The organism is Gordonia paraffinivorans, assembly GCF_900683595.1.
Taxonomy (GTDB): domain Bacteria; phylum Actinomycetota; class Actinomycetes; order Mycobacteriales; family Mycobacteriaceae; genus Gordonia; species Gordonia paraffinivorans.
The window spans coordinates 115,343-172,105 of the sequence record NZ_CAACYD010000005.1 but is presented as its reverse complement, the minus strand read 5'-3'; the positions used below and the strand labels follow the sequence as shown (position 1 = coordinate 172,105).

50 protein-coding genes and 3 pseudogenes (2 of these 53 only partly in view) are annotated in these 56,763 nt (G+C 68.5%); 32 read left to right on the top strand and 21 right to left on the bottom strand.

From position 1 onward, the window contains the following. Positions 1–494: the 3' portion of a hypothetical protein gene (locus tag E1P53_RS20660; protein WP_244941100.1), read on the top strand. 226 nt of this gene lie to the left of the window's left edge; only the last 494 of its 720 coding nucleotides appear in the window; its start codon lies beyond the left edge, outside the window; the stop codon is at positions 492–494. A 16-nt stretch (positions 495–510) separates the two neighbouring features. Continuing rightward, complete coding sequence (locus E1P53_RS20655) at positions 511–1,275, top strand: P-loop nucleotide/nucleoside kinase family protein (RefSeq protein ID WP_244941099.1); 765 nt, start codon at positions 511–513, stop codon at positions 1,273–1,275. Positions 1,276–1,351: 76 nt separating this feature from the next. On the opposite strand, the gene eutC is transcribed toward E1P53_RS20655, so the two are convergent. The 4 genes and pseudogenes from eutC to E1P53_RS02980 all read right to left on the bottom strand — a co-directional run bounded on the left by eutC (position 1,352) and on the right by E1P53_RS02980 (position 6,214). Continuing rightward, positions 1,352–2,125 carry an ethanolamine ammonia-lyase subunit EutC gene (eutC, locus tag E1P53_RS02995; protein WP_131733431.1) on the bottom strand — a complete coding sequence of 258 codons (774 nt, stop codon included), beginning with the start codon at positions 2,123–2,125 and terminating at the stop codon, positions 1,352–1,354. Beyond that, positions 2,122–3,141, bottom strand: a pseudogene (gene eutB / locus E1P53_RS02990) (ethanolamine ammonia-lyase subunit EutB); the annotation flags it as partial. The gene eutC and the pseudogene eutB, both read right to left, overlap by 4 nt. 45 nt (positions 3,142–3,186) lie before the next feature. Then, positions 3,187–4,578: an IS256 family transposase gene (locus tag E1P53_RS02985; RefSeq protein WP_131733218.1), complete on the bottom strand. Its 1,392-nt coding sequence runs from the start codon at positions 4,576–4,578 to the stop codon at positions 3,187–3,189. 772 nt (positions 4,579–5,350) lie between these two features. Then, positions 5,351–6,214, bottom strand: a complete 864-nt coding sequence (locus E1P53_RS02980; protein WP_131733430.1) for an AraC family transcriptional regulator — start codon at positions 6,212–6,214, stop codon at positions 5,351–5,353. Between the two features lie 644 nt (positions 6,215–6,858). Here E1P53_RS02980 and E1P53_RS02975 point away from each other — a divergent pair. Both E1P53_RS02975 and E1P53_RS02970 read left to right on the top strand, forming a co-directional pair. Continuing rightward, positions 6,859–8,133, top strand: a complete 1,275-nt coding sequence (locus E1P53_RS02975; protein ID WP_131733429.1) for a M20 family metallo-hydrolase — start codon at positions 6,859–6,861, stop codon at positions 8,131–8,133. Between the two features lie 246 nt (positions 8,134–8,379). Beyond that, a complete protein-coding gene (locus E1P53_RS02970) occupies positions 8,380–9,705 on the top strand; it encodes an oxygenase MpaB family protein (protein WP_131733428.1) in 1,326 nt (441 codons plus the stop codon). A 72-nt stretch (positions 9,706–9,777) separates the two neighbouring features. Here the strand turns inward: E1P53_RS02970 and E1P53_RS20385 are convergent, their stop codons facing one another. Beyond that, entirely contained in the window at positions 9,778–9,942 is a 165-nt protein-coding gene (locus tag E1P53_RS20385; RefSeq protein WP_165484390.1) for a hypothetical protein, read from the bottom strand. A gap of 635 nt (positions 9,943–10,577) precedes the next feature. Between E1P53_RS20385 and E1P53_RS02965 the strand changes: the two genes are divergently transcribed. Continuing rightward, on the top strand, positions 10,578–10,907 hold the full coding sequence (locus tag E1P53_RS02965) for a hypothetical protein (RefSeq protein WP_131733427.1): 330 nt from the start codon (positions 10,578–10,580) through the stop codon (positions 10,905–10,907). Between the two features lie 110 nt (positions 10,908–11,017). Here the strand turns inward: E1P53_RS02965 and E1P53_RS02960 are convergent, their stop codons facing one another. Together E1P53_RS02960 and arr are read right to left on the bottom strand one after the other, a co-directional pair. Next, a complete protein-coding gene (locus tag E1P53_RS02960; RefSeq protein WP_342353770.1) occupies positions 11,018–11,365 on the bottom strand; it encodes a nitroreductase/quinone reductase family protein in 348 nt (115 codons plus the stop codon). A 61-nt stretch (positions 11,366–11,426) separates the two neighbouring features. Further along, a complete protein-coding gene (gene arr / locus E1P53_RS02955) occupies positions 11,427–11,864 on the bottom strand; it encodes an NAD(+)--rifampin ADP-ribosyltransferase (RefSeq protein WP_131733426.1) in 438 nt (145 codons plus the stop codon). Between the two features lie 393 nt (positions 11,865–12,257). Here arr and E1P53_RS02950 point away from each other — a divergent pair, with 393 nt between their 5' ends. The 6 genes from E1P53_RS02950 (at position 12,258) to E1P53_RS02925 (ending at position 17,854) form a co-directional block, all read left to right on the top strand. After that, a complete protein-coding gene (locus tag E1P53_RS02950) occupies positions 12,258–13,256 on the top strand; it encodes an alpha/beta hydrolase (RefSeq protein WP_131733425.1) in 999 nt (332 codons plus the stop codon). Between the two features lie 98 nt (positions 13,257–13,354). Continuing rightward, positions 13,355–13,978 carry a TetR/AcrR family transcriptional regulator gene (locus E1P53_RS02945; protein ID WP_165484389.1) on the top strand — a complete coding sequence of 208 codons (624 nt, stop codon included), beginning with the start codon at positions 13,355–13,357 and terminating at the stop codon, positions 13,976–13,978. A gap of 127 nt (positions 13,979–14,105) precedes the next feature. Continuing rightward, positions 14,106–14,768 carry an enoyl-CoA hydratase/isomerase family protein gene (locus E1P53_RS02940; RefSeq protein WP_131733423.1) on the top strand — a complete coding sequence of 221 codons (663 nt, stop codon included), beginning with the start codon at positions 14,106–14,108 and terminating at the stop codon, positions 14,766–14,768. 66 nt (positions 14,769–14,834) lie between these two features. Then, on the top strand, positions 14,835–15,473 hold the full coding sequence (locus tag E1P53_RS02935; protein WP_109239498.1) for a TetR/AcrR family transcriptional regulator: 639 nt from the start codon (positions 14,835–14,837) through the stop codon (positions 15,471–15,473). Positions 15,474–15,491: 18 nt separating this feature from the next. Beyond that, on the top strand, positions 15,492–16,721 hold the full coding sequence (locus E1P53_RS02930) for an oxygenase MpaB family protein (RefSeq protein WP_131733422.1): 1,230 nt from the start codon (positions 15,492–15,494) through the stop codon (positions 16,719–16,721). Continuing rightward, positions 16,718–17,854: a DUF5995 family protein gene (locus E1P53_RS02925; RefSeq protein WP_131733421.1), complete on the top strand. Its 1,137-nt coding sequence runs from the start codon at positions 16,718–16,720 to the stop codon at positions 17,852–17,854. Before E1P53_RS02930 ends, E1P53_RS02925 begins: the two co-directional genes overlap by 4 nt. A gap of 19 nt (positions 17,855–17,873) precedes the next feature. Here E1P53_RS02925 and E1P53_RS02920 read toward each other — a convergent pair whose 3' ends face one another. After that, positions 17,874–19,046 (bottom strand): thiolase family protein, encoded by a 1,173-nt coding sequence (locus E1P53_RS02920; protein WP_131733420.1) that lies wholly within the window; start codon positions 19,044–19,046, stop codon positions 17,874–17,876. Positions 19,047–19,168: 122 nt separating this feature from the next. Here E1P53_RS02920 and E1P53_RS02915 point away from each other — a divergent pair, with 122 nt between their 5' ends. From E1P53_RS02915 to E1P53_RS02900, 4 genes are all read left to right on the top strand, one after another. Then, on the top strand, positions 19,169–19,681 hold the full coding sequence (locus tag E1P53_RS02915) for a winged helix-turn-helix transcriptional regulator (RefSeq protein ID WP_006900603.1): 513 nt from the start codon (positions 19,169–19,171) through the stop codon (positions 19,679–19,681). Between the two features lie 601 nt (positions 19,682–20,282). Beyond that, a complete protein-coding gene (locus E1P53_RS02910; RefSeq protein ID WP_230823627.1) occupies positions 20,283–20,753 on the top strand; it encodes a hypothetical protein in 471 nt (156 codons plus the stop codon). A gap of 240 nt (positions 20,754–20,993) precedes the next feature. Further along, entirely contained in the window at positions 20,994–22,352 is a 1,359-nt protein-coding gene (gene gdhA, locus E1P53_RS02905; protein WP_109239481.1) for an NADP-specific glutamate dehydrogenase, read from the top strand. A 153-nt stretch (positions 22,353–22,505) separates the two neighbouring features. Further along, a complete protein-coding gene (locus E1P53_RS02900; protein WP_131733418.1) occupies positions 22,506–23,378 on the top strand; it encodes a hypothetical protein in 873 nt (290 codons plus the stop codon). A gap of 35 nt (positions 23,379–23,413) precedes the next feature. Here the strand turns inward: E1P53_RS02900 and E1P53_RS02895 are convergent, their stop codons facing one another. Together E1P53_RS02895 and E1P53_RS02890 are read right to left on the bottom strand one after the other, a co-directional pair. Next, positions 23,414–24,151, bottom strand: a complete 738-nt coding sequence (locus E1P53_RS02895) for a DUF2332 family protein (RefSeq protein ID WP_131733417.1) — start codon at positions 24,149–24,151, stop codon at positions 23,414–23,416. A gap of 9 nt (positions 24,152–24,160) precedes the next feature. Next, positions 24,161–24,841 carry a DNA alkylation repair protein gene (locus tag E1P53_RS02890; RefSeq protein WP_131733416.1) on the bottom strand — a complete coding sequence of 227 codons (681 nt, stop codon included), beginning with the start codon at positions 24,839–24,841 and terminating at the stop codon, positions 24,161–24,163. 72 nt (positions 24,842–24,913) lie between these two features. Between E1P53_RS02890 and E1P53_RS02885 the strand changes: the two are divergent. Further along, positions 24,914–26,533: pseudogene (locus tag E1P53_RS02885) on the top strand (alkaline phosphatase D family protein). Positions 26,534–26,575: 42 nt separating this feature from the next. On the opposite strand, the gene E1P53_RS02880 reads toward E1P53_RS02885, so the two are convergent. After that, on the bottom strand, positions 26,576–27,013 hold the full coding sequence (locus E1P53_RS02880) for a VOC family protein (RefSeq protein ID WP_040526803.1): 438 nt from the start codon (positions 27,011–27,013) through the stop codon (positions 26,576–26,578). 61 nt (positions 27,014–27,074) lie between these two features. Then, the gene (locus E1P53_RS02875) at positions 27,075–27,506 is read right to left on the bottom strand and encodes a PPOX class F420-dependent oxidoreductase (RefSeq protein ID WP_131733415.1); all 432 of its coding nucleotides are present in this window, start codon (positions 27,504–27,506) and stop codon (positions 27,075–27,077) included. A 111-nt stretch (positions 27,507–27,617) separates the two neighbouring features. Here E1P53_RS02875 and E1P53_RS02870 point away from each other — a divergent pair, with 111 nt between their 5' ends. The 3 genes from E1P53_RS02870 to E1P53_RS02860 all read left to right on the top strand — a co-directional run bounded on the left by E1P53_RS02870 (position 27,618) and on the right by E1P53_RS02860 (position 30,785). Next, positions 27,618–28,523 carry a DMT family transporter gene (locus tag E1P53_RS02870; RefSeq protein WP_006900595.1) on the top strand — a complete coding sequence of 302 codons (906 nt, stop codon included), beginning with the start codon at positions 27,618–27,620 and terminating at the stop codon, positions 28,521–28,523. Positions 28,524–28,665: 142 nt separating this feature from the next. Further along, positions 28,666–30,177: an FMN-binding glutamate synthase family protein gene (locus E1P53_RS02865; protein WP_109239497.1), complete on the top strand. Its 1,512-nt coding sequence runs from the start codon at positions 28,666–28,668 to the stop codon at positions 30,175–30,177. Positions 30,178–30,230: 53 nt separating this feature from the next. Further along, positions 30,231–30,785: a DUF4334 domain-containing protein gene (locus E1P53_RS02860; RefSeq protein ID WP_131733414.1), complete on the top strand. Its 555-nt coding sequence runs from the start codon at positions 30,231–30,233 to the stop codon at positions 30,783–30,785. A 25-nt stretch (positions 30,786–30,810) separates the two neighbouring features. On the opposite strand, the gene E1P53_RS02855 is transcribed toward E1P53_RS02860, so the two are convergent. Beyond that, positions 30,811–31,725: a hypothetical protein gene (locus E1P53_RS02855; protein ID WP_131733810.1), complete on the bottom strand. Its 915-nt coding sequence runs from the start codon at positions 31,723–31,725 to the stop codon at positions 30,811–30,813. Between the two features lie 118 nt (positions 31,726–31,843). Here E1P53_RS02855 and E1P53_RS02850 point away from each other — a divergent pair, with 118 nt between their 5' ends. The 6 genes from E1P53_RS02850 to E1P53_RS02825 all read left to right on the top strand — a co-directional run bounded on the left by E1P53_RS02850 (position 31,844) and on the right by E1P53_RS02825 (position 39,083). Continuing rightward, positions 31,844–32,263: a Fur family transcriptional regulator gene (locus tag E1P53_RS02850; RefSeq protein WP_131733413.1), complete on the top strand. Its 420-nt coding sequence runs from the start codon at positions 31,844–31,846 to the stop codon at positions 32,261–32,263. A gap of 155 nt (positions 32,264–32,418) precedes the next feature. Further along, positions 32,419–34,641, top strand: coding sequence for a catalase/peroxidase HPI (gene katG, locus E1P53_RS02845; protein ID WP_131733412.1), 2,223 nt, complete (start codon positions 32,419–32,421; stop codon positions 34,639–34,641). A gap of 229 nt (positions 34,642–34,870) precedes the next feature. Beyond that, positions 34,871–36,121 (top strand): GTP cyclohydrolase II, encoded by a 1,251-nt coding sequence (locus tag E1P53_RS02840; RefSeq protein ID WP_131733411.1) that lies wholly within the window; start codon positions 34,871–34,873, stop codon positions 36,119–36,121. After that, the gene (locus tag E1P53_RS02835; protein WP_131733410.1) at positions 36,118–37,368 is read left to right on the top strand and encodes a URC4/urg3 family protein; all 1,251 of its coding nucleotides are present in this window, start codon (positions 36,118–36,120) and stop codon (positions 37,366–37,368) included. Before E1P53_RS02840 ends, E1P53_RS02835 begins: the two co-directional genes overlap by 4 nt. A gap of 37 nt (positions 37,369–37,405) precedes the next feature. Continuing rightward, entirely contained in the window at positions 37,406–38,047 is a 642-nt protein-coding gene (gene upp, locus E1P53_RS02830; protein WP_006900587.1) for a uracil phosphoribosyltransferase, read from the top strand. 67 nt (positions 38,048–38,114) lie between these two features. Beyond that, positions 38,115–39,083: an arsenic resistance protein gene (locus E1P53_RS02825; protein WP_131733409.1), complete on the top strand. Its 969-nt coding sequence runs from the start codon at positions 38,115–38,117 to the stop codon at positions 39,081–39,083. A gap of 12 nt (positions 39,084–39,095) precedes the next feature. Here E1P53_RS02825 and E1P53_RS02820 read toward each other — a convergent pair whose 3' ends face one another. Beyond that, the gene (locus E1P53_RS02820; protein ID WP_131733408.1) at positions 39,096–39,746 is read right to left on the bottom strand and encodes a response regulator; all 651 of its coding nucleotides are present in this window, start codon (positions 39,744–39,746) and stop codon (positions 39,096–39,098) included. Further along, positions 39,743–40,906 (bottom strand): sensor histidine kinase, encoded by a 1,164-nt coding sequence (locus E1P53_RS02815; RefSeq protein WP_131733407.1) that lies wholly within the window; start codon positions 40,904–40,906, stop codon positions 39,743–39,745. Before E1P53_RS02815 ends, E1P53_RS02820 begins: the two co-directional genes overlap by 4 nt. A gap of 133 nt (positions 40,907–41,039) precedes the next feature. Here E1P53_RS02815 and E1P53_RS02810 point away from each other — a divergent pair. The 4 genes and pseudogenes from E1P53_RS02810 (at position 41,040) to E1P53_RS02795 (ending at position 44,458) form a co-directional block, all read left to right on the top strand. Next, positions 41,040–41,953 (top strand): annotated as a pseudogene (locus E1P53_RS02810) (ABC transporter ATP-binding protein). Further along, entirely contained in the window at positions 41,950–42,762 is an 813-nt protein-coding gene (locus E1P53_RS02805; protein WP_131733406.1) for an ABC transporter permease subunit, read from the top strand. Before E1P53_RS02810 ends, E1P53_RS02805 begins: the two are co-directional and overlap by 4 nt. Positions 42,763–42,941: 179 nt before the next feature. Further along, positions 42,942–43,907 carry a helix-turn-helix transcriptional regulator gene (locus E1P53_RS02800; protein WP_131733405.1) on the top strand — a complete coding sequence of 322 codons (966 nt, stop codon included), beginning with the start codon at positions 42,942–42,944 and terminating at the stop codon, positions 43,905–43,907. Next, positions 43,907–44,458: a dihydrofolate reductase family protein gene (locus E1P53_RS02795; RefSeq protein WP_131733404.1), complete on the top strand. Its 552-nt coding sequence runs from the start codon at positions 43,907–43,909 to the stop codon at positions 44,456–44,458. The genes E1P53_RS02800 and E1P53_RS02795 overlap by 1 nt, the downstream gene beginning before the upstream one ends. A gap of 40 nt (positions 44,459–44,498) precedes the next feature. Here E1P53_RS02795 and E1P53_RS02790 read toward each other — a convergent pair whose 3' ends face one another. Next, on the bottom strand, positions 44,499–45,158 hold the full coding sequence (locus E1P53_RS02790; protein ID WP_006900579.1) for a PaaI family thioesterase: 660 nt from the start codon (positions 45,156–45,158) through the stop codon (positions 44,499–44,501). Between the two features lie 111 nt (positions 45,159–45,269). Between E1P53_RS02790 and E1P53_RS02785 the strand changes: the two genes are divergently transcribed. After that, positions 45,270–46,112: a crotonase/enoyl-CoA hydratase family protein gene (locus E1P53_RS02785; protein WP_131733403.1), complete on the top strand. Its 843-nt coding sequence runs from the start codon at positions 45,270–45,272 to the stop codon at positions 46,110–46,112. Between the two features lie 129 nt (positions 46,113–46,241). Here E1P53_RS02785 and E1P53_RS02780 read toward each other — a convergent pair whose 3' ends face one another. After that, positions 46,242–47,213 (bottom strand): N-acetylglucosamine kinase, encoded by a 972-nt coding sequence (locus tag E1P53_RS02780; RefSeq protein WP_181954796.1) that lies wholly within the window; start codon positions 47,211–47,213, stop codon positions 46,242–46,244. Between the two features lie 64 nt (positions 47,214–47,277). Here E1P53_RS02780 and E1P53_RS02775 point away from each other — a divergent pair, with 64 nt between their 5' ends. Continuing rightward, complete coding sequence (locus tag E1P53_RS02775; protein ID WP_109239461.1) at positions 47,278–47,745, top strand: nitroreductase family deazaflavin-dependent oxidoreductase; 468 nt, start codon at positions 47,278–47,280, stop codon at positions 47,743–47,745. Positions 47,746–47,749: 4 nt separating this feature from the next. On the opposite strand, the gene E1P53_RS02770 is transcribed toward E1P53_RS02775, so the two are convergent. Next, the gene (locus tag E1P53_RS02770; protein WP_131733401.1) at positions 47,750–48,715 is read right to left on the bottom strand and encodes a hypothetical protein; all 966 of its coding nucleotides are present in this window, start codon (positions 48,713–48,715) and stop codon (positions 47,750–47,752) included. A gap of 37 nt (positions 48,716–48,752) precedes the next feature. Continuing rightward, positions 48,753–50,774 (bottom strand): molecular chaperone HtpG, encoded by a 2,022-nt coding sequence (gene htpG / locus E1P53_RS02765; RefSeq protein WP_006900574.1) that lies wholly within the window; start codon positions 50,772–50,774, stop codon positions 48,753–48,755. A 223-nt stretch (positions 50,775–50,997) separates the two neighbouring features. Here htpG and E1P53_RS02760 point away from each other — a divergent pair, with 223 nt between their 5' ends. Then, positions 50,998–51,753 carry a PIG-L family deacetylase gene (locus E1P53_RS02760; RefSeq protein WP_006900573.1) on the top strand — a complete coding sequence of 252 codons (756 nt, stop codon included), beginning with the start codon at positions 50,998–51,000 and terminating at the stop codon, positions 51,751–51,753. Positions 51,754–51,791: 38 nt separating this feature from the next. Here the strand turns inward: E1P53_RS02760 and recD are convergent, their stop codons facing one another. Next, positions 51,792–53,774, bottom strand: coding sequence for an exodeoxyribonuclease V subunit alpha (gene recD / locus E1P53_RS02755; RefSeq protein WP_131733400.1), 1,983 nt, complete (start codon positions 53,772–53,774; stop codon positions 51,792–51,794). Beyond that, positions 53,771–56,763, bottom strand: partial view of a UvrD-helicase domain-containing protein gene (locus E1P53_RS02750; protein ID WP_131733399.1) — the 3' portion only. It continues 454 nt past the right edge of the window; the window shows 2,993 of its 3,447 coding nt (coding positions 455–3,447); the start codon falls outside the window, past its right edge; it ends in the stop codon at positions 53,771–53,773. The genes recD and E1P53_RS02750 overlap by 4 nt, the downstream gene beginning before the upstream one ends.

Sequence of the window (56,763 nt, the reverse complement as noted above, 5' to 3'; positions counted from 1 at the left end):
TCGGCGTGGGACATGTGTGCACGCCAGGGAAGGCGCCGGAGCCGCTCGTTGTGATGGCCCGGTTACCGGAGAAGTACAAGCTCACGAACCTGCTGAAGACATCCGGCCCAGACGGCGAGGAGGATGTCGTCGCCGAGATCGGCCGCTTGGCCGCTCTCATCGCGCGGTTCCATCACGACGCGGACCGGGGCCCGGAGATCTCGCGACAAGGCACCTCGACCGCGGTGTGGGATCGGTGGCAGGCGAATCTCCGCGAGATCCGAGAACTCGGGCCGCCGGAGCGCATCGGCGACCTGCTGGACGAGATCGGCGTTCTCGCAGAGGAGTTCATCGCCGGGCGCGACGAGCTCTTCGACGAGCGGATCGTCGAGGGGCGGGTGGTGGACGGACACGGTGATCTGTTGGCCGAGGACACCTTCTGCATGCCGGACGGCCCGCTCGTGCTCGACTGCCTGGATTTCGACAGCCGACTGCAGCGTCGACGGTGTCGATGACATCGCGTTCTTGGCGATGGACATCGAATATCGCGGTCACCGACGGCTCGCCGACCTGCTGGTGTCTGCCTACCTGACCGAAGCGAACGACTCGGCGCCGAGGTCGCTCATCGACCAGTACATCGCATACCGCGCGATCGTGCGGGCGAAGGTCGACCTGATCCGGGCCACCCAGGGCGATGCGGATGGTGCGGGGCGGGCGTTGTCGCATGCGTTGCTGGCGCGCGACCATCTCAGGAGTGCGCAGGTGCGGTTGGGTCTGGTGGGCGGGCTTCCCGGCACGGGCAAGTCCACGGTGTCGCGGGCGTTGGCCGACGAGGTGGGAGCGCAGCTCTTCTCCAGTGACGCCGTCCGCCACGAGCTACGTCGCGCCGGAGCCCTCACCGGTACAGCCGGCGACTTCGGCGCCGGTCTGTACTCCGCCGCGAACACCCGGATCGTCTACGAAACGCTGTTGTCTCGCGCAAGACAGCACTTGATCCGCGGTGAGTCGGTGATACTCGATGCGTCGTGGACCGACGCCGAGTTCCGCCGTCTCGCCCATTCGGTCGCCGACAGTTGTCATGCCGCGACGATCGAGATGCGGTGCGTCGTCGACCCGCAGGCGGCCGTACGCCGGATCATCGAGCGTGCCGACGCGCATCATTCGGACGCCACCCCGGAGATCGCGGCCGAGATGGCCGCCCGGGCCGACGAGCACTGGCCGGATGCGGTCGACATCGACACGGGAGGTGCCGTCGAGAACGCGGTGGAATCGGCGATGCGCCATTGGCGGCGGTGACCGAGTCGCCTTGCGTGCGACGGCAGGCGGGTGTGGGACACGTCGACCGATCCGACGGCACGGGCGTCCCGCCGTTCTAGACGTCCAGGATTCGCGCGTCGGTGTCGGCGAGCTGGTCGCGAGAGGTGTCCTTGAGTGCGACTCCGGACCTCCTCAGCTTTCGAGCGCCGTCGACCAGGGCCGCAGTGATCGCGGCGGCGGTCGCGTAGTCCAGGCCGTCGGGCGGGTGGATGTTCGAGATGCAGTTGCGGTCGGCATCGGTGCGGCCTGGCCGCGGGAGGTGGGTGAGGTGGATGCCGAGGCTGTCGGCGACCGACAAGCCCGGGCGTTCACCGATGATCAGAACCATCGTCTGGGCTCGAAGTGCCTCGCCGATGTGGTCGCCCAACGCCACGCGGGCCTGGGTTGCGATCACTGGGGGAGCGAGGGAGTAGTGCGGGCACAAGGTGTCGACGAGTGCCTCGAGCAGTCCGCGCCCGTGCTCGCCGAGCGCACGCGGCGACAGTCCGTCGGCCAGCACGATGGCGAGGTCGGCGCCGGTGTCGGGCAGGTGCGACAGGTCGGCGGGCGCCCGCCCGCGATCCGGTCGCCGCAGGTACTCGCTGCGAGAGCCGGCCTGGCTCTGGACATGCAGTGCCGGCTCGACGTCGAGATCACCGATCTGCCGCGCCAGGTCGGCGACGTCGAGTGGCTCGTGCACGGCGTCGCGGGCCGCTGCATGGTCCGCCTTGAACTCGAGGACCCGGCGCGAGGGGAGTGAGGTCCCAGCCCGGCCCAGGCCGATCCGAGCTCGGGTGGTCGATCGCAGTTCGGCCCAGTGGTCCTCGGCAGGCCGGTGGCCGGCGGTCATCGGTCCGCCGCCAGCGAACGCAGGGGAGAGGTCGCCGGGTCGACCGGCAGTATGCGGCCGTCGGCATCGGCCATGCCGAGCCCGGCCAGCCAGGCCTCGAACTCCGGGGCGGGGCGGAGGGCGAGTGCCTGACGCACGTAGAGCGCGTCGTGAAAGGACAGGCTCTGGTAGCCGAGCATGATGTCGTCGGCCCCGGGGACGGCGATGACGAACGCCGCACCCGCGACACCGAGCAGCGTCAGAAGCGTGTCCATGTCGTCCTGGTCGGCTTCGGCGTGGTTGGTGTAGCAGACGTCGACGCCCATCGGCAGGCCGAGCAGCATGCCGCAGAAGTGGTCTTCGAGACCGGCGCGGATGATCTGCTTGCCGTCATAGAGGTATTCGGGTCCGATGAACCCGACCACGGTGTTGACCAGTAGCGGTTCGAGGACACGCGCCACGGCATACGCGCGGGCCTCGAGGGTCTGTTGATCGACGGGCTTGCCACCGGTCCCGAGATGCGCGTTCGACGACAGCGCAGATCCTTGTCCGGTCTCGAGGTACATGACGTTGTCGCCGACAGTGCCGCGACGCAGTGAGCGGGCTGCGTCGTTGGCTTCCCGCAAGGTGGCGATATCGATCCCGAAACTGCGGTTGGCGCCTTCGGTTCCGGCGATCGACTGGAACACGAGGTCGACCGGGCCGCCCTTCTCGATCAGGGCCATGGTCGTGGTGACGTGGGACAGCACGCACGACTGCATCGGGATCTCGAAACGCTGCCGGATGTCGTCGAGCAGGTGGAGGAGCTCCGAGGTGGCGTGTGGGGAGTCGGTTGCCGGGTTGATGCCGATGACCGCGTCTCCGCAGCCCATCAGCAATCCGTCCAGTGTTGCCGCGGCGATTCCACGGGGATCGTCGGTGGGGTGGTTGGGCTGCAATCTCGTGCTGATGCGACCCGGAAGGCCGACGGTGGTGCGGAATGCCGCGGTGACCGTTGCGGCCGAGGCGACGAGGATCAGGTCCGAGCTTGTCAAGATGTTTGTGTAAGAACGTGACTCCTGATTTTCTTGTGGTCGGTGGGTTTAGCCGAGGTGCGGTTCGATCCGGTCGGGGTAGGCCAGAGCGAGCTGTCCGAGGGCCTGCTTCCAGTTGGTGACGACCTGTCCCTCGACCAGTCGTCCGAGGGCCTTACGGGGCTGTGACCGCCTGGTCCCGCGTTCTTTGAGGCGTTGAGCGGCTCGTTTGTCTTCGATGTCGCAGATGGCCAGCCACAGCAGTTTGCGGACCGCGATGTCGTTGGGGAAATGTCCGCGGTTCTTGATGACCTTGCGGAGCTGGTAGTTCAGCGACTCGATCGAGTTGGTGGTGTAGATGACTTTGCGCAGCTCGGGCGGGAATGCCAGGAAGGGGATGAACCGATCCCAGGCTCGGTCGAAAGCCATTGCCGCACTCGGATATTTGGCGCCTAGTTCCGAGTCGCGGAAGGCTTCCCACTCGCGGCGGGCGGTCTCGGCATCGAGGGCGGTGTAGATCGGTTTAATCGCCCGAGCGACGTCTTTGCGGTCTTTGTAGTTCACGAACCGCATCGAGTTGCGGATCAGATGCACCACACAGGTTTGCACCGTGGCCAGCGGCCAAGTCGCCTCGATCGCTTCGGGGAATCCGGTGAGCCCGTCACAGCACACGATCAGCACGTCCTTGACGCCGCGGTTGGCCAGATTCGCACACACCCCGGCCCAGAACTTGGCGCCTTCCTCGGCCTGTATCCAGATTCCCAGCACATGCTTGACGCCGGCCATATCGACGCCAATAGCAATGTGGGCGTGCTTATTTCGGACATGGGCGCCGTCTTTGACCTTCACTACCAGGGCGTCAAGGTAGATGACGGGATACAACGGCTCCAGCGGCCGGTTCTGCCATTCATCGACCGCGTCGAGGACCTCGTCGCAGATCTTCGAGATCGTCTCGTGCGAGAGATCGGTGCCGATCGTGGAGGCCAAATGGTGTTGAATGTCGCGCAACGTCATGCCGCCGGCATACAGCGAGATGATGATGTCGTCGAGGCCGCCGAGGCGGCGCGAGCCCTTCGGGACCAGCCGCGGGGTGAACGTGCCGTCACGGTCACGAGGAATGTTCAGCTCGACCGGCCCGGCCTCCGAGGCCACCGTTTTCGGACTCGACCCGTTACGGGCGTTGGGCAACTCCCGCCCGGCCGGATCGCCCTTGGCATAGCCGAGGTGATCGGTCAGCTCGGCCTTCAGACCGCGTTCGAGGGCCAGTTTGATCAGACCTGGGATCAACCCGCCTTCGCCGGTGATCTGGACCTGGCCGGTATCGATCTGGGCGAGCAGCTCATCGACCATGCCCGAGGCCTGTAATGCCTCGGCGACTTCCGCGGTCGAGCGCGGCTCGGCCAGTTCAGGCAACTGCTCGTCGTCGTGGCCCTGCTGCTTGTCGTCTAACGCCATGCTCATAGATCTTCCTCTCACTGATGAGCACCGGACTTACACAGACCATCTGACACCCCCTCAGGTCCTGATTCCGCATGAACTCCAGCTGCGTGGGACGCCCAAACGGACCGAGTTGAGCCAGGCCGAGCCCGCATGGTCGCCGGATGAGGATGAAGCCATCGAGCGAATCACACTAGTTTCGTCACGGTGACGTTTTGTGGCCGGCGGATCGGATCAGCCAGGCACCGCCGAGAGTGGAAGCGAGCCCGCGACCGGACAAACTGGACCGGTTCGTCCACCCAGACAAACGACTGGGCAACAAGACCATTCAGCTCGACGTGCGCAGAAGACAGCGTCTGACATCCACACACTCAGACGAACTACCGCAAGTGGAACGCTCCGATAGTACGAGCGCTACCACCTGTGGATCGAGCGGCGCGATTGGCAACCAGGTAGCCACCGAGCGTGGTTGCATCCGATTCCGCAGGTCAGGCTCGGCGCCGATAAGATACATTATGTCAAGTTACACGCTGCATATTGCATCAGAGGTGTTAGCCCGGCCACTCCTCCCAATGGCGCGGCACACCTACGACAACCTGGTTGATTGCAAAACGTCGACGTTCTCGACCGCCCGACCCTCACACATGGTCCACCGCGCTGAGTGCTGTTCAGACAACGGAGGCGGAATTATTCGTCGCTCATGCGTCAATGAGTGGTGCCGATTCAACGGCACCGGCGATCTGGCTCCGTTCATGGCTTCAACCCGCGGTGTGCGGGTTGAAGCCATGAACCCGACCTAGGCCCGCTCGACCGGCATCCAGATCTCCGCGTCGGCGTGCGACTCGGTCAGTTCCAAGTAGCGGACGAATGTCGGCCCGGGCCGCAGACGCCACGGATTGGACGGGAACCACTCGGTGGCCGTCGCCGCCCAGGTCTCCTGCAGCGCCTGCGGAAACGGACCGGACGACCGGAATGTGGCCCAGGGGCCGGCGGGTACCGCAAGACTGGACAGATCCTCCGGCACCGTCGAATCGTGCTGCAGCGCAACACCGTGCACATATGTGATCGGTGTGCCCTCCGGCGCGTCCGGCTCGCTTCCGTCGGTGATGGCCAGGATGCCTGCGGGGTCGGTGTCGTTGAGGGATTTGAGTCGTGCGTGCTCCTCGGGCGCTATCGAGGCGATGTGCCGCTGGATGTGCGGGTTGACCCCTGCGTAGATGAGCGGCACCCGTGCCGCATGTCCGGCCAGCACGAATGCGGGTCGTTCGGTGATCGTGACGTCCATGGGACGACTCCCTTCGACGGTCAGGCGGAACCTGAGTACGGCTTGTGTTGCGAAAGGACCGCCATGCGTCCGCACATCCGACGGTGAGGCGCCGTGAACCGACCGGAAGGCTCGACCGAATGCCTCGACCGACGAGTAGCCGTAACACACCGCGAGGTCGAGCAGGCCTATGTCGCTGCTCACGAGATCCGTCGCGGCAAGGGTCATGCGACGACGCCGCACGTACTCCGAGAACGGAATTCCGGCCAGCGAGGCGAACATCCGTCGCAGGTGATACTCCGTCGTCCCGTGGGTCCGGGCGAAGCCGGGCAGGTCTACGGGCTCGCTGGTGTTCTGGTCGACGAGGTCGACGAGCGCGTTGAGTGTGCCGATCATGGCTCTCCTTTCGTCCACGATCATGGCCGTCACACGACGCCCCGCGCCCGATCGTTCCGGGCAGGGATTGTCAGTACTTCTCCCCACTCGGAATCGCCGAGTCTGCTTGGTTACTTCGACCGACAGTCGTCGACATACATTACAGACCCGTCGGATCATTCATGTTGCGATCCCGCCGGCGACCAGCGGACGCGACGTTTGCGAATTCGCGCAGCTGAACTCCTGACGGGTGCGCAAGCCCACGTGCTCCGGTTCCAACCCGGGGAACTCCCCCAGGCCGACGAGTTCGGTAGCTGACAGCTGTACGCCACCGAGGGATTCCAGGTGCACAAGCCCTTGGCTCTGACCGTCATCACCACAAATGGTCCGTCTGCACGGGCCGTCGGGCTCGCTTTACGCCCTGTTACGTCGGCGGTGACGAGCCAGAAATGGTTCGGCGTCAGGCTGCTGTGAGCGGATCACGAGCGCCCGACGGACCCACCCCGATCGCCGCCCGTGTCGCCGAAAGCCTCTGTGTGCGTGGAAGGAACACCCACGTGGCGACCGGGAGAAGCCGCACCACCCGGCCACCACACCGAACCGGCGTCCCGGCACCGACCGCTCATACCCGACCCGTCGACATGGATACCCGAAAGAAGAGATCAATGGCTGATCATTCCGCCGAGACAGTTGCCGAGGCGCTCGACTTCCTGGCCGACTTCACGACGATGTCCACCTTCGGCGCCACTGCAGCGGGCGGCGTCGAACGACAGGCCGCAACCGCAGAGGACGGGCAGACGCGACGTTTCCTTGTCGACTGGTTCGATCGTCACGGCTTCACGACCAAGGTCGACGCCGTCGGAAACATGTACGGACTCAAAGAGTTCGTTCCGGGAGCCCCGTACGTCCTCGTCGGATCACACCTCGACAGCCAGCCTTCGGCCGGCAGGTTCGACGGCGCGTACGGCGTCCTTGCCGGCGCCCACGCCGCTCAGCGGGTTGCCGACCGCGTCGACGACGGATCGTTGGCCCCGCGTTACAACGTCGCCGCGGTGAACTGGTTCAACGAAGAGGGCGCCCGGTTCACCCCCAGCCTCATGGGAAGCGGCGTCTATATCGGGAAGTTCGATGCAGACGCCACCCTCGAACTCACCGACCATGCCGAGATCACCGTCCGAGATGCCCTGTCGGCGATCGGATTCCACGGCGATGACGAGCCGCCGACGGCGGTCTCCTACGCGGAGATCCATATCGAGCAGGGACCGGTGCTCGAACGGGAGAACACCACGATCGGCATCGTCACCGCCAACTGGACCGCACGCAAGTACACGATCAGCGTCCACGGCGAGCAGGCCCACACCGGCGCCACCCACATGGCGCACCGCCACGACGCACTGGTGGGCGCCGCTCGGGTGGTCCTGGCGGTTCGTGAACTGACTTCGATGTTCCCCGCTGAACTCGTGCTGGGTTCCGTCGCCCAGTTCGACGTCGAACCCAAGGTCGCCGGCGTCGTGCCGGCCGAGGTCACCATGGCCGTCGACGTCAGGTCCTCGGATCCCGACACGCTCGAGAAGGCTCATGACGAATTGTGCGCAGCGATCGACCGCATCGATTCCGACGGAGAGGTCCACGTCTCGATCGACTCCTCGGCGCTGCGTCCGTCGACGAGTTACCAGACGGAAGGGATCGAGCTCGCCGAGCAGGTCGCCCGCGATCTCGGCCTCTCGCACCGACGGATGCTGACCATGGCCGGACACGACTCGGTCAATCTCAAGGACATCGTGCCGACGGTCATGCTGTTCGTTCCCAGCGTCGACGGGATCTCGCACAACGAACGGGAATTCACCCGTGATGACGACCTCGTCGCGGGCGTCGAGATGCTGACCGAAACTCTCGCCCGCATGGTTCGCGGCGACATCGGGGCCGTGACCACCGACTGACGGCCGCCGACCGAGGACGTGCTCGAGTCCCTCGGCTCGACTCACCCACCCGGAGTCGATGCCTTCGAGCACCGCCGGCCGGCAGATCGCCGATCTGTTGTGTCGAGCAGGCGACCTCGTGCCGAACCGAGCCCTAAGCAATCCACCTGAGACAAACGTGCCCAGTTGTCTCGAAAGCATCCAAGTGTCGCGTGACGATCTGGTCAAATGGTTGACCAGGTGACACAAGTCAGCTGAGAGGCCGGGATGGCGCACTACTACCCAGAACTGGCGGCGCGGGTCGCACGACAGGCCGAGGAACTGCCCGAGTTGTACGGCGACTTCGACTTCGAGGCGACGCCGGAACGCTTCACCACCGACCCCGATGACAGGTCGGCGCTACCGAGTCGCCTGGGTGACCGCGCGAAGTATCTGGACAACCCACGCCTCATGGAGCTGGTCCACACGGCCACGTTCCTGGCCGACGTGCCGGCCGATCGCGTCGCAGCGCTGTCATCGCAATATCCGGTCTCCGAACTCATCGACCTGGTTCGTCGTGTCTGTCGCGAGGGTGCGGACAACGTCCCCGAGGCGCCGTCGGAGATCGGCGAACTCATCGAGCTGATGCAGCAGAAGCCGGACTGGATCGACTACGACATGATCGAGGACGGTGCGGCGTACTCCCGGACGTATGCCGCGCTGGTCTCCCCCTTCATAACCCGGGGAGCATTCCTCGCCACATTCACCAACAGTTATGCTGCGCTTCCGATGACCCTGACCGGCGCGCTGTCGGGGACTCGAGCGGCACGGCGCGTCAACGAGACCACCGCCTACTTCGCGGTGACGGCCCTGCCCGGCGGCCTGGACCGGTTCAGTCCCGGGTTCGAGGCCACCGTCATGGTGCGGCTCATGCACTCGATGGTGCGGTACAACGCCCTGCAGCGCAGCCGCGGCAACAGCCGTCGCCGCACATGGGACACCGCCGTCTACGGGTTGCCGGTCCCCCAGATCGACCAGTTCCCCGCCGGGATGATCGGCCCGTACCAGAAATCCGAGAAGGCGGTCCGCGCCGGCCGCGAACTCCCCTACGACGAACGCGCGATGGTCGAGTTCCACCGCTACCGCGCCCACATGCTCGGACTACCGGAAGAACTCCTGCCCGGAACCGCCCAGGACATCGTCGACCTGTTCAACGCACGCGCAGCGACGCTCAAGTACGGCTTCGACGACAGTTGCCGGAAGCTGGTCACATCGACGATGGACGCCTACCTGCGCCCCTCCGACAGCGCGTACGACAAGGCTGCCGACGCCGTCGAGAAGAGCTACAGCAAACTGGCCTTCGCCGCCGCGTTCTGCGAAGGCGATCTGAGACGGGCAGCCGACATGGGTGTCCACCTCTCACCACTCGACGTGGCCCGCGCGGCGGCGACCGCGCCGTTCCTGACCAGCCGGTTCGCCGCCGTCCGCATCGCCGGCAAACTCCCGGTGCTAGACGGATTCGCCGACCGGTATGTCACCGACCTCGTCCGCCGACGCCTCGACGACTACGGAATACCGGAATACACAACGGATTCGCGCGAGTACACCCACTGACGACACGCGCCGTCGACCGGCGGGATTCAGAACCCCGCCGGCCGACGGCATCGGGAATGCGCCGGCGGCGTACTACTCGGGGTCCGTGGCGGGACCCTCGTCGGTGGCACCGCCCTCGCCGGTCCAGTCGCCGGACTCCTCGCCGTAGGCCGGATCCGACTGCACGTCGGGTTCGGCGCCCTTGGGCGAGGTGTCGACTTCTTTGGTCTCCGGGTCCGTCTGCTGCTTCTCTGTCATGCTGCGGATATACCCACGAATCCCACTTGTGAATCGTGGCCGCCCCATGTGTGACCTGCTCCGCATACGCCTGTGTGTACGAGGCGCGCGGACATCGCCCCGATCCCGACACAGCCGACGCCTGGCAACGCGACCTGATCCGACTTCACCATCAGAGGCGCCACGAACGTTAGTCTCGCGAGGAAAGCCCGGTGGACAGGTAGAAGCCATGGGAAAAGGGGCAATGATCCCGCACATCGACCACGACGCGATGCAGATGCGCAGGTTCTGGGGAGTGCTCGTCGCGACAACGCTCCCCTTCTACATATGGGGCGCCGTCACCGGTGGCACAGTCTCCGTCGGCGGCGGCGAATTGCCGGTGAGTGCGCTGATGTTCCTCAGCCCGGCGCTGGCCGCCATGGCAGCGGGCGGTCCAGGACTGATCCGACAAGTGTTCTCGAGCCGCCCCCGACCGATCGACGTCGGCGTCGCCGTCGTGGCACCGGCGGTCGCCACATTCGGTTCTTCTCTCGTTGTGGCCGGCACCTGGCCCGCCATCCCCGACTCTCTCGCAGCGGCCACCATCGTGTTCCTCGTCGCCGCGTTCTGTGAGGAACTCGGTTGGACCGGTGTCTTGATGCCCTTCCTGCTGAGGCGTGCACAGTGCGTTCACAACCGGCGTCGTCGTCGGCACCGTCTGGGCCCTGTGGCACCTGATCCCGTACATGCAGGGCGGCCATCCCGCCACGGAACTGCTGTGGCAGCTGGCGTTCACCGTCGTGCTCCGAGTTACACTGGTGCAGTTGACCATTCACAGAGCATCTGCGACGGTCCTCGCGGTGCTGGGTCACGCCTCGTACAACGTCGCGTGGGCTGCGCTCGACGCGAACGACGAGTACGACCCGGCCGCGGCGACGCTCGCGATGGGAGCCCTGGCCGGCGTCCTCTACCTATGGTCCCGCCGTCGACGAACCGGACACCGGTGACCGGTCAGCGCGGATCGATCCGGAACACTCCGCACTTGCCGGCGACCGCGGCGAAGGCCTCGGGCGTCACGTCGTCGACGACCCCTGCCTCCTTCATCAACTTCGGTCCGTCACTGCCCGCCAGGGACGGCCATGCCCTGAGGACCGGAACCGCTTCCTCGGCAGGCAGTTCGGTGAGACGGACAGCTGTCACCTCTCCCCCCGAGCGACATCTGTGCGAGTCCATCCGCCGCCCGGACGTTGCGCGCCCAGTCCGCGCCGGGGAACCCCTCGAGGAGGTAACGACGACCCTTATGCTCGACGACCGTCAGCGGGGTCCGACGCGGCTTCCCGCTCTTGCGACCGGGCACGATCAGGACCGGCAGTTCCTTCATGACCCCGAACCGTTGCAGGAACATGAGGGTCTTGTTCATCGGCTTGAGCCAGCGCGGCGGGGCGATACGGCGCGACGAGGCCATGGCGGATCCTTCCGACGTCAACTCCGTACACCGTACAGGAATATTGCGCCACGTACCCGGCCTAGTCGTAGAGGATTGCCCGCCCCTCACGACACAGGGCTTCCAGCCCCGCACGGAGCTGCTCGAGGTACTCCGGCGGATGAGGATTCCAGTCGGTCATCTCCCCCACCACCTCGACCGGCCCCGCGGTCCGGAAAGAGTGCGTCGGGTTTCCGGGGAGCTTCTTGTCGGTGACGTTCGGATCGTCTTCCACGGCACCCAATGGTTCGACGATGTACACCCGCGGCAGCCCGTCGCCGACGGCCATCTCGGCCGCCAGGACCGCGGCGTCGAGGACCTTGGTCATGTAGACGTGGTTGGAGACGTGATCGGCCAGGTAGTTGGAACGGAAGCCGGGCGTCAGGAGATCTCCGGCGCGGAGGCCGGCGCGGGTCCCGTGGAACCAGGCGCCCGACTCGTGGGGCTCGAACCTCTTCGCAATGTCGACCGCGTCGGCCATCGAATACCTCCCGGGAGCGTGCGTGCCGGGCCAGTGTGCACGCCCGACACCCGCTTGCGGCAAGCCCCACCCCGGGCGCTGATATAAAGGTGGAAAGAGACGTCCTCTCCGTCTCGGTTCTCCGATTCCCTCCCGACCAGCAGCGTCGTTTCGGCGCGCCAAGACCTCGCGTCCCGGCGTCGCCCCCTTGCAGCCCGGCTCGAAAGCCGCGCCTTCGACGCCACGACTGGACACCCACCACTTCTGACGGGGCATCGTCCGCAACCGGTCGCGTAGCGGTTCCGCCGGAGCCATGCCCACGGGGGATGACGACCAGGCCTCGCAATGGCATGCGGCACAGACCAGCCGAGGCGGGCGATGCATCCGTCCCGTACGGGCGGTTTGCGTGGTTAAATGCTCCGTGTGCACAGCAGATTCCTGATCGCAACCGCTGCATCGCTTTTCGTTCTGGCCGGGGCGGTGGGATGCGGCGACGGGACCGGCGACCCGGCATCGTCGTCCTCGTCGACGACGGGGCAGAGCCAGATGCACTCCCCGACCGCCGCCCCTCCGGTACCACCGAGCAACGACCGGGTGACCGTCGAGCGCGTCGAATACCTCGAGCCCGGCGAATCGGATCCGGCCGAGAACTGGGCGAATCTCTACCTCCCGACCGGCGATCATGCCGACGGCTCGGTCCCCTTGGTGACGATCATCCACGGCGGTGGGTGGGAAAGCCGTTTCGGCGCCGAGCAATTCGACGAGATGGCCCGTGACCTGGCCGATCGCGGACTCGCCGTGTACAACGTCGAGTACCGCCGGTACGGCACCGGCGGCGGATGGCCCACCACGTTCCGCGATGTGGCCCGCGCACTCGACCATGTGCCCGCGCTCGCGGACGCCCATCCCGAACTCAGCATCGACGACGAGCTCGTCATCGGCCACAGCGCCGGCGCGCAACTGGCGGTCTGGGGCGGGACCCGACACAAGCTCGATGACGACGAGGTTGGCTCGAAGCCTGCTTTCGTCCCCTCCCGCGTCGCCTCCATCTCCGGCCCGCTCGACATGCGCTACGCGGTCGACCACGGCAACGGGCGCGTCATCAAGCAGATCCTCGGCGGGACGCCGGACCAGGTGCCCGACCACTACGAGTCGGTGGATCCGATCCAGAACCTCGATCCCGCGCTCCCGGTCATCCTGTTCCACGGGCTGGCCGACGACGATGTCGACCCCGAGAACGCACGCCGGTACGCGACCGCTCTGCGCGCGGCCGGCGGCAACCCCGAGCTGAACCTCTTCGACGGGGAGACCCACACGTCGCTGGTCCACCGGAAGTCGCCCGCGTACTGGAAGATCGTCGAACGCCTCGAGGACGTGGCCCGCGCCCGGCTCGAGGAACTTCGCGACCAGTAGGAACCCCCACCCACGAACCGCCCCGAGAGGCCGTCGGGGCATTCAGGCGACCGACAGCGCGTCGATAACAGAGCACGTGCTCTGTTATTTTCTCTTCCATGCCCCGCCCCCGGATACACGACGTCGACCAACTGCTCGACGCCGCCGAGTCGCTGGCCGTCGAGTCCGGCGTGGCCGCGGTGACCGTGCGGGCGCTGTCGGAACGCACCGGGGTCTCCAACGGCGCGATCTACCACACCTTCGGTTCCCGGGCGGGCCTGCTCGGCCGGACGTGGCTGCGGGCCGCCCGGAGATTCCTGGAAACCCAACGCGACCGTGTGAACTCCGTCCTCGCCGGCGGCAACGACCGGGAACACGCAGTGGAGGCCGTGGTGGTCGCGGCCGACACCCCGGCGCAGTTCCTGCTCGACCACCCGACCTCCGGACGCTTCCTCCTCACCGTCGACCGAGACGATCTGCTCGGCTCGGCAGACCTCCCCGACGAACTCGCACGAGACCTCCGGGCCCTCGATCAGGCCCTCGTCGACCTCTTCGTCGACCTGGCGCGCGCACGGTGGGACCGCGCCGACCGTCACACGGTCGAGGTCGTGCGTGACTGCGTCGTGGAACTGCCGACCGCGCTCCTCCTCCGCGGGCGACGCCGGCCGGAACCACATGTCCGCGAACGCCTCGCCGCCGCCGTTCGCGCGGTGCTCGAACTCGAACCACCACAACGCACGTGACCGCTCTCCTGACGTCCTCACTCCGTCACGACAGCACTCCGTCACGACAGCACTCCGACACGACAGCACTCCGACACGACAGCACTCCGACACGACAGCACTCCGACACGACAAGGAACGGACCACCATGGCACCCACACTCGAACTGCACGACGACATCGCCGTCCTCACCCTCGGCGACGACGAGAACCGCTTCTCCCCCGACCATCTGACGGCGCTCGACGAGTTGCTGACCGAGGTGGAGAACTCGGCGCGCGGCCTCGTCACGGCCGGCACGGGCAAGTTCTACTCGAACGGGCTCGACCTCGAATGGCTCCTGGCCAACCCCGACCGCGCCGACTGGTACGTCGATCAGGTCCAGGCGCTCTTCGTCCGGTTGCTCACCTTCGGCTTGCCGACGGTCGCCGCCGTCAACGGACACGCGTTCGGAGCAGGGGCGATGCTCGCCATCGCCCATGACTTCCGGGTGATGCGCGACGACCGCGGCTTCTACTGCTTCCCCGAAGTCGACATCAACATCCCCTTCACCGCAGGTATGGCGGCACTGATCCAGGCGAAGGTCTCGCCGCAGACCGCCGTGGAGGCGATGACCACCGGACGCCGCTACGGCGGAGCCGACGCCCTGGCCGCGGGATTGGTCGACGCGACCGCCTCCGAGGACGCGGTGGTGTCCAGCGCGGTAGAACGCCTCCGGCCGCTCGCCGGCAAGGACAAGAGCACCCTCACCGCCATCAAGACGACGATGTACCGGCCGGTGATCGACGCGCTCCGGCAGGGCCGCAGCCACTGAGATGTCCGCTCCGGGCGGGCCGCCGAGTAGGGTTGCCCACCACACGCTTCTGACCGGGAGGTGGAGATGACCGTCGAGCCCACGCGTCGCGGTCGGGGGCGCCCTCCGGGTCCTCCCGTCGACATCGATGCCCGGCGCGAACATCTCCTCGACTCCGCCGAGGCCGCCATCCGGCGGTCGGGTGCCGACGTGGGACTGGCCGAGGTCGCCAAGGAGGCCGGCCTCACCAGGTCGGCGGTCTACGCCGCGTTCGCCGACCGGGATGCCGTGATCGACGCACTGGCCGCCCGGCACGCGCGTCTCATCGTCGAACGCCTCGGTTCCGTCATCCAGGGGATCGCCGACCCGGCCGCGCAGACCCGGGCGGCCATCGACATCCTGGCCGCCTGGTTCGACGACGAGCCCGAGCTCGCCCGGTTGCTCGCCGGCCGGCTCGACCAGTCCGGCGGCGGGTCCGGCATCGTCACCGCCGTCGCGGAGATCCTGAGTGTCGGGTTTCGCGCCCGCGGCGCCGATGACTCACCCGCCGAGTCCTGGGCCCACGCACTGGTCGGGGCCGTGTCGTCGGCGGTCGGCTGGTGGTCGCGGACGCGGACCATCGATCGCGAAACCCTGGTCGACCACCTCCACCTGCTCATCTGGTCGGGTTTCGAAGGCGCCGGCGGCAACCGCCCGCCGGTCGGTTCCTTGACCGGCGATCCTTAAAAAGACACACTGTTTTTTATGAGTGAGGCAAGAGCGGTGAGCCCCGAGCGAGCCGCCGCGATCACCGGTGCACGCAACTGGCAGGACGTCCGGGCCGCGCATCAGGATGCGGTCGATGCCCTGGCCGATGGGCTCATGCTGGGCGACCGCCTTGCCGACGCCGTGGTCGCGGAGATGTACTCCGGCGGCGGGTGGCGATGGGCAGACATCACCTCGGCCATCGACGACCCGAGCCGGCGGGACGACGCACCGCCTGCGTTGCGCCGCTTTCTGGGCACGGTGTGTAGTCCCCCGTCGTGGTATGACCCCGCGATAGCCCGAGCGGGTGGTGAGGCGTGGTGGCGCTTCGGTTCGCTCCAGTCGAGCACGCTGTACCAATCGCTCATCTACGGCTATCAGGCACCCGGGTTCACCCGGCCGCTGGTCGCCACCGGTCGCCTCACCGAGGGCACCTGGGACCGCGTCGTGGCGACCGCCCGATGGGTCACTCTCGCGACTGCGCCGGGGCTGATGGAACCGGGCGGTCCGGGATGGTCGGAGACCGTCCGAATCCGATTGGTACATGCGCTGGTTCGCCACCACCTCCATGCCCACGACCGATGGGACGACGAGGAGTGGGGCGTGCCCATCAACCAGACCTATTCCCAGTTGACCATCACCGCGGGGTTCCTGGCCCTGCCGATGCGCGTGGCGAAGGACTTCGGAATCCGTTACTCGCGAGCCGATCTCGAGGCGATCACCCACCTGTGGCGGTGGGTCGGCTGGGTGATGGGCGTCGACGAGGACCGCCTCCCCCGCGGCTTCGACGACGCGCGGCGAACCGATCGCATCGCACGAGAGTTCCGCATGGAACCGCCGCAGGAGGCCCGACAACTGGTCAAGGCACTGCTCGACGACGGCTATCGCACCGATCTCGGCCTGCCCGGTCCCCTCAACGACGCAGTCCACCAGGTGACCCGGCCGTTCTTGCGGACACTCTTCGAATCGGTGTCCCGCCGGTGGGTCGACGACGAGGTCGCCGCGGCCATGGGACTACGGCACACGCCCCTACAGCATCTGGTCCCGTTGGCGCGTCCGGTCATCCGTTCGCGCGAGCTCGCGCGGTGGATCGGCATCCTCGGCTCGGACCACTCGATCGCCCACCGGGAGCTCCGGTTCGTCACGTCGAAGCTGGGCCTCGACCTGAGTCGTATCGAGTCGAAACGCTACGACGCCGCCGACAAGGGACGCCTGGAGACCGTTGCATGACTGCCACTTTCACCCTCCGGCAGGATCTGCGCTGCACACCGGAGGCGGCCTGGCACCTGCTCACCGACCCGGATCAGATGTGCCGGTGGTCCTCCGCCCCGATCAGCCTGATCTCCCCAGGGCCACATGACCGTCCGGACACCGCCGGGGCGTTGCGCATGGTGACGCTGCCCGGCGGACGCGTGCGCCTTCGGGAGGTCGTCGAGCACACCGAGTTCCCGCGAGTCTTCCGCTACCGCGTCTACTCCGGCGGGCCACTGCTTCTCGATCACCGCGGTGAGCAGCGCATCGTCGCGGTTCCCGGTGGTGTCGAGATCCGTTGGCGCGTCGACATGTCGCTCTTTCCACCACCGCTGTCACAGGTGATGGCGCGTCGGATCCGAAAGGAGGTGCGCCGCTCCCTCGAGGTCATGGCAACACTCGTCGACGATCCGACGACCCCCGCGTCGTTCCCCGCGTCGCCTCCCCCGTCCTCCGCCGCGGATCTCGACGACCTCGTGTCGACCGCGCTCGAAATCCGCGGACTGCAACAGAAGATCGCGGACGAGTTGGCCGGCGCGGACGATCCCAAGCAATGGTTCGCCCGCGTCTACCAGTACGTGACCGAGACGATGATCGACGCGGCCACCGGCCCTCTGGACCTCGGTCTGGACCATCCGGACTGGGTTCTCGCCCTCATCCCGGTGTTCCACGAGTACTACGCACGCAACCTCGACGCGTACCGGGACGGCGGCGATGTGGAAGAGGCGTGGCAGGTCGCCTGGTCCACCTGCGAGATCGTCGACCCGGACAAGCCCCATCTCCCGGTGATGAAGGGGCTGCTGGCCGGGGTGTCGGCGCACATCGACGCCGACCTGCCTCGCGCCCTCGCCCAGCTGCACCGACAGCGGTATCCCGAGCGCGACCTGCGGGAGTTCCGTCCCGACTACCTGCGACTCGCTCCGGTGTTCACCCTCGCGTCCGACCGCCTGCTCGCCGATCTGCCGAGGAGCCACAAACCGTGGTGGACGGGCCTGGCCGGCCGGTTGAACCCCCAGATGCGGGACGCGCTCCTCGCCCGGAACGGATACGACGTGGCGCGACACCGCGTCCGGGCGTTCGACCGCGCGGTGGGACTGTTGTCGACGACGTGACCGCAGCTCAAGCCGCGGGTCAGTCGAGGCGTTCGTAGATCGTCGCGTTGGCCAGGCCGCCGGCCTCGCACATGGTCTGCAACAGGAACCGGCCGCCGCGCTGCTCGAGTGCGTTGAGGCCCGTCGTCGCCAGTCGGGCCCCGCTCGCGCCGAGGGGGTGACCGAGGGCGATCGCCCCGCCGTGGACGTTGACCTTGTCGAGGTCGACGTCGAGTTCTCGCGCCCAGGCGAGCACGACGGGCGCGAACGCCTCGTTGACCTCGAACAGGTCGATGTCGTCGAGCGACAGTCCGCTCCGTGCCAGCGCCTTGCGGGTCGCCGGGATGATCGCGGTCAGCATCAGCAGCGGATCGTCGCCGGCGACGGCGATCGTGCGGATCCGTGCTCGGGGTCGCAGTCCCATCTCCGCAGCCTTCTCCTCGCTCATGACGAGGACCGCAGCCGAGCCGTCGCTGATCTGGCTCGCATTGGCCGCGGTGATGGTCCATTCGATCTCGGGAAACCTGCGAGCCATCGCCTCGTCGTAGTAGGCGGGTCGCAGGCGCGCAAGGTCCTCGAGGGTGCTGCCGACGCGGATGCCCTCGTCGGCAGCGAGTCCGGCGATCGGTGCCAGTTCGTCGTCGAACAGTCCGTTCTTCGTCGCGACCGCCGCGAGTTCATGCGAACGCAAGGAGAATTCGTCGATGGCGGTGCGAGGGATGTGCCAGCGCGCCGCGATGAGTTCCGCCGAGATCCCCTGCCCGACCAGCCCATCGGGATACCGCTCGTCGAATGCCCGGCCGTTGAGGTCGTCGGTTCCGGCCGCCGCCGATCCCATCGGGATGCGCGACATGGACTCGACGCCCGCGGCGACCGCCACGTCGTAGGTGCCCGCGATCACCCCCTGCGCGGCGAAGGCGATCGCCTGCTGACCGCTACCGCACTGCCGGTCGACCGACACCCCGGGCACCGACTCCGGGTACCCGGCGGCCAGCAGCGCGCGGCGGGCGATGTTGAAGCTCTGCTCACCGACTTGTCCGACGACGCCGGCGATGACGTCGTCGACGACCCCGGGATCGATCCCGGTCCGCTCGACGATCGCGCGCAGACTGTGCGCGAGCAGGTCCACCGCGTGGACGTCGTGCAGCGCACCCGAGGCCTTCCCCTTGCCTATCGGGGTCCGGACCGCATCCACGATGACTGCAGTTCGCATGGTTGTTCTCCCACTTCGTCCGGGGACCGATCACCGGCCCGACCAACAACTGACTTTTGTCAGCCATAGTCAGATGCCTACGCCCTGACTTCCGTTCTGTCAAGTCAGGTTAGGATGTACCCATGATGAAACTGGTGGGACCGCTCGCCGACCGTGACCGCTGGCAGGCGACACACTGCTCGATCGCGAAGGCGATCGACCTCATCGGCACGCGGTCGGCGATCCTCATCCTGCGTGAGGCCTTCTACGGCGCAACCCGTTTCGACCAGTTCGCCCGGCGGGTGGGCATCACCGACGCCGTTGCCTCGGCCCGACTCAGGGAACTCACCGAGGCCGGCATCTTCACGAAGGTCCCGTACCAGGAGCCCGGACAGCGCGTCCGATACGAGTACCGCCTGACCGAGATGGGCCGAGACCTGTTCCCCGTCGTCATGTCGCTGTGGCAGTGGGGCAACGAGTACCTACAGCCCGACGGCGCCCCACTGGCGGTCACCGATTCGTCTCACCGACCGGTCCGGGTCGGTGTCGTGACCGACACCTCGGAGACCCTCGAGCCGGAGGACGTGGAGGTCCGGGTCGCCCGCGCGGGCCGCGAGCCCCGCGGCGACGATTCGTCGACAACCGGGACCACCTGATAGGCTCGATCTCACGTTCGCGCGGTGGAGTAACCCGCATGTCGAACCAGAGGCCGGGGCTGCTTACTCCGAACCCCCGGTCTTGTCCAAAACCTCCCGACTCGATTCTCCGAGTCGAACCCCTCCCCGGTTGGCAGACGCGGGCGGGCAGCGCCGACCGCGTCTCCGTACGCCTGCCGCCTCCTGCTGCGCCACTTCCGTGGTCTGCGGCCGATCGGGGCAACCTCGGCCTCTCCGCTCGCCGTCTCGACGCACCCTGAATCCTCGTCGGCGAAATTCTTGTCGACGTTTACCGCTCCATTTCCTTGCGGCGATACTCATCGATGACCGATATAATGCCGCGAAACCGACCGATCGACAACTGCCGGCGATGAAGCGCCGAGTCGGGCCATTCCGCGACCGCCACGCGATCACCGAGCAGAAGAACCGCGACCCGGGAGAGAGGGCATCCCAGCAGCCTTGCGGCTCCGTCATCGGGACGCGAAATCGACTGCACCGAAGTCGATCTGACCGGACGACGACCACTGACTGGCTTTTTTCTCTTTTTCGGATAGAGTCCGGGTAACCGGTCCGTCAGACCGGTTCTGCGAAAGGAACGGTGGTGGCCGTGCAAACGGTTGTCATGGAATGTCGTATTCGCGTCTGCGGTTCCCGCAAACGCATTCAAAGATTCACCGATCGCGCGTCGGAGATCGCGGTCGCAAAGTTCCCGAGCACCGTCCGGTGCTCGATTTCGGTCGACGACTGCGATTCGACCCTGTTGCGCCACCAGTGGCACCGGGAGAACGACGTCGACACCTACGGCGTCCCCGTGGGCCGCGAGCTGGGCTTCGCCTTCGCCGACCCCACCGGCCGCCTCACGGCGGCGAAGCTGGAGAGCCTGTCGCTCGACATCCTCTCGGAACTCCAACCCGACCCGTTCGAGACCGAATCACCGGCTGCCGAACTCTCCGAGCAGGTTCCCTGGATTCTCACGCTGGAGACGGAGGTCGACCGGACCGCCCAGCGGGACATCGCCACACGTCACCCCATGCTCGAATTGAGAGTGGCGCCTCTGTTCGCGACGTCGTGACCGTCGACGCACACCCTCGTCCGACCTCGCGGCGCGAGTGGACGACCGTGCGCTGACCTCGCTGTTCACCGGGTTGCCCGGGCCCGGTGAACAGCCGGCGGAGGCGGCGAGAGCGTGCGCGTGCCGGGCCACGCGCAGACCTGTGTGCAGGCCATTTCCTGTCGCTCGATAGGCTACCGGTGGCAGCGAACCCGATTTCGGGGTATACGCAGCCGTCCCTTGGCTTTATCAGAGAAGGAAGTGGTGGCCACCGTGGCCGTGCTCGACGAGAAGATCAGCGACCTGTTCGACCAGGTGGTCGCACGCAACCCGGGAGAGGCCGAGTTCCATCAGGCCGTCCGAGAGGTGTTCGACAGTCTCGGACCCGTCCTCGCCAAGCACCCCCACTACGCCGATGCGGGCATCATCCGGCGCCTGACCGAGCCCGAGCGTCAGATCATCTTCCGCGTCCCGTGGATGGACGACCAGGGCCAGGTGCAGGTCAACCGCGGCTTCCGCGTCGAGTTCAACTCGGCGCTGGGCCCGTACAAGGGTGGCCTGCGCTTCCACCCCAGCGTCTACCTCGGCGTCATCAAGTTCCTGGGATTCGAGCAGATCTTCAAGAACTCCCTCACCGGCCTGCCCATCGGCGGCGGCAAGGGCGGTGCCGACTTCGACCCCAAGGGTCGCTCGGACGGCGAGATCATGCGGTTCTGCCAGTCCTTCATGACCGAGCTCTACCGGCACATCGGTGAGCACACCGACGTCCCGGCCGGCGACATCGGCGTCGGCGGCCGCGAGATCGGCTACTTGTTCGGCCAGTACAAGCGGATCACCAACCGCTACGAGTCCGGCGTCCTGACCGGCAAGGGGCTCGCCTGGGGCGGCTCGCAGGTCCGCACCGAGGCCACCGGATACGGCGTCGTCTTCTTCGTGCGCGACATGCTCGCCGCGGTCGACGACAAGCTCGACGGCAAGACCGTCGTCGTGTCGGGGTCCGGCAACGTGGCGATCTACGCGATCGAGAAGATCCAGCAGCTCGGTGGTCGCGTGATCGCGTGCTCGGACTCGAGCGGTTACGTCGTCGACGAGGCCGGTATCGACCTCGAGCTCCTCAAGGAGATCAAGAACGTCAAGCGCGGACGGATCGGCGACTATGCCGAGGGCCGCTCGTCGGCACGATTCGTCACCGACGGCTCGCTGTGGAACGTGCCCACCGACATCGCCATCCCGTGTGCCACGCAGAACGAGCTCAACGGGGCCGACGCCGCCCAGCTGGTGAAGAACGGCGTGCGCATCGTCGCCGAGGGCGCCAACATGCCCTGCACGCCCGAGGCCGTTCGCATCTTCCACGACGCGGGCGTCCGCTTCGCGCCGGGCAAGGCGGCCAATGCGGGAGGTGTCGCCACCAGCGCTCTCGAGATGCAGCAGAACGCATCTCGCGACTCGTGGACGTTCGGGTACACCGAGGAGCGTCTCTCGGAGATCATGAGCTCCATCCACGACCTGTGCCTGCACACCGCCGACGAGTACGGCGCCGCGGGCAACTACGTGACCGGCGCCAACATCGCCGGCTTCATCAAGGTCGCCGACGCCATGCTCGCACTCGGCCTGATCTGACGACGCGACCACAACGACCACCCGCCGGCCCGCGAGCTCACCCGCGGACCGGCGGGTTTCGTCATGCCGAGGAGCGCACGAGGTCTTGACACCGCGCTGACCACGGGTTTCACTGAGCGAATCCGTTCGTCGGCCCGATTGGCAGGTCTGTGCATGCGTACCGAGGACTCGACCCTCCGTCCACTCCGACCTGCGCAGCGCCGGCGCTGGGCGGCCGCCCTGGCGGTGATCGTCGCCGTCGTCCTCGGCGCAGCCACCGCACCGGTGGCCGCAGCGGCGCCGGGGCCGAACACCGGATTCGCCCTCCCCTTCTCGGGTGCGCCGGGATTCGAGTATCTGGCCCCGCCGAAGCTGACCGATCGCGCGCAGCTCAATCAGCCGCTCGGCCAGAAGGCCGCCGATCGGATCGCCGCCGGAATGGGCCTGTCCCCCAAGGACGCCCTGTCGGAGAAGCAGTACCGTCAGCTCCTCAGCGGCGGTGGCATCGGCGGAAGCCGTGACGCGGCGAAGATCATCGACGCGTGCCTGATCATCCTCACCAACACCAAGGGCCGACCGATGTTCGGCGATTCCGTGGTGGGCAGCTACGGGCTCTACGTGAACAAGCAGGGCATGCTGCAGAGCCCGGCCAATGCCAGTGCGCCGACACGCCAGGTCAACGCACTGATCGCGCCGGGCGGGTATGTCGGAAACTGGTTGCGCGCCAACGGCGCAACCCACACCCTGCTTGCGCTCTACCGGTCCGCCTACACCATCGAGATCCCGTTCGGCTTCGTCTCCCAGCAGATGTCGGGAGCCGCGCAACTGGTGACCAACACCAAGGGCGACGTCACCTCCACCGTCGGTATGTCGATGGCACCGCCGTTGTGGTTGGTCAATTTCGCCCTGCTGTACATCGTCAAGCCGTCGCTCGCGGCCGCCATGCCCGCGTATTGGGCTCCGATCCCCCAGCCCGTCGCGGCTGCGATCAAGGCCAGCCCGACCGGTCAGGTTCCGTGGAGCAAGTACCGGTCGTACTTCGAGTGAGTCTGTCGTACCCAGAGTGAGTCTGCGAGGACTGCTCAGCGGCGGGGACTTGGGAACCACGAGACGAACCGTCCCCGCGACCAGCACCTGCCGACCGCTTCACCGGTGAGATCCCGGCGGGCGGGTCCGCCGAGCGCGACGGCCATGATGCTGTGACCGGATGCGGGACGATCACCGAGCGTGGGGACCGTCGGCGCCACGCCGACACCCTCGACGGACACCCAGGCGACGGTGCGCGTGGTCGAGGCCGCGACGAGTGCGTCCACGAACCGCAGGCGACGAGGTCGGGCGAACCGCGACAGCGACCACGTGGTGAGAACGACCGGCAGAACGTCGTCGGGGACGGCGGCCACCGCAGTCGACACGCCAACCACCGGATCGCCGGCCACCCGATGTACGGAAAGCCCTGCCGCGAGCTCGATTTCGGCGGCCAACCGCGCAGACCCGCCTCCCGCCGATCGTAGGATCTGCGCGCGATCGTCCGGGTCGGCCGGGTCGAGAGGCGCACGGTGCACCACCGTCCTGTGCTCGACCGCCGGGAACGGCGTCCGGGGTATCGGCTCGTCGCCGACCACTGAGCACTCCACCTGCACCGGTGAGGCGGCCTCGCCGACCAGCGTGTCGCCATAGGCGATCGCGACCCGGTCGACACCGAGGTTCAGTCCGGCGGGACGGCCGACGTCGATCAGCCCCACGCGGTCGGCGCCGGCGCGTCGGGCCGCTTCTGCGATCGTGGGGTGGAGGACGGCATACCGGCCGTCGTGCTCGATCATCGCCGCCGTTCACCCCTTGCGGGCGACCATCTCCCGGATCCAGACCGGCGCGTACGGCGAGATGCACCCGGGTGACGTCGGGTAGTCCTCGAGGACCCTCAACCGCTCCCCGATGCCGACGGCACGGTCCCGCAGGTCGGGGTGCTCGATTCCGATCGTGGCCAGGCAGGCGTTCATCGCCCACTGCAGGCGTCCGGGCGCGTCCTTCATCTCCGACTCGACGGTGTCGAGCAGAGCGGCCAGGTCGAGGCCGTCGGGGTTCTTGGTCACCCGCTCGGTCGTGAGTGCCCATCCTGCGCTGCGCACATCGGGGTCGGGATCGTCCATCCACGTAACCCGTAGTTCCTCGGCGTGCGGATTCTTCTTGATCACGTAGTTGACGAGCCAGTCATGCACCTTCGGGCGCCCGGCCTCGCGGATCATCGCGTCGAGCGCAGCCGCGTCGAACGCCTTCGGCCGGCAGACGAGCAGCGCCACCAGCCGAGCCGCGGTGTCTCCGGTGGCCCACAATGCGAGGGCCAGGTCCTGGTCGGTCCTCAGCGGTTTGGCCACCGCACGGAGTTTGGTCAGGTTCACACCGTGATCGTCGCCGTGTCGCTCGTTGACCGCGCGGATCCTCGGGTCCTCGAGTGCGGACAGCTCACCCAGGATCGCGGCGACCCTCGCGTCGGCGTCGATGGTGTCGGTCATGGCTGCTCCCGTCTGCGTCACGGTCCAGACTAACGGCCCACCATGCCCAACCGATCGGCCTACGCTGAGCGTATGGCCCTGGTGCTCGGCCCCATCCTGCGGCACGTCGACGAGACGTCGGCGCTGCTCTGGGTTTAAACCGACACTCGCGCGACGGTCGAGATATGTGGCTGCCGGACCGACACTTTCGAGGTTCTGGGCCATCACTACGCGCTCGTCGAGGTGTCGGGACTCGCACCCGATTCGACCACGGAATACCGGGTACGCGTCGATGGCGTCGTCGAATGGCCGCTCGCCGACTCGGACTTCCCGCCAAGCGTCATCCGCACCCGGGGCCCGGCGGGCGCACACCGGCACCGGTTGGTGTTCGGCTCGTGCCGCTACCCGAAGGCCGAGGACCCAGAGGTCGACGAGGAACTCGGGCTCGACGCGCTCGACCGCTATGCCGTGCGGATGCGGAACCTGCCGGTGTCCGACTGGCCGGACACGTTGATCCTGCTCGGCGATCAGGTCTACGCCGACGAGCTGACCCCGCAGGTGAAGGAGAAGCTGGCGTCGAGTCGCTCGTCGCGCGCCGAACCGTCGGACGAGGTGGTCGGCTTCGAGGAATACGAAGGTCTGTACCGCCACACGTGGGGCGACCCGGAGATCCGATGGATCATGTCCACCGTCCCGACCGCGATGATCTTCGACGACCACGACATCCGCGACGACTGGAACACCTCAGATGTGTGGCGACGCGAGATGGACACCGTGCCGTGGTGGCGACGGCGCATCCGCGCCGGCCTCGCGTCCTACATCGTCTACCAACACCTGGGAAACCTCTCCCCCGCCGAACTCGCCGCCTCCGAGGACTTCCGCCGGGTCCTCGAGCCCGACGGCGACCGCTGGTCACACCTGGTGGGTGTGGCCGATCGCGCCGACGCCGAGACCGATGGCGTCAAGGGTGTGCGCTTCAGCTTCCGGTGGGATCTCGGCGCGTCCCGGTTGGTGATGATCGACTCGCGCAACGGACGCATCCTGTCCGGTGGAGTCCGGAAGATGTTGAGCGACATCGAGTTCGACTGGGTCGAGCAGCAGGCCTCCGACGAGGTGGAAGACCTCGATCACCTCGTCCTCGGATCATCGTTGCCGTGGCTGTTGCCGCCTGTGCTCAGCGATGCCGAGACGCTCGACGAGATCGGCGCGCGCCGAGACGGCTGGGTCGGCCGGCTCGCCGAACGCATCCGGCAAGGCGCCGACCTCGAGCACTGGCCGGCGTTCTTCGACTCGTTCACGCGGTTGAGCCGGATGATCCGTGGCGTCGCCGATCCCGGCCCCCGCGGACCGTCGTCGGTGACGGTGTTGTCCGGGGATGTCCACCACAGCTACGCCGCGCGGGCGGGCTTCTCCGAACCCGTCGCCGCGGCGGTGTGTCAACTGGTGTGCTCGCCCGTTCACAACGCGATCCCGCCGTACATGAGGACGGTATTCCGGCTCGGATGGTCGTCGAGAATCGCCGCGCTCACCCGCCGCTGTGCGCGCTGGTGCGGGTCACCCGACTTGCCGGTCACCTGGCACAGTGCCCTGGGCCCGTTGTTCGGCAACACGATCGCGACCCTGGCACTCGACGGCCCGCACGCGACGGTGGTCTTCGAACAGCCGGATCCGGACGGAGCTCTGCACGTCGCCGGACGTCTCCCGATTTCGTAGCAGTTGGCGGGGCATGGCACCGCTTTCTGCTACGAAATCCCGTCAGTCGAGGCAGAATTCGTTGCCCTCGGGGTCTTGGAGGACGATGTGTCCGGCCTGCAGCGGCGGCTGCGGATCGTGACGCGCGACGCGGGTGGCACCGAGCCCGACGAGCCGGGCGGCCTCGGTCTCCAACGCCTCCATGCGCTCGTCGCCGGAGAGCCCCGGAGCTGCCCGGACATCGAGGTGCACGCGGTTCTTCACTGTCTTGCCCTCGGGAACGCGCTGGAAGAAGATGCGCGGCCCGTGTCCGTCCGGGTCGATCACCGCCGATGCGTCGTTGCGACGCTCCTCGGGGATGCCGAACGCCTCGAGCGCGGCGTCCCAGGAGTCGAATCCCGGCGGTGGTTCCTGAAGCCGGTAGCCGAGCACCTCGGCCCAGAACGCGGCGAGCGTGGCCGGATCCGCACAGTCGAAGGTCACCTGGAATTCAACGGTCATGCCGATCACTGTGTACCCCTATGCGGACGACGACGGTCCTCATTGGCGAATTCGCAGCGGATCAGCGCAGTTTCTCGCCGTAGACGTGGGTCACCCTCATGACCATGAGGACGCGCCGATCGGAGACCATCACGCTGCGGTACTCGTCCCAGTCGGGGTGTTCACCGGCGGCTTTGCGGTAGTAGTCGACGAGCGCCTCCACCTCGGGACCGTACGGATCGGTGCCCGGCCCGATCAGGGAGACCTCACCCTCGGCGGTCGCCCAGGTGTAGCCGTCCGGGCCGGTCACCTCGAGGGCGGCACGCGGGTCGCGCCGCAGGTTCCGGGTCTTGGCCCGACCGTCGGTCATCGACACGTAGATCGAGTCGGTGGCGCGGTCGTAGTGGTGGGTCACCGGAGACAGTTGCGGCAGGCCCGACGACCGGATCGTGGCCAGGACGCCGATCCCGGTCTGGGCGAGGAGTTCGCGCGGGTCGTATTCGGTGGAGGTCATGCACTCGGCAACCCGGCGCGACGACGCGCTATTCCGTGTCGAGGGGGCCAATCCTTGCCATGCCTGCTGCGCGACTACGCATCGCCTCGTCGGATTGGCTACGTTCATTCGGTGTTCACGATCGGAATCATTGCGGCCACCCTCGCAGCCGTGGCCTACGGTTTGTCGACGGTGTTGCGCGCGATGGGCGCCCGGAATGCAGCCGCGCCCTCGGACGCGGCGGCGATCACCACCGAAGGCGGACCTTCCCTGAAGTCGACGGTCGACACCTTCCGCGACCCGACGTTCCTGATCGGAACCCTGATGGTCGTCCTGGGCTTCGGCGGCGGCGCCATCGCGGCACGACTGCTCCCCCTCTTCCTGGCGCAGACCATCGTCGCCGGGAACCTCATCGTCACGGCGTTGCTCGGCAGCGCGCTGCTGGGCAACAAACTCAGCGGCCGAGAGATCGCCGCGATGGCGGCCGTCATCGTGTCGCTGTGCATGCTGGGCGCCTCGGCCTCCCACGAGGCCGCGACGAAGCACGACATGGCCTTCCACTGGGCGCTGTTCGGGATCTCGACCGCGGTGGCGGTCATCGGGGTCGTGGTCGTCCGGTCGCTGGGCCGACGCGGGGCGATCTTCGCAGGCGCTCTCTCCGGTGCGATGTACGGGGCGCTGGCGGTCGCGGTCCGCGTGCTCGACGGCGTCCACCCGGTCGACTTCGTCACGATGCTCGAGGACCCCGCCGCATGGACCATCGCGCTCACCGGCGCGATCGCGTTCTACGTGCAGACGGTCGCCCTCCAACTCGGACCGGTCAACGCCGTCACCGCGGTGCTCGTCGTCGGGGAGGTGGGTATCCCGGCCATCGTCGGCGTGCTGTTCCTCGGGGACCATGCGATCGACGGTCTGGGCTGGCTCGCATACGTCGGTTTCGCCGGGGCGATCGCCGGAGCATTCGCCGTCGCGTGGCTGACGGAGGGGTCCGACTCCGGTGACAAGTCCGGCGACCCGGCGCCCGAGACCGCCGGCTGACGAATCTGCGACGGGTTGTCGCGGCGCGTCCGATTCAGACGAGTGACCACGATCCCCGCACCTATGCTTGGTCGGCCGCGTCCGCGCCCGACGCACCCGCCCAGAGCCCACCGGACGGGACCCCGACCGAACAGAAGTGATCGTGAAGAAGCTCAGCATCCCCGCCCTCGCACTGGCAGGCCTGACCACCTACGACCTGTTCCAGAAGGAACACAGCATCCTGCGCACCTTCCCCGTCGTCGGGCACCTGCGGTACGCGGTGGAATCGGTCGGTCCCGAGCTGCGGCAGTACATCGTCACCGACAACAACACCGAGCGGCCGTTCAATCGGGACCAGCGCCGCTGGATCTACGCCTCGGCGAAACTCGAGAACAACTACTTCGGGTTCGGCACCGACAACGTGATCGACGGCACCGACGGCTACCCCATCATCAAGACCCGCACGTTCAGCGACCTGCCTGCGCGTCCGCACACCGAGAACGCCTTCCTGCCATCGGCCAAGATCCTCGGCGGTCCTCGCGGCCGCCGCAAGGCGTTCCGCCCCACGTCGGTGGCCAACATCTCCGCGATGAGCTACGGCTCTCTGTCCGCGCCGGCGATCGAGTCGCTCAACGAGGGCGCCCGCCTGGCCGGGGCACTCCACAACACCGGCGAGGGCGGCCTCTCGTCCCATCACCGTCAGGGCGGTGATCTGGTCTATCAGATCGGCACCGGCTACTTCGGCTGCCGCACACCCGGCGGCGAGTTCTCGATGCCGGCGCTTCTCGAGACGATCGCCGACTCGCCGGTCCGCGCGATCGAGATCAAGCTCAGTCAGGGTGCCAAGCCCGGGCTCGGCGGCGTCCTGCCCGCAGCCAAGGTGACCGAGGAGATCGCCCGAATCCGCGGCATCGAGCGGGGCAAGGACTGCGTGAGCCCTTCGCGTCACACGGCGTTCGGCGACGTGGACTCGCTCCTCGACTTCGTCGAGACGATCGCCGACGCCACCGGCCTACCGGTAGGCATCAAGTCAGCCGTCGGCCACCTGCGCTTCTGGGACGACCTCGCCGACGCGATGGCCGACGGATCCCGCGGGGTCGACTTCATCACGATCGACGGCGGCGACGGCGGCACCGGTGCGGCACCGCTGGCGTTCTCCGACCACGTCAGCCATCCGCTGTTCACCGCGCTTCCCCTCGTGCAGAAGATCTTCCACGAACGCGGGATCGCCGAGAACATCACCTGGATCGCGTCGGGCCGGACGGGACTGCCCGACCGGGCGCTCATGGCGTTCGCGCTGGGCGCCGACATGGTCAACGTCGCACGCGAGGCGATGCTCGCGATCGGATGCATCCAGGCTCAGCGCTGCCACACCGGGCAGTGCCCCACCGGTGTCGCCACCCAGAGCACGTGGCTCATGCGGGGCGTCGACCCGGCCACCAAGAGCGGGCGCACCGCCAACTACCTCACCGCCCTGCGACGCGACCTGCTCAAGCTCTCCGATGCGCTCGCCGTCGCGCACCCGGCACTGGCCACGACCGACGACATCGACGTCCTCCGCGCCGACGGAACGTTCACGACGTTGACCGAGGCCATCGGATACGAACCCGGCTGGGGCATCCCCTCGGAGAGGGACCGTTCCGAGATCACCCGGATCATGTACTCGCCCGTGTGACGCAGAATGGGACGCAGTTCGAGATCTGTGTCTTTGCCCGTACCATCGGAGGCATGAACGCGAGCACGATCCTTCCCGCCGTCCCGACGACGACCGCCGATGCACTCGACCTGTTCGACTCGTCCGATGCGGTCGAGCCGGACTTCATGATCGGCACGTGGCGCGGCGCCGAGGTTCCGACCGGACACCCCCTCGACGGCTTCCTCGCCGCCAGCGGCTGGTGGGGCAAGCAGTTCATCGACGCCGAGAACGTCCATCCCCTGCTGTTCCCGACCCGCGACGGCCGCGCTCTGTGGGCGATGAACCCCGGGATCGCCTTCGGCGGACTCTCCCTGGCCGAGAAGGCGCCGCAGACCAAGAACATGTCGTTCGCGACGCCGATCGCGACGACCCGCCTGCTCAGCCAGACCCGGAAGTCGCGGGCCCGCCTGCGTACCACCCGGTACCGCGGAACCGACACCGCGACGATGATCTACGACCAGCTGCCCATCAACGACGTGTTCCGTCGGATCTCCGACGACGCGGTCATCGGCGCGATGGACCTCAAGGGATCTCCGGCGCCGTACTTCTTCGCGCTCAAGCGCGACGAGTCGCTCCGGGTGCTGTAGGGCTTCTCGCGTCGCGCGGGGGCGGTCAGTCGAGGTCCGCGAGTGCGGCGCGGACCTCACCGGCCTCGGCGATCGCCTCGCGCAACGCGGCCTTGGCCTCAGACCTCCCCCTCTCCGCGGCCGACAGCCTCTGACGGGCGAATCGCAACTCGTCCTCGACCCTGGACAGCTGTTCGCGGAGCTCCCGCGCCCGCCGGGCGAGTTCGTCGACCTCCGAGGACGCCTCGTCGACCGCTGACGATGCCTCGGTCAGATCGTCGCGGGCCTCCTGCTCGCCGCTCTCGGCCCGGGCGAGCCTCTCCTCGAGTTCACGACGCCGCGCAGCGGCCTCGTCGGCCTCCGCATCGTCGGCCTCCGCATCATCGTCCGGTGGGGTGTCGTCCGGTCCGGTGTCATCCGGGGCGGTATCCGTCGCCTCCGTGTCATCGGTGTCGGACGCCGGATCGGGCACCACGAACACGCCGGCCGGGCCGAAGCCGCTGTATTCGACCGACGACGTCAGGCGTCCACGACGCAGCAGGTCCAACGTGTCCCGGTCGGCGATCGCCGCCCGGAGCGTCTGCACGACCTCGCGGATCATGTTCTCGGACAGGGTCACTCCCAGACCGTCGGCGGTGTCGACGACCCCCCGGGCCGATGCCGCGACCACCACCTTACGCCGCGTGGACAGGCTGCGAATGGCTCCGACGTCCGAACGGCGCTGGGCTGCAGTCAGATCCGCGGCGAGTTCGGCGATCAGCCCACAGCCGTCGGGATCGGCGCGCACCCATTGGTTGACCGCCCATGCCGACTGCGTCGGTCGCCGCAACCCGGAGACGGCCTTGGCCAGTTTCCGATCGCCCTCGGACCTGGCCTCCTTGGCGAGCTCGTTGCGTCGCGCGACGAACCGATCGGGGGTCAGCCCGTAGAGCTCGTCGGCGATCTCCTCGAGTCGCGACATCAGCGCACCTGCGGCGATCGGGTCATGCACCGATCCTACGTCCGGGGAGCTCCATGATCCGGAGCACAATCCGCGGCTAAACTTGAACAGTTCCAGAAAACGGCGCATACTCGGACTCATGCTCACCGACGACGCCTGCGCTGCACAGCTGCGGTCGGCACGCCTGCGCGTGACCCGGCCGCGAGTGGCGGTCATGCGTGCGGTGCATGCACACCCTCATGCCGACACCGACACGGTCCTCCGGCTGACCCGGCACGAGGTACCCGACGTCTCGCAGCAGACCGTCTATGACGTGTTGTCCGCGTTGACATCTGCCGGATTGATCCGTCGAATCCAGCCGGCGGGACATGTCTCGCGGTACGAGTCGCGGATCGGCGACAACCACCATCACGTGGTCTGCCGCAGCTGCGGTGCGATCGGTGACGTGGATTGCGCCGTCGGCGCGGCCCCGTGCCTGAACGCATCCGACGACCACGGTTTTGTCATCGACGAGGCCGAGGTCGTCTATTGGGGACTCTGCCCCGACTGCAGACGCTGATCTCTGTACATCCCCTTTCCACACACCACGACACCCTCCCCACAACCGCATCGTCGTACACCAGACACCGCTTCGCCTCGGCCGATCCGCTCGTGCGGACCGGGCGTGCTCCCACGTGGCCACAGGCCATTCACCGTTTCCCGAAAGGAAGAGTCATGGCACGAGAACACCCGCCGATCGCCGAGGCGAACACCCGGCCGGCCGCAGGCGGCTGCCCGGTCGATCACGGCACCGCCAGGAGGCCGACCGAGGGCGGCGGCACCCGCGACTGGTGGCCGAATCAGCTGAATCTCAAGATGTTGCAGCACAATCCGGACGTCGTGAACCCCCTCGACGTCGGCTTCGACTACCACGAGGCACTGAAGGATCTCGATGTCGAGGCCCTTCGAGCCGATCTGACCGCCCTCATGACCGACTCCCAGGACTGGTGGCCGGCCGACTTCGGCCACTACGGCGGCCTCATGGTCCGCATGTCCTGGCACGCCGCGGGCACCTACCGGGTGCAGGACGGCCGCGGGGGCGCGGGAGCCGGGATGCAGCGCTTCGCGCCGTTGAACAGCTGGCCCGACAACGCCAACCTCGACAAGGCCCGCCGGCTGCTGTGGCCGGTCAAGAAGAAGTACGGACAGTCGATCTCGTGGGCCGATCTCCTGGTGTTCGCGGGCAACGTCGCCCTCGAGTCGATGGGCTTTCAGACGGCAGGCTTCGCCTTCGGCCGCGTCGACGAGTGGGAACCCGACGAGGTCTACTGGGGTCCCGAGACGGAGTGGCTTGCCGATCACCGTTACCGAGGCGACCGGGAGCTGGAGAACCCGCTGGCCGCCGTTCAGATGGGGCTCATCTACGTCAACCCCGAAGGGCCCGAGGGAAATCCGGACATCCTGGGCTCGGCACGCGACATCCGCGACACGTTCGCGCGGATGGCGATGAACGATGTCGAGACCGCCGCCCTCATCGTCGGTGGACACACCTTCGGAAAGACCCACGGCGCGGGCGACGCGAGTCTCGTCGGCCCCGAACCCGAGGCCGCCGCGCTCGAGGACGCGGGCCTCGGATGGCGCAGCTCCCACGGCGCGGGCAACGGCCCCGACACCATCACCAGCGGCCTGGAGGTCATCTGGAACCCGACCCCGACCAGGTGGGACAACGCCTTCCTGGAAACCCTCTACGGCCACGAGTGGGAGCTGTACAAGAGCCCGGCCGGCGCCAACCAGTGGCGGCCGAAAGACGGCACCGGTGACGGCACCGTGCCGATGGCCTTCGGCGACGGCAAGACCCACCCGTCGATGCTCACGAGCGATCTGGCGATGCGGTACGACCCCGAGTACGGCGCGATCACCCGCCGCTGGCTCGATCACCCGGAGGAGCTCGCCGAGGAGTTCGCCAAGGCCTGGTTCAAGCTGCTGCACCGCGACATGGGCCCTGCGATCCGCTACCGCGGGCCGCTCGTCCCGACGACGACCTACTCGTGGCAGGACAACGTCCCCGTGCACGAGGGGCCGCTGGTGACCGAGGCCGACATCGCGCGGCTGAAGACCCTCCTGCTCGAATCGGGCCTGACCGTGTCCCGGCTGGTCAAGACCGCGTGGGCGGCCGCATCGTCCTTCCGCGGCAGTGATTTCCGCGGTGGCGCGAACGGTGGTCGCCTCCGTCTGCAGCCGCAGGCGAGCTGGGCGGCGAACGAACCCGAACAGCTGGCCGGGACAGTCGAGATCCTGGAGGGCATCGCCGCGTCGTTCACCGGCGAGGCCGGTGCGACGATCTCCTTCGCCGACCTCGTCGTGCTGGGTGGCGTCGCCGCCGTGGAGAAGGCCGCACGCGACGCCGGTGTCGACATCACCGTGCCGTTCGCCCCGGGCCGCACCGACGTGGCCCAGGAGGACGTCGACGTCGAGTCGTTCGCCTACCTGGAGTCCAGGGCCGACGGCTTCCGCAATCACGTGGGCGAGGGCCTGGCCCAGCCCGCCGAGTTCGAGCTCATCGACAAGGCCAACCTGCTCACCCTGTCGGCACCGGAGATGACGGTGCTCGTCGGCGGAATGCGGGTCCTGGGCGCCACCTTCGGGGATTCGGAGCTCGGCGTGCTCACCGACCGTCCGGGAACGTTGACGAACGACTACTTCGTCAACCTGCTCGACATGTCCACCGCATGGTCGAAGACCGATGACGCCGACGTCTTCGTCGGCACCGACCGCGCAACCGGCGAGCAGGTCTGGACCGGCAGCCGCGTGGACCTGGCGTTCGCCTCGAACTCGCAACTGCGGGCGTTGGCCGAGGTCTACGCCTCCGACGACGCGACGACGAAGTTCGTGCGGGACTTCGTCGCGGCCTGGGACAAGGTGATGAACCTCGACCGGTTCGATCTCGACCCCCGCTGAGTCCGCCGGATCGACACCCCGCCCGGCCGACGGACCCCGGTGGCGGCGGTCCCGGTCGCCCAGCCGCGGCGGTGGCACCCTTCGAGGGCGTCGCCGCCACGGCGTCGTCGGACGCGCCGCCAGCAGGTCGTCCGGCGCTTCTCGCTTCGCCCGGCGGAACCGCCGCATCGTGACTATGCTGGCGCTTTCCCTCGAGGGGCGGGTCACCGCCCGGCGGAAGGAGAGCGCGATGTCCGGCGTGCACGAGTCCTTGGGCCACATCCGACTGACCTCGCACAGCGGCGGGCTCGACGCCCCGCCGATCCGGTGGGGAGCGCCCACCCCGCGCGAGCGCGGACCGGTGATCGGGACCACCGCAAACCGCTCGCACCGCAACGTGATCGGCACGCACAGCGGCTCCTACAGCGTGTACCGCGCTCTCGCCGTCGCGGCCGGCGCGCTGGCCCGCGATCACCGGGCCGACCTCACCAACACCTCCCCCACCGACCCGATCGGGCCGTATCCGCGGTGGTCGGATCCGACGGCGATCGTGTCGCTGGACCCGTGGGGCGCGACCGTCGCCGAGAACTGGCCCGACCTGCTCGCGCGGGGCCACGACATCCGGCCCACCATCGCGGTGACCAAGGCGCACGTCATCCTTCCCGAGATCACCGAGGCCATCGAGCGGGGACGCCTCGTCCCGGACGGCAAGGTTCTCCTGCCGAGCGGCGCCGCCCTGGTCACCAAGGCCGCCGTCGAACCCGTCTGGCACCTGCCCGGCGTCGCCGAGCGATTCGGATGCTCGGAGGCCGAACTACGCCGGACGCTCTTCGAGGAGACCGGCGGCATGTACCCCGAACTCGTGACGCGATCCGACCTCGAGGTGTTCCTGCCTCCGATCGGCGGGCAGACCGTCTACATCTTCGGCGATCCGCGCGACCTCGCCGACCCCGCCGTCGAACTGACCGCGCGCGTGCACGACGAGTGCAACGGCTCCGACGTGTTCGGCTCCGACATCTGCACGTGCAGGCCATACCTCACCCACGCGATCGAGGAGTGCATCCGCGGCACGCAGCACGGCGGGGTGGGCCTGGTCGCGTACTCGCGCAAGGAGGGACGCGCACTCGGCGAGGTCACCAAGTTCCTCGTCTACAACGCGCGCAAACGCCAGGAGGGCGGCGACACCGCCGACCAGTACTTCGCCCGTACCGAATGCGTGGCCGGCGTCCAGGACATGCGCTTCCAGGAACTCATGCCCGACGTCCTGCACTGGCTCGGCATCACCAAGATCCACCGGCTGGTGTCGATGAGCAACATGAAGTACGACGCCATCACCGGCTCCGGGATCGAGGTCGGCGAGCGGGTCAACATCCCCGACGAACTGATCCCCGCCGACGCCCGCGTCGAGATCGACGCCAAGACCGCCGCCGGCTACTTCACGCCGGGCCCGGTTCCCGACGCCGAGGCGTTGCGGAAGGTCAAGGGCCGGGGTCTCGAATGAGCAGCACGGTGACCGGCACCCCGACCCGTGAGGACGCCGCCGCAGCCGCCGCGGCGCTGCGTTCGGGTGCCGCGGTCCGCGAGCGATCCCGGCAACTCCTCGAGCGAGCACGCGCCGGGAGGTCGGCGTGGTTCGCGATCCACGACGATGCGCTCAAGTCGGCGGCCGAGGAGGTCATCGAGACGACCCGGGAGCGATACCCGAACGGGGACATCCCGTTCCACAGCCGATGGCGACATTTCGAGGCCGGTGGCGTCGACCGTCTGACAGCATTGGCTCCCGCGCTTCCCGCCGACACCGCCGAGCGCAGCCGGGCACTGATCGACGTCGTCGTGGTGAGCGTCCTGCTCGACGCCGGGGCCGGACCCGACTGGCGGTACCTCGAACCCACGACCGGCCACACGCTGACGCGGTCCGAGGGACTCGGGGTGGCGAGCTGGAACGCCTTTCGCGCCGGTCTGTTCTCCGCCGACCCCGCGGTCCCGCTGCGGGTGGATGCCGACGGGCTGCGGTCGATCTCCCCGGAGGCGTTGGAAGCGGCTTTCCAGGTCGGCGAGGACAATCCGCTGACCGGGACGGCGGGACGGGCCGAACTCCTCCGGCGGTTGGGTGAGACCCTCGCCGACGCCCCCGATGTCTTCGGCCCAGTCGGACGTCCCGGCGGACTGTTCGACCTGCTCGTCGGCGACGGGCGGACCAGCCTTGCGGCACCCGAGATACTGGCCGCCGTCCTCACCCATCTGGCACCGATCTGGCCGTCGGACAACCGGATCGGCGACGAACCCCTCGGCGACTGCTGGCGTCACGACGCGGTCGCGGGTACCGGCGCCACGGCGGGCTGGGTGCCGTTCCACAAGCTGTCGCAGTGGCTCACCTATTCGCTGCTCGAGCCGTTCATCTGGGCCGGGGTCCAGATCACCGACGTCGACGGACTGACCGGCCTGCCCGAGTACCGCAACGGCGGGCTGCTCCTCGACACCGGGGTTCTCACACTCCGCGACGACGCGTGGGCCGACGTCGAGTGGGAGGTCGGGGATCCGCTGATCGTCGAGTGGCGGGCGCTCACCGTCGCGCTGCTCGACGAGATCGCCGACCTGGTCCGCGCACGCCTGCACGCCGACCCCCGGTCGATGCCCCTGGCCTGCGTCCTCGAGGGCGGGACCTGGGCGGCCGGACGCAAGCTCGCCACCCGCCTACGAAATGGTCTGCCGCCGTTGACGATCCGTTCCACCGGCACCGTCTTCTAACCGGCACCGTCTTCTAGAAGCCGCGAGAGAGGAAGCCATGAGCGCCGCAACGAGCACCGTCGTCGTCATCGACCACCCGCTGGTTCAGCACAAGCTGACCCTGATGCGCCGGAAGGACACCTCCACCAACGACTTCCGCCGCCTGCTGACCGAGATCTCCACGCTGATGGCCTACGACGTGCTGCGGGACATCCCGATGCACGACGTCACCATCGAGACGCCGCTGGAGACCACCGCCGCCGGCGAGATCGACGGCAAGAAGCTCGTCTTCGCGGCCGTGTTGCGCGCCGGCGCGGGCATCGCCGACGGCATGCTCAACGTCGTCCCCGGCGCCCGGGTCGGACACATCGGCCTCTACCGCGACCCGAAGACGATGGTGGTCGTCGAGTACTACTTCAAGATGCCGTCGGATCTCGACGAGCGCGACGTGGTGATCGTCGATCCACTCCTCGCAACGGGGTTCTCGGCGGTGGCCGCGGTCGATCGCGTCAAGGAGTACGGCCCCAAGTCGATCAAGTTCGTGTGCCTGGTCGCGTGCCCCGAGGGGATCGCGGTCCTGCACGACGCCCACCCGGAGGTGCCGATCTACACCGCGAGCGTCGACCGTGAGCTGGACGAGAACGGTTTCATCCGGCCGGGCCTCGGGGACGTGGGCGACCGCGTGTTCGGGACGGCGTGACGGCGGGTGACCGCTCGCCCGGCAACCTGCTGCGGCGACGGGATCGGCGTGAGGTGACAATGGTCCGATGACCGGCCCCGCGACCGTCACCGACCGACTCGAACGGCATCAGGTCGCGCTGTATCTGCTGGCCATCGGTTCCGGCCTCGTGCTCGGTCTCGCGGCGCCGGCGGCCGCGGAGTCCCTCGACGTGGCGGTCACCCCGTTCCTCGCGGCGTTGCTCTACGTGACCTTCCTGCAGGTCCGCGCCGCGGATCTGGCCGCGGCGCTGCGCGACCGCGGATTCCTGGGCGCGGTGCTGCTGGTGAACTTCGTGCTGGGACCGCTCGTCGTCGCCGCGCTCTCTCCCCTGCTGCCGGCCGACGACGCGATCCGGCTCGGCGCCCTACTCGTCCTGCTGTGCCCGTGCGTCGACTACGTGGTCGTCTTCACCGGCCTGGCGGGTGGCGGGGGCCAACGCCTGCTGGCCGCGACGCCGCTGCTGTTGCTGGTACAGATGCTCCTGGTCCCGGTGTATCTCACGGTTCTGCTCGGTGACGGCCGCGAGGTGATCGACCCGGAGCCGTTCCTGTGGGCGTTCCTGGTCCTCATAGTCGTCCCCCTGGCCGTCGCGTGGCTGACACAGTTCTGGGCCGCCCGCAGTGCCGCCGGACGACGCGCGAGCGCCGCGGCGTCGACGACGATGGTGCCGCTGATGATGGCCGTGCTGTTCACCGCCGTGGGTTCGCAGGTGCCCCGGATCGATTCGCGGTTCGACGACCTCGCCGGGGTGATCGGCGTCTACGTCGCGTTCATCGTCGTCATGGGCGCCGTGGGGCTGCTCGTCGCCCGCGGTTTCCGGCTGCCCACCGAGTCGGGCACCGCCGTGGTGTTCTCCGGCGTCACCCGCAACTCGCTCGTGGTCCTGCCCCTGGCCCTCGCGCTGCCGGTCGGCGCCGAACTCGCCGCGGCGACGGTGATCACGCAGACGCTCGTCGAGCTGGTCGCGATGGTGACGATGGTGTGGGCGTTCACGCGCGCGGCGCGGCGGCGCTGACCGCGGGCTCTCTCAGACCTCCCCGGCGTCGTGCATGAGGATCGCGACCTGGACGCGGTTGGAGGCGTCGAGCTTGGTGAAGATGTGGGAGATGTGGGCCTTCACCGTCGCCAGGCTCATGTAGAGGCGCTCGGCGATCTCGGCGTTGGTCGCGCCCCGCGCCAGCTCGAGGGCGACGTCCTTCTCGCGCGCGGTCAGCGTCTCGATCCGGCTTGCGGCCGTGGCGGATCGGGCGCCGCCGCCGTCGACGACCTGCTTGATCAACGCGGCGGTCACCGAGGGGCTCAACGCGGGCCGGCCGGCCAGCACGTTGTGGATCGCGGCGACGATCTCGTCCGGCGGGGTGTCCTTGAGGAGGAAGCCGTCGGCCCCCATCGCCAGGGCTCGCACCACGAAGTCGTCGGCGTCGAAGGTCGTCAGCACGATCACCGCGGGAGGGTTGTCCAGGGACTTGAACCGTCCGGTGGCCGCGATGCCGTCGAGCACCGGCATCCGCAGGTCCATGAGCACCAGGTCGACCGGGGCCTGCCCGTGGTTGTCGAGGGCCTCCTGCCCGTTGGCGGCGTCGGCGACGATCTCGAGTCCGGGGTCGCCGTCGAGCAGCAACCGCAGGCCGGAACGGACCAGCGGGTCGTCGTCGACGATCATGATGCGCGCGATCATGACTGCCACGGTAACCAGACGTGCAGCAGGAATCGCTTGTCCTCGCTGACGGTCACCGACTGACGTCCGCCGGACAACGCAACCCGCTCAGCCACGCCGACGAGACCGAACCCCGGGTTCGGCGCGGTCGCCGGTGCGGACACCGGGAGGGGGTTCTCCACGAGGAGATCGACGCCGTGGTCGACCCCGCCGCGGATATGCACGGTGACCGGGGTGTGCGGCGCATGCCGGCGCGCGTTGGTGAGGGCCTCCTGCACGCACCGGTACAGGGTGCGGGCGATGGCGGGCGGCAACGCGTCGATGTCGATCTCGCAGGTGAAGTCCACCCGCATGCCCAGCGCGCGCGCCTCCGTCACCAGTGCGTTCAGATCCGGTAGTCCCGATTGCGGCTCCTCCGGCTCGGCGTCCCCCGGCCCTTCCCGGAGCACGCCGAGCACCTCGCGCAACTCGTTCAGCGCCAACCGCGAGGTCTCCTGGATCGTCTTCGCGGTCTCGCGCACCTGTTCGCCGGTGAGGTCGGTGCGGTAGGCCAGTGCGCCGGCAGACATGCTCATCGCCGAGATCCGGTGGGCCAGGATGTCGTGCATCTCGCGGGCGATGCGGGCCCGCTCCATCGACCGGGCCTGCTGGACCTTCGCCTGTTGCTCGGCCTCCGACGCAAGGGCCCGGGCCCGCCAGCTCGCGAGAAGCTCACGGCGCGAACCGATGTACATGCCCCAGGACACCATCGCCGCGGTCACCGCGACGGTCACCGCGAACTGCACCAGGACGGGGTCGTCCGCCTCTGCGGGCGTCCCGAAGAACTCGATGGCGACGACGCTCGCGGCGACACACAGGACCGTCAGCGGGATGATCTCGCGCCAGCGACGTCTCGTCGACACCGACACCAGCGACAGCGCCGCCGGGCCCAACGACGTCGCCGACACCATGCCGACGAGGTTGGTGAAGGCGGTGACGGCGACCGGATGACGGCGGCGCCACCAGATCACGGTGTACGAGAGGGTTCCCAGGGCGAGGTCGAGGAAGAACCACCACCGCACCTCGTTCCACAGGTATTCGGCTCGGCTGCCGAACGCCGCCGCCGAGACGAGCAGCATCACCGCCAGCCGCCACGCGTGACCGGCCCACGTCAGCCGGGGTTGGTACTGCTCGGGTTGCACACCGTAACCGTAGTCGGGCACCCCTGAGTCGACCTCCGACCTCTGTCCACGAGTCCCCTACGACTTTCGGCCGATGAACCTTCGGCCCCGCGACGGATGTGCCCGACCACCTGGTCCGATGACGATGGACGCCATGATCACAGTGCAGAACCTCACGAAGAGATACGGCGACCACGTCGCGGTGGACGATGTGTCATTCACCTGCCGGCCCGGTCAGGTCACCGGCTTCCTCGGACCGAACGGCGCCGGCAAGTCGACGACCATGCGGATCATCGCCGGGCTCACCCCGGCCACGTCGGGCACGGCGCAGCTCTACGGCGTCGACTACCGGTCCATCCCCAACCCGGCGACCCAGGTCGGCGTGCTCCTCGACGCCTCGGCGCAGCACGCCGGCCGGACCGGCGCCGAGATCCTGCGGCTGGCCGCCATGACCATGGGCATCGGCACCGAGCGTGTCGACGAGATGCTCGAACTGGTCAGCCTCACACCGGAAGAAGCCGGGCGACGAGTCCGCAACTACTCCCTCGGCATGCGGCAGCGTCTCGGTATCGCGGCCGCGCTGCTGGGCGACCCGAAGATCCTCATCCTCGACGAGCCGGCCAACGGCCTCGACCCGGCGGGCATCCACTGGATGCGAACCCTGTTGCGGGACTACGCCGATCGCGGCGGCACAGTGCTGTTGTCGTCGCATCTGCTCCACGAGATCGAGATCATCGCCGACGACATCGTCGTCATCGGAGGCGGCCGGATCGTCGCCCAGGGCACCAAGGCCGAACTGCTGGCCGGCGCGGGGAGCCGGGTTCGTTCGCTCGACGACGAGACTCTGCTGCGGGCGTTGACCGCAGCGGGGATCGTGGCCCGCCCAACGCATCCGGCGGTCTCGACGTCGAGGCGGACCCCGTCGAGGTCGGCCGGGCCGCGGCCGCGGTCGGCGTCGTCCTCACCGAACTGCGTCCGGCCGACGGAGCCCAGCTGGAGGAGATGTTCCTGCAGCTCACCGCCGACACCCAGCGCGAAGCGCCCGTCCTGCAAGGAGCCTCCCGATGACCATCACCGATTTCCGGGCGCCGCTGCCGCCCTCCGCCGGGATCGACCTCGACTCGCCCGCAATCCCGTTCACCCGCCTGGTCCGGGTGGAGCTGCGCAAGCTCGTCGACACCCGTGCGAGCTTCTGGCTCACCGCCTCGATCGGGCTGATCTCCGCGACGATCATGGTCGCGATGCTCATCGCCAACCGGAACACGCCCGAGAACCTCGATCTCGGCGAGTTCTTCGGGATCATGAACATCCCGACCGCGATCATCCTGCCCGTCCTCGCGATCCTGCTGGTGACCGGTGAATGGAGCCAGCGGACCGCGTTGACCACGTTCACGATCGAGCCGCGCCGGGAACGGATCATCGGGGCGAAGCTCGCGACGGCGATGATCGCGGCGGTGGCCGCGGTCGCCCTGGCCCTGATCCTCGGCGTGATCGGCAACGGCATCGCCGCTGTCGCCTACGGCGATCCGGCAGGTGCGTGGGAGCTCGGTTCCGCGGGGTTCGTGAATTCGTTCGTGATCCAGGCATTCGGCCTCCTACTCGGATTCGGGTTCGCCGCGCTGATCCTGAACACCCCCGGCGCCATCGTCGCCTACTTCGCGCTGCCGACCGCGCTGTCGGTCCTGAGCGAGCTGGTCCCGTGGTTCAAGGAGAACCTCGGCCAGTGGGTCGATTGCACGCTCACCCAGATGCCTTTCCAGTCCAACGAGTGGGCGTCCGGCGGCGAGTGGGCCCGGTTGCTCGTCTCGGCGGTGGTCTGGGTCGCGATCCCGCTCGGCCTCGGCGTCGTGCGGGTGATGCGCTCGGAGATCAAGTAGGCAGACCCATCTCCCTGCACCGACGGCACCGCCGGCGACCCGCGTCGCCGGCGGTGCCGTGTCGTAGGCGGTGCCGTGTCGTAGGCGGTGCCGTGTCGTGGGCGTCGTCGGCGCGCGTGGATCCGATCGGAGCAATTTCGGCCGGGTCCGATGACCCGTCGCCGTTCCATACTCGATTCGTGACCAACTCCGATGACCGCCCGCCGGGTGACCGCGATCGGCTGCGTGAACTCCTCGACGCCGTTCTGGCCGACGAGCACACGACGCTCGACGAGATGGCGACCGGCGCGTACTCGTCGCCCTTCCACTTCTCACGCCAGGTCAGCCGTGGCGCCGGCGAGTCACCGGTGGCGTTGCGCCGGCGCGTTCTGCTCGAGCGGGCCGCATGGATGTTGCAGCGCGGACGGCCGGTGACCGAGGTGGCCTTCGACTCCGGTTACGAGTCCGTGGACGGGTTCGCCCGCGCCTTCACCCGCGCGTTCGGATTCAGCCCGAGCCGGGCCGCGACGGAGGGAGTCCGCCCCTCGGGCGGGCACAGCCACTGGCTACCCGCCCCCAACGGCATCCATTTCCATTCGCCCACCGTCCTCTACGTCGACAGCGGGACCCCGACCGTGGAGAGCTCCGGCGACGTGGTCATGCTCATGGTCCGTCACGAACTCGACGACATCGACGCGCTGCTCGACGCGGCGAAAGCGGTCTCCACGGACGACTGGTCGCGGATCAGGCTCCCGGGTCATCGCAATCTCGACTGGCACGGTCCGGAAGAGTCCCTCGCGCAGGTGATGTCGCTGCTCGTCGCCGACCGGCAGCCCTGGCTCGCCTCCATCGAGGGCGCCGACACGCCGCCCGAGCCGCCCACCGACCTGCCCGGCCTCGTCGAGCTGCATCGGGAACTCACGCCCCGCTGGCTCGCGCTCGTCCGCGACATCGACCGCCGGCACGCGTGGCAGGACCGGATCGTCGACGCCCTGTGCGACCCGCCCGAGTCGTTCCTGCTGTCGCAGATCGTCGCCCACGTCCTGACCTTCTCGGCGCATCGCCGGCAGCTCGTGCGCTGGATGCTGCGCGACGCCGGTGTGGATGTCGCGCACCTCGACCCCGACCCGATCATGTGGCACCGCAAGCACTCCGGAGGATTCTGATGGCATTCCGCTACTACACCGCGACCACCCTCGACGGGTTCCTCGCCGACGACCACGACAACCTCGACTGGCTGCTCTCCCAACCCATCGACGAGGACGGGCCGATGAACTACGGAGACTTCTTCGCGGATGTCGGGGTCGCGGTGATGGGTCACACCACCTACCAGTGGCTGCTCGACCACGAGGTCACCGACGGCAACCCGTGGCCGTACGAGATCCCGTCGTTCGTCTTCACGCATCGGGGCATCAGCCCTGTCGCCGAATCGATCTCGGTGGTGAGTGGTTCCCCTGCCGACCACCGGGACCGGCTGCTCGACGCCGCGGGCGGCAAGGATGTGTGGATCGTCGGCGGCGGGGACCTCGCCGCTCAGTTCGCCGAGGCGGACATGCTCGACGACATCATCGTGTCGATCGCACCGGTCACGCTCGGGGCCGGGCGTCCGCTGTTCCCGCGGCGGTTCGACCTCGAGCTGCAGGAGTTCGATCGCAACAAGGCGTTCCTGTGTGCGCGGTACACCCTCGCCGGACCACGGGAGTCGCCCGCGCCGTGATCCCGCGGACGACGATCCCGCCGACGACGAGGCGCCCTGCTCAGCCCTCGCCCACCGACCGGCGCAGGACGTCGGACTTGTCCCCGCGGGCCCACTTGGGAAGGATGAAGATCCCCTCGGCCTCGGCGGTGACCTTCCCGTCGACCGAGATGGTTCCGGTGACGAACGTCTTCACGCCGTCCACGCGGTCGACCCGGGCCTCGCCGCGGATCCGGCCGAGCGGCGTCGCCTTGCGGTACCGCACGGTGAGTGTGCCGGTCATGCCCGGGACCTGCTGATACTCGGCGGTCGAGCCGAGGAGCTGATCGAGGATCAGGGCCAGCACACCGCCGTGTACCAGTCCGGCCGGCCCCTCGTAGGCGGCACCGAGCTCGACCTCGGTCCAGCTGACGTCGGGTTCGTGGTGGAGGACCACCGGCGGGGCGATCGGATTGCGTCGTCCCAGGACGGCGTTGCCCCACGAGCGCTTGGTGCCGTCGGTGTTGAACCGGATGCCGAACGGACCGGGCAGCTGATCCTTGCGGAGTATCGCCGTCGCGGCCTCGATCAAGCGACGCGCCTCGTCGATGTCGGCCTCGTCCACCTCGGTGCGCACGGTCGCGTCGATGAGGTCGCGCACGCTGCCCGCGATCGACGACGCGAGCCGAGCACGATGCGCGAGCTCCTCGGGAGAGAGATCCTCCTGGATGTATCCGCTCATGGGTCCATCTAACAGAGGGTTCTCCGGCGGTGCCCGCGAGGGTCTCCCCGGGCGAGAACACGTACGCGGTCCGGCCGCGAGACGTACTGACCGCCGAGTAAGCTCCCTCGCATGACTGACCAAGCCTGGAACGACCGTGACTGGACCGCGTTCGACGTCACCGTCGCCGATGACATCGCCGAGGTCGCACTCAAGGGCCCCGGCAAGGGCAACGCCATGGGCCCCGACTTCTGGCGCGAGCTGCCCGAGCTGTTCGGCCACATCGACACCGATCCGGCGGTCCGGGCGGTCGTGCTGACGGGCACCGGCCCCCACTTCAGCTACGGTCTCGACCTCGTCGCCATGGGCGGCACCCTCTCCAGCGTCCTCGCCGACAACGCGAAGGCCGCGGCGCGCACCGAGTTCCTCGACTCGCTGCGCAAGCTGCAGGCCGCCATCACCGCGGTCGCCGACTGCCGCAAGCCGGTCATCGCCGCGGTGTCGGGCTGGTGCATCGGCGGTGGCGTGGACCTGATCTGCGCCGCCGACGTCCGCTACGCGAGCGCCGATGCGAAGTTCAGCATCCGCGAGGTCAAGGTCGGCATGGTCGCCGACGTGGGTACGTTCGCGCGCCTGCCGTTCATCATCGGCGACGGCCACATGCGCGAACTCGCGCTGACCGGTCGCGACTTCAGCGCCGCACACGCCGAGAAGATCGGCCTGGTCAACGCAGTCGCCGACGACCAGGAAGCGGTACTCGCCCAGGCACGCGCGACCGCCCGCGAGATCGCCGACAACCCGCCGCTGGTCGTCCACGGGATCAAGGCCGTCCTCGACCACACCCGCAGCGCCGCCGTCCACGACAGCCTGCGCTACGTCGCGGCCTGGAACTCCGCCTTCCTCCCCAGCGAGGACCTGCAGGAGGCCATCACCGCGGTCTTCGAGAAGCGCAAGCCCGAGTTCAAGGGCCGCTGATCACGGGTCGCTGATCCCCTGCCATCGCACGGTCGCCGCCTGCCGTCGCCCCGCGACACGGCCGCAGGCGGCGACCGTGGTCTCTCCCGGGATGCCGCCTCGGGCATGCCGGCCGGTCGACGGTCCGCGTCACCGCCGGCTGCGGTACACCTCGACAGACAGCGGATGATCGGGATCGAGTTCGACGAGCCGGCGCACGCCGTCGAGCGGTTGCCCGTACGGCGCCGCGACGTCGACGCCGGGCGCGCGGTCGGAGACCAGCGCCGCGAACCGCTCGCGCAGGCGCGCGTTGACGCCCATCACGGTCCCCGTCCAGCTGATGCGCGCGGTCTCGCCGGGGCGGTGCCCGCTGCGTCCGAGAGCGGTCACCGCCGAATGCGCGAGCTCGCCGGCGGCCTCGTCGACGATCCGCTCCGCGACGGCGTCACCGGACCGTGCCGCCTCGTCCACCTTTCTCGCGAACCCGGCGACCATCGAGACGCGCGCCGGATCACCCTGCACGACCATGTAGAGCTCGGGCAACGGACCGAACACCTCCGCGACCAGATCCTGCAGGACCGTCTCCTCGCCGCGACCGTCGAACGCGCGGAGGGCCGCGTCGATCCCGGCTCGGCCCATCCAGTAGGCACTCCCCGCGTCGCCGAACAGGTACCCCCATCCGTCGACCCGGCAGACGCCGGCGCCGCCGACCCCGAGGGTGACCACCCCCGTGCCGACCGCGGTGACGACACCGTGCGCGTCGCCGTTCGCCGCAAGGTAGGCAGTCACCGAATCATGAGCCAGCACAACGGAATCCACGCCGAGGTCGCCGACCGAGGCCAGCAGCGCGGACGGTCGGGCCGCCTGTGGCGTGAGACCGGTGATGCCAGCGGCCAGGGTCCACCCCGCCCCGGGTGCCGGCTCGTCGGGCATCGCGGACACGACGTCGTGCACCGCCGCACCGATCTGCTCGACGACGGGACGGTCGGTGCGGATGGGCCCCAGTTCGCGCTCCTCGGCGCCGGCGGAGGTCTCGATCCGCAGCCGTGTGCCGGTCTGTCCGCCGTCGATGAGGATGCGTCCGCGAGTCTGGTCAGCCACGGGATGAACGGTATCGCCCATCGCTCGGGTCGAACGTCCGATCGCCGAGTGTCGACGCCCGACGACGTCGTGTAAGACTAGGCGGATGAAGGTGCGGCGCAACCTCGCGATCAAGATCGGATCGATTTCCTGGATGCCTCGTTATCTCCCGCAGATCGTGATGGGTGACAACGCCATTCAGAAGATCAGCGGCGATCGGGTGACCCTGCTCGACATCGCCGACCTTCCCAACATCACCATCAAGGTCGCCGGCCGCAAGACCGGCGCCATCCGCACCACGCGTCTCCTCGCGGTCCCCGACGGCCGCGACTGGCTGATCGCCGGATCGTACTTCGGGGGCCCCAAGATGCCGGCGTGGGTGTACAACGTCCGCGCCGCCGACGAGATCGAGATCGTGGTCGGCGGGGAGCACTCCAAGGCCGTGGCGACCGAACTCGAGGGCGACGAGCGCGCCGAGGCCTGGCAGAAGCTGCGCGCGGTGTGGCCGAACTTCGACCTGTACGAGCAGCGGACCGACCGCAAGATACCGGTGTTCCGGATCCGGCCGGAGTAGCAGGTCAGGCCGTCGGCTCCGCCGTGAACGTCGGCTTTCCGGAGGTGAGGTCGACGTGGCCGACGAGGTACTGGTCGTCGGTGGTCTCCACCCGCGGGCCGTCCTCGTCGTAGTCGGGCGTGTAGGCCACCCGCCACCGCACGGCGCCCGCGACATCGACGATGCCGAGGTCCTTCTCGTCGCCGCCCGCGGATTGTCGGAGCAGATACCTCAACCCCGACAGATCCGTCGGTGCCGTCCACTTCACGCTCCCGTCCACCGCCGACCGGAACAGTCGCTGAGTGCAACCGGGCACGCTCGAGCCGGCATCGGCCTGCGTGGCACCGGCGCACCGGGTGAGGTGGGCCGACACCGCGTCACTGACCGCCGCCACACCCGTCGGGCTGAGCTCGGCCACGACCCGCACCGACATCGGCGCGTGCGGGGCCACCGGGGCGTCGTCGAGGGACCTGGCGAGGAAATCGGTGTCGCGCGACCCCCACCGCTGCGGACCCGGGAACACGAAGACCGTGTCGCCCTGCTCCACCTCGGCACCGAACAGCGACGGGCGCGGCACCAGCAGCGACTCGATCCGCACCTCGACCACGCCGTCGACGACCGCCCAGCCATCGCCGGCGCGACGGACCGAGATCTCGGTGTCGACGGCGTCGGCGCCCATCCGGTAGCGGGCGCGCACGACGCCCGGCCGCGCCGTCTCCGCGACCCGGATGTCGCCGACGGCGGCATCGTCGCGCTGCTGACGGAGGACGCGGTCGGTGAGGAACCGTTCGTCGGGCCGCGGGGTGATGACCGACAGCGCGGCCGACGCGTCGGCGTCGGCCAGCGCGGTCAGGTACGTGCGGACTGCCTCGACCGGCGTTCGGGCCCGCACGTCCTCGCGGGAGAGCCCCACGAGGAGCGCGGACACCAGCACGATCGCCACGACCAGCGCGACGACGCCGAGGACGATCGTCCACGCACGACGGCTCATCGGGCCCGCCGTGCGTGAACGGTGCCCGGCCTCTCGCTCAGGATTCCGAGCCGCCGGCGAACGACTCGGTGAGCTGCCCGGCGAGCACCTTGGCGAATTCGGCCGGATCCTCGAGTTCGCCGCCCTCGGCGATCACGGCCATGCCGTAGACGAGCTTCGCGGTGGGCACCAGCTTGTCGCGCTCCCCGTCGGCGAAGGCCTTGTTCAGCGCGACGATCAGCGGGTGGTCGGGGTTGAGCTCCAGAGCGCGCTTGGTCTTCGGCAGCGTCTGCCCCGACGCCCGGTACAGCTTCTCCAGCTGCGGCGACATCGACCAGGTGTCACCGACGAGGCACGCCGGCGACTCGGTCAGCCGCGAGGACAGCCGGGTCTCGCTGACGTCGTCCGAGAGCGTCTCGGTCAGCCACTTCAGGAGTTCCTCGAAGGCCTTGTTCTGTTCCTCCTTGGCCTTCTCGTCCTTCTCGTCCTCGTCATCGTCGAGGTCGACCGCGCCCTTGGCGATCGACTGGAAGCGCTTGCCCTCGAACTCGACGCCGGAGGTCACCCACATCTCGTCGACCGGGTCGGACAGGATGAGGACCTCGATGCCCTTGGCGCGGAACGCCTCCATGTGCGGCGAGTTGACGATCTGCTGCCGCGACTCGCCGGTCATGTAGTAGATCGCGTCCTGGCCGCTCTTCATCCGGCCGATGTAATCGGCGAGGGTCGTCAGGTCCTCTTCGGAGTTGGTGCTCTGGAAGACCGACGCCTTGAGCAGCGCGTCCCGGTTGTCGAAGTCGTTGACGAGGCCTTCCTTGAAGACCCGGCCGAACGCGTCCCAGAACTTCCGGTAGTCCTCGGGCCGGGAGTCGCGCATCTCGGTGATCGTGGAGATCACCTTCTTGGTGAGACGGCGCCGGATCGCGCGGATCTGGCGGTCCTGCTGCAGGATCTCGCGGGAGACGTTGAGCGACAGGTCGGCCGCGTCGACGACGCCCTTGACGAACCGCAGGTACTCCGGCATGAGCTCTTCGCAGTCGTCCATGATGAACACGCGCTTGACGTAGAGGTGGATGCCCACCTTGGAATCGCGCATGAACAGGTCGAACGGCGGCTGCGTCGGGATGAAGAGCAGGGCCTGGTACTCGAAGGTGCCCTCCGCCTGGAGCGTGATGGTCTCCAGCGGCGAGTCCCAGGCGTGGGAGACGTGCCGGTAGAACTCCTGGTACTCCTCGTCAGAGACCTCGGAGCGGGGCTTGGCCCACAGCGCCTTCATCGAGTTGACGGTCTCCTCCTCGATGACCGTCTTGGTCTCGGGCGCCTTCTTCTCGTCGGACTCCTTCTCGGCGTCCTCCTTCTCGGCGCCCTCGGCGTCCTTCTCCGACTCCGGCTTCTCGACCGGGACGGTCTTCTCCACGTCCATCCGGATCGGCCAGGCGATGAAGTCCGAGTACCGCTTGACCAGCTGACGCAGCTTGGTCTTGTCGGTGTAGTCGTACAGGTGGTTCTCGGTGTCGACCGGCTTGAGGGTCAGCGTGACGGCGGTGCCCTGCGGCGCGTCGGGGACCTCGTCGATGGTGTAGGTGCCGTCGCCGGTGGACTCCCAGCGGGTGCCGACCGACTCGCCGGCCTTGCGGGTCACCAGGGTGACCTTGTCGGCGACCATGAACGTCGAGTAGAAGCCGATGCCGAACTGGCCGATCAACTCCTCGGCGGCGGCCTCCGACAGCCCCTTCTCGCGCGCCTCGGCGAGCGAACGGCGCAGTTCCGCGGTGCCCGACCGGGCGAGGGTGCCGATGAGCTCGATCACCTCGTCGCGGCTCATGCCGATGCCGTTGTCGATGACGGTGAGCGTGCGCTTCTCGGCGTCGGGGACGAGCTTGATGTGCAGGTCCGAGGTGTCGACGTCGAGGTCCTTGTCGACCAGGGACTCCAGACGCAGCTTGTCGAGGGCGTCGGACGCGTTCGAGATCAGCTCGCGAAGGAAGCTGTCCTTGTTGGAGTAGATCGAGTGGACCATGAGATCCAGCAGCTGCCGCGTCTCCGCTTGGAACTCATGAACTTCGGGCGCAACGCTCATCACAGTCCTCCATGTTCTGTTCTTCCATGTTCTGTTCTCGCCGGGAAAGTCATCGGCGGACGCGTCGCGGCCTCCCCGTTCGGCGAACGGCCGCGACACGTCGTCACGGACACCGACTTTACCGAGCGCCGGTGTGGCTACCCTGGGTCGGGACCGACCACCCCGGGTCCGGGTCGCGCCCGTCGGCACGACCGACCCGGGGAATGATCAGGAAGCCAGGTGGATGGGTACGCCACGACTGCTGCTGGTGCATGCGCACCCCGACGACGAGTCGCTGTGGACCGGCGGGCTGACCGCCCGTCACGTCGACTCCGGGGGCGAGGCGGACCTCGTGATGTGCACGTGGGCCGAGGGCACCGTCCGGCACCGGGAACTCACCGACGCCGTCGGCATCCTCGGGATGCCGCGGCCGCCGATCATGCTCGGCTACGCCGACGACCGGCGGCCCGAATCGGCGCCCGACACCGAGCGGCTGTGCGCGGCGCCGTTCGACGACCAGGTCCGGGCACTGACCAAGCACATCCGCGAGCTGCAACCGGACATCGTCGTCACATATGACGCGCTGGGCATCTACGGACATCCCGACCACGTGCACGCGCACCGGCTCGCGGTGGCCGCCGTCGACGCCGCCGCCTCCCACAAGCTCTATCACCGGGCCGGGCCGGCATGGCGGGTCCGTTCGCTGTACTTCGCGACGATCCCGGAGTGGATGATGGACCTGCTCGCCCCGAGCCTGTTCCCAGAGATCCCGCGGGAGAAACTGCCGGGAACCCCCGACTCCGACATCGACCTCGTGGTCGACGTCGCCGATCTCGCCGACCGGAAGAAGGCTGCGGTCGTCGCCCACCGGTCCGAGGCGACGCGGAGTCGCGCGATCGCCGGGTTCCTGGCCCTGCCCGATGAGATCCAGGACAAGCTGCTGAGCGTCGAGTGCTATCAGCGGCGCGACCTCGTGCCCGGGGGTTGCGAACTCGTCTGAGCGTCCGGCGACCTCGAGGTCGTGACCGTCCCCGCGCCTCAGAGATCGGAAAGGCTGGAACGCAGTCCGCTCGCCCGTTGAACCCTGCGGTCCACCGCCGCGGCGAGCACCTCCGGCGTCCCGACGATCCGGACGTGGCTCTTGGCGCGGGTGATCGCGGTGTAGAGGAGCTCCCGGGTGAGCAGCTCGGACCCGGCCGGCGGGAGCACCACCGTCACCCGGTCGAACTGGCTGCCCTGACTGCGGTGGATCGTCATCGCGTGCACCGACACCACGTCGGCGAGCTGGGTGGGATGCAGCAGGCGGATGTGGCCGCCGCGCCGGAACGCCACCCGGACCGCGTCCGCGCCGGTATCCGACCGCGGCGACGCGGGGTCGGCGATCACCACACCCGTGTCGCCGTTGAAGGTCGAGGTCTGCCGGTCGTTGGCGGTGACCAGGATCGGTTGCCCCACGTACCATCCGAGGTGCTCGGCCTCGGTGGTGCCGAGCCAGTCGGTGATCCGCGCGGACCACCCCCGCACACCCCAGGCGCCTTCGCGGTGGGCACACAGGACGCGGTGGGCGTCGAGTGCGTCCAACGCCTCCTCGGCGTCGCCGCGACGGGCTGCCGATCGAAGCCTCCTCCCCCAGTCCACGATCTCCTCGGAGACCGCGTCGAGGTCGTCGGGCGCGATCAGCTCGACGTCGTCGACCTCGGGCGAGGAGATCAGTTCGAGGACCCGATCCGGATCGCCCGCGTTGACGGCCGCGGCCACCTCGGAGATGCCGCCGCCGAACCGGAACTGCCGCCGCAGGGTGATGACGCCGTCGGCCATGCGCGCCGCGTCCCCGTCGACGAGATCCGCGGTTTCCGCGGCGGACGCCGTGTCGAGTCCCACCGCCGCGAACGCCTGCACGAGTGCCGCCGGCGGCTCGTCGGCGGCGTGCTCGGGCAGGTCGGCTCGTTCGACGAGATCGGCGAGCACCGCCCCGGCCTCCACCGAGGCGAGCTGATGCGGGTCGCCGACGAAGACCAGGCGGGCGTCGGGCCGCACGGCCTCGAGGAGTCGGCTCATCGCGGTCATCGACAGCATCGACGTCTCGTCGACGACGATGACGTCGTGCGGCAGGGTCCGGCCGCGACCGTGCCGCGGGTTCGATCCCGGACGCCAGCCGAGCAGCGAGTGCAGGGTGACGGCGTGCGCGGTGACCGGCAGCGTCGACTCCGCCTCCACGGATGCCTGCAACTGGGCGGCCGCCCGGCCCGTGGGTGCGCACAGCCCGATCCGCAGGCCGGGGCCCTGCAGCCGGTCGAGGACGGCCAGGATGCGGGCCACCGTGTACGTCTTTCCGGTGCCCGGGCCGCCGGCGAGGACCGTCGTCCAGCGGGTCGCCGCCACCGCGGCCGCGAGCTTCTGCAGCGTGCCGTCGTCCGGTGCGGAGTAGACCGCGGCGATCGCCTCGGCGAGCGCTTCGGTGTCGACCGTGGGCGCCGAGGCCGCACGCCGCGCCAGGATCTCGCGGATGGTCTGCTCCTGCCGGAAGTACTTCTGCAGGTAGACCAGTGGGCCGTCGGCGGAGTCCCGCACCACCAGCGGACGCAGCGGACCGGCATCGCTGCCGGTCACCAGCGGGCTCGTGAGCAGCGCGTCGAGGATCTCCGATGCGGGCGGCAGGGTGAGGGCGGGCCCGGCGCCTGTTACGCGCTCCGCGGTGTTGTCCGATCCGACTCCGTCGGTGTCGCCCGTGCCGACTCCGTCTGTGTTGTTCGATCCGCCTCCGTCTGTGTTGTTCGATCCGCCTCCGTCGGGGGGCACCAGCTCGCCGACGCGGTCGAGCGCGAGACAGGTCGAGCCCAGCCGGACCGCCCGCACGGCGAGCGCCGCGCCCAGTCGCGCATACTCCGACACCGGCTCGCCGCACATCCGGGTCAGCCGGTCGGTGATGCGGATGTCGGCGGCGGCGAGGACGCCCGCGGAGTTCAGCTCCGCGAGGAGCCCGGTCGCGGTGTCGACGAGTTGGACGTCGAAGATGCTCATCCGCGTCCCCTTCCCGAGGCCCCCGCGCTGCTCGCGTCCTCACCGGCCAGCGCGTCCGACAGATCCACGACGAGCGCGGGCGGCAGGTCCCATTGGAAGACGCCGCATCCCGGCGGGGTCTCCGGGCCGGCCATGCCGCGCACGAAGTGATACTGGACCGGGCCGAGGTGGCGTGCGGGATCGTAGTCCGGCACCCGCCACCGCAGATACCGGTGCAGTGCAACCGAATACAGCATCGCCTGCAGCGGGTAGTGGGCGACGATCATCTCCCCGGCCATCGCCTCGGCGTCGAAGTCCTCGACGACGAGGTCACCGGGCCGGATGCGGTTGGTCTTGTAGTCGACGATCACATAGCGGCCGTCGGGGACGCGCAGGACCGAGTCGATGCTGCCGGTGAGGAATCCGCGCAGCCGCCGTCCCGGGATGTCGCGGAGATGACCGGCGTAGGGCCGCAGCGGATCCTGTTCCGGCAGGTGCGTTTCCATCAGATCCGCGAGATGTCCCAGCGTGGTGCCGATGCGCCCGCCCGCCGGGCCGACACCGGGTCCGAGCGGGAGTTCGAAGTCGAGTTCGGCGAGTCGGTCCGACGGGGCGATGCTCCAGAGGTCGCCGAAGCCGAGCGGCGTCGTGAGCACGCCGACCAGTGCGGTGACGAGTTGCTCCGGGTCGATGTCGCCGGCGAGTCCGCCGAGGGCACGCGCGCACAACTCGCGGACGTGCTCGACGATGTCGGGTGCCGAGGTGTCGACGTACTCGAGCACCTCGTGCACCAGGGTGCCGAACGCCGCTCCGAAGGGCATGCCGTTCATCGGCGACGGCATTCCCGGACGCGTTGCGCCGGAGTCGGTTCCGGCGTCGGCGAGCGCGTCCTCCGGCAGCGTCACCGGCTCGTCGTCGAGGATCGTCGCCGCCTCGTCGTCGGGTTCGCTGCCCGTGGCGATGACGGTGCGCGCGGGGCCGCCCGGCGCCCCGTGCGCACCGTGTGCGACGTCGGCGGTCAGTGCCGAGTACGACGTCCGCCGCCAGTCCTGGTCGATGCGACGCTCGAAACACGCGGCCTCGAGGTCGCCGCCGGCGACCTCGGAACTCGTGGGAGGCGCCACGACATCCGGACCGTGACGGCCCGCGGGCTCGACGGAGATCGCCGGGTCGCGGTCGGTCAGCGACCGCAGCACGGCGACGCAGTCGACGTCGGATTCGGGGATCGCCACCTCGGGCGCGACCGTCCACTCCCCCGTCATGCCGGGCTGCCGACGTGCCTCCTCGCGGCCGAAGACCAGCCGGTGCAGCGGTCCGGTCGGGGTGTTGGCCGAGGGCGCCCACCAGGCCACCACCTGCGACTGCGCCCGGGTCAGCGCGACATACAGCAGGCGCAGGTCCTCACCGGCGACCTCGCCGGCATAGCGGCGCCGACGGTCCGGACGCCCCGGCGCGCCCTTGCCGCCCACGTCGAGACGACGGATGCCCTTCTCGTCGTGGTAGGTCAGGTTGCCGCGATCGCCGATCCAGGTGCCGTCCCAGCCGAACGGCACGTACACGATCGGGAACTGCAACCCCTTGCTGGCGTGCACCGTCATGATCTGCACGGCCTGCGTGTCCCGGTCCAGCCGCCGGCTCTGGTCCTCGTGGCGCTGCCGCGACGACGTGTCGTCGACGCGTTCGGTCAGCCATTCGACGACCGCACTGAGGCCCTCGCCGGTCTCCACGACGTGCTTGTTGCACAGCGCCGACACCTGGATGAGATCGGTGAGGGTGCGCTCGCCCTTCTCCACTCCCAGCACCCGGGCCGCGACGCGATGGCCGTCGAAGAGGCGCTGCGCCATGGCCGCGAAGCCACCCTCGGCAAAAACCCTTGCCAGCGAGGCGAGCTCGGTCGCGAGTTCGGCGACCTCGGACTCGGAGGCGGTGGCGACTCGTTCGGCCGACCACCCGAAGAGCGCGGTCATGGCGGCGAGCCGCACGCGGTCGGGACGCGAGGGCTGCTCCATGGCCCGCAGCACCCACAGCCAGTGCCGGGCGGCGGTCGTGGTGAAGACGTTCACGCCGGACCCGATGACCGAGTTGACGCCCCGCGCGGCGAGTTCGCGCTGCAGCGGCTCGATGGTGCTGTTGAGGCGGACGAGCACCGCGATGTCGCCGGGATCGACGGGGCGGGTCACGCCGTCGTCGTCGATCGTGGTGCCCCGGGCGAGCGTGGCCGCGATGTCGTCGGCGACGTCGGCGATGACGCGGGACCGGACGTCTCCGACCGAGGGCAGGTTGTAGGAGTTCAGCGAGGTGAAATCCCCGCGGAGGAAGGCACGTATCCGCAACGGCGGGCAACCGGCCTCGAGCCGGCTGCCCTCGACGGCGGCGCGCACCGGGCGCGCCACGATGTCCGGGTGGCCGAGGGTCGCGTCGCCGTAGATCTGTCCGAGGGCATCGACCAGGGCTCCGTCGGATCGCCGGTTCACGTCGAGGGCCTTGAGCGTGTCCGCCGACGACACCGCCGCCAGATAGCTGAGCACCTCGGCGCCGCGGAAGCCGTAGATGGACTGCTTGGGGTCGCCGACGAGGATCATGCGGCGGTGTCCGTGGAAACAGCGGCGCAGGATGTCCCACTGCAACGGGTCGGTGTCCTGGAACTCGTCGACCAGCACCACCGAGAAGGCGTCGCGGATGCGCCGGCAAGCCTGCTCCCCGACCACGTCGTCGGTGACGATGCGTCGCAGGATCGCCTGGAGGTCGTCGTAGGTGCGGACCCGGGCGTCGCGCTTGCGGTCCTCGACATGCCGACGCACCGCGCGGGCGAATTTGACGCGCCGCGCGGCGACGGGATCCTCGGCGAGTTCGGCCTCGGTAGGCGCGAGCTCGACCGACGCCTGGCGGACCGCGTCGCGCGCGATGTCCCGGGCGTCGGAGAAGCTGAACTCCGGTGTCTCGCTGGCCCAGAAGCCGCGCAGGTAGAGATCGAGCGCGACCTCTTCGGTCAGGTCGTCGACCTCCTCGA

What these genes read in the sequence shown, in the direction of transcription:
- E1P53_RS20655 (WP_244941099.1), top strand. Translation starts at nt 511, where the DNA reads ATGGACATCGAATATCGCGGTCACCGACGGCTCGCCGACCTGCTGGTG.
- eutC (WP_131733431.1), bottom strand. Translation starts at nt 2,125, where the DNA reads ATGACCGCCGGCCACCGGCCTGCCGAGGACCACTGGGCCGAACTGCGA.
- E1P53_RS02985 (WP_131733218.1), bottom strand. Translation starts at nt 4,578, where the DNA reads ATGAGCATGGCGTTAGACGACAAGCAGCAGGGCCACGACGACGAGCAG.
- E1P53_RS02980 (WP_131733430.1), bottom strand. Translation starts at nt 6,214, where the DNA reads ATGATCGGCACACTCAACGCGCTCGTCGACCTCGTCGACCAGAACACC.
- E1P53_RS02975 (WP_131733429.1), top strand. Translation starts at nt 6,859, where the DNA reads ATGGCTGATCATTCCGCCGAGACAGTTGCCGAGGCGCTCGACTTCCTG.
- E1P53_RS02970 (WP_131733428.1), top strand. Translation starts at nt 8,380, where the DNA reads ATGGCGCACTACTACCCAGAACTGGCGGCGCGGGTCGCACGACAGGCC.
- E1P53_RS20385 (WP_165484390.1), bottom strand. Translation starts at nt 9,942, where the DNA reads ATGACAGAGAAGCAGCAGACGGACCCGGAGACCAAAGAAGTCGACACC.
- E1P53_RS02960 (WP_342353770.1), bottom strand. Translation starts at nt 11,365, where the DNA reads ATGGCCTCGTCGCGCCGTATCGCCCCGCCGCGCTGGCTCAAGCCGATG.
- arr (WP_131733426.1), bottom strand. Translation starts at nt 11,864, where the DNA reads ATGGCCGACGCGGTCGACATTGCGAAGAGGTTCGAGCCCCACGAGTCG.
- E1P53_RS02950 (WP_131733425.1), top strand. Translation starts at nt 12,258, where the DNA reads ATGCTCCGTGTGCACAGCAGATTCCTGATCGCAACCGCTGCATCGCTT.
- E1P53_RS02945 (WP_165484389.1), top strand. Translation starts at nt 13,355, where the DNA reads ATGCCCCGCCCCCGGATACACGACGTCGACCAACTGCTCGACGCCGCC.
- E1P53_RS02940 (WP_131733423.1), top strand. Translation starts at nt 14,106, where the DNA reads ATGGCACCCACACTCGAACTGCACGACGACATCGCCGTCCTCACCCTC.
- E1P53_RS02935 (WP_109239498.1), top strand. Translation starts at nt 14,835, where the DNA reads ATGACCGTCGAGCCCACGCGTCGCGGTCGGGGGCGCCCTCCGGGTCCT.
- E1P53_RS02930 (WP_131733422.1), top strand. Translation starts at nt 15,492, where the DNA reads ATGAGTGAGGCAAGAGCGGTGAGCCCCGAGCGAGCCGCCGCGATCACC.
- E1P53_RS02925 (WP_131733421.1), top strand. Translation starts at nt 16,718, where the DNA reads ATGACTGCCACTTTCACCCTCCGGCAGGATCTGCGCTGCACACCGGAG.
- E1P53_RS02920 (WP_131733420.1), bottom strand. Translation starts at nt 19,046, where the DNA reads ATGCGAACTGCAGTCATCGTGGATGCGGTCCGGACCCCGATAGGCAAG.
- E1P53_RS02915 (WP_006900603.1), top strand. Translation starts at nt 19,169, where the DNA reads ATGATGAAACTGGTGGGACCGCTCGCCGACCGTGACCGCTGGCAGGCG.
- E1P53_RS02900 (WP_131733418.1), top strand. Translation starts at nt 22,506, where the DNA reads ATGCGTACCGAGGACTCGACCCTCCGTCCACTCCGACCTGCGCAGCGC.
- E1P53_RS02895 (WP_131733417.1), bottom strand. Translation starts at nt 24,151, where the DNA reads ATGATCGAGCACGACGGCCGGTATGCCGTCCTCCACCCCACGATCGCA.
- E1P53_RS02890 (WP_131733416.1), bottom strand. Translation starts at nt 24,841, where the DNA reads ATGACCGACACCATCGACGCCGACGCGAGGGTCGCCGCGATCCTGGGT.
- E1P53_RS02880 (WP_040526803.1), bottom strand. Translation starts at nt 27,013, where the DNA reads ATGACCGTTGAATTCCAGGTGACCTTCGACTGTGCGGATCCGGCCACG.
- E1P53_RS02875 (WP_131733415.1), bottom strand. Translation starts at nt 27,506, where the DNA reads ATGACCTCCACCGAATACGACCCGCGCGAACTCCTCGCCCAGACCGGG.
- E1P53_RS02860 (WP_131733414.1), top strand. Translation starts at nt 30,231, where the DNA reads ATGAACGCGAGCACGATCCTTCCCGCCGTCCCGACGACGACCGCCGAT.
- E1P53_RS02855 (WP_131733810.1), bottom strand. Translation starts at nt 31,725, where the DNA reads ATGTCGCGACTCGAGGAGATCGCCGACGAGCTCTACGGGCTGACCCCC.
- E1P53_RS02850 (WP_131733413.1), top strand. Translation starts at nt 31,844, where the DNA reads ATGCTCACCGACGACGCCTGCGCTGCACAGCTGCGGTCGGCACGCCTG.
- katG (WP_131733412.1), top strand. Translation starts at nt 32,419, where the DNA reads ATGGCACGAGAACACCCGCCGATCGCCGAGGCGAACACCCGGCCGGCC.
- E1P53_RS02840 (WP_131733411.1), top strand. Translation starts at nt 34,871, where the DNA reads ATGTCCGGCGTGCACGAGTCCTTGGGCCACATCCGACTGACCTCGCAC.
- E1P53_RS02835 (WP_131733410.1), top strand. Translation starts at nt 36,118, where the DNA reads ATGAGCAGCACGGTGACCGGCACCCCGACCCGTGAGGACGCCGCCGCA.
- upp (WP_006900587.1), top strand. Translation starts at nt 37,406, where the DNA reads ATGAGCGCCGCAACGAGCACCGTCGTCGTCATCGACCACCCGCTGGTT.
- E1P53_RS02825 (WP_131733409.1), top strand. Translation starts at nt 38,115, where the DNA reads ATGACCGGCCCCGCGACCGTCACCGACCGACTCGAACGGCATCAGGTC.
- E1P53_RS02820 (WP_131733408.1), bottom strand. Translation starts at nt 39,746, where the DNA reads ATGATCGCGCGCATCATGATCGTCGACGACGACCCGCTGGTCCGTTCC.
- E1P53_RS02805 (WP_131733406.1), top strand. Translation starts at nt 41,950, where the DNA reads ATGACCATCACCGATTTCCGGGCGCCGCTGCCGCCCTCCGCCGGGATC.
- E1P53_RS02795 (WP_131733404.1), top strand. Translation starts at nt 43,907, where the DNA reads ATGGCATTCCGCTACTACACCGCGACCACCCTCGACGGGTTCCTCGCC.
- E1P53_RS02790 (WP_006900579.1), bottom strand. Translation starts at nt 45,158, where the DNA reads ATGAGCGGATACATCCAGGAGGATCTCTCTCCCGAGGAGCTCGCGCAT.
- E1P53_RS02785 (WP_131733403.1), top strand. Translation starts at nt 45,270, where the DNA reads ATGACTGACCAAGCCTGGAACGACCGTGACTGGACCGCGTTCGACGTC.
- E1P53_RS02780 (WP_181954796.1), bottom strand. Translation starts at nt 47,213, where the DNA reads ATGGGCGATACCGTTCATCCCGTGGCTGACCAGACTCGCGGACGCATC.
- E1P53_RS02775 (WP_109239461.1), top strand. Translation starts at nt 47,278, where the DNA reads ATGAAGGTGCGGCGCAACCTCGCGATCAAGATCGGATCGATTTCCTGG.
- E1P53_RS02770 (WP_131733401.1), bottom strand. Translation starts at nt 48,715, where the DNA reads ATGAGCCGTCGTGCGTGGACGATCGTCCTCGGCGTCGTCGCGCTGGTC.
- htpG (WP_006900574.1), bottom strand. Translation starts at nt 50,774, where the DNA reads ATGAGCGTTGCGCCCGAAGTTCATGAGTTCCAAGCGGAGACGCGGCAG.
- E1P53_RS02760 (WP_006900573.1), top strand. Translation starts at nt 50,998, where the DNA reads ATGGGTACGCCACGACTGCTGCTGGTGCATGCGCACCCCGACGACGAG.
- recD (WP_131733400.1), bottom strand. Translation starts at nt 53,774, where the DNA reads ATGAGCATCTTCGACGTCCAACTCGTCGACACCGCGACCGGGCTCCTC.